This window comes from Streptomyces zaomyceticus (assembly GCF_014656215.1).
Classification (GTDB): domain Bacteria; phylum Actinomycetota; class Actinomycetes; order Streptomycetales; family Streptomycetaceae; genus Streptomyces; species Streptomyces zaomyceticus.
The window spans coordinates 1-57671 of sequence record NZ_BNBZ01000024.1; the positions used below are offsets into that span (position 1 = coordinate 1).

The 57671-nt window shown below is 71.7% G+C and carries 46 protein-coding genes; 25 read left to right on the forward strand and 21 right to left on the reverse strand.

Translation table 11 applies throughout. From position 1 onward, the window contains the following. Positions 1-85: 85 nt before the first annotated feature. Complete coding sequence (locus IE311_RS26480; protein WP_189834335.1) at positions 86-517, reverse strand: VOC family protein; 432 nt, start codon at positions 515-517, stop codon at positions 86-88. 211 nt (positions 518-728) lie between these two features. On the opposite strand from IE311_RS26480, the gene IE311_RS26485 reads away from it, so the two are divergent. Both IE311_RS26485 and IE311_RS26490 read left to right on the forward strand, forming a co-directional pair. After that, positions 729-1256 (forward strand): ferredoxin, encoded by a 528-nt coding sequence (locus tag IE311_RS26485; RefSeq protein ID WP_189834336.1) that lies wholly within the window; start codon positions 729-731, stop codon positions 1254-1256. Positions 1257-1522: 266 nt separating this feature from the next. Further along, on the forward strand, positions 1523-2191 hold the full coding sequence (locus IE311_RS26490) for a hypothetical protein (protein WP_189834337.1): 669 nt from the start codon (positions 1523-1525) through the stop codon (positions 2189-2191). Between the two features lie 434 nt (positions 2192-2625). Here the strand turns inward: IE311_RS26490 and IE311_RS26495 are convergent, their stop codons facing one another. Next, on the reverse strand, positions 2626-3249 hold the full coding sequence (locus IE311_RS26495; protein WP_189834338.1) for a hypothetical protein: 624 nt from the start codon (positions 3247-3249) through the stop codon (positions 2626-2628). A 129-nt stretch (positions 3250-3378) separates the two neighbouring features. Between IE311_RS26495 and IE311_RS26500 the strand changes: the two genes are divergently transcribed. Beyond that, positions 3379-4545: a hypothetical protein gene (locus tag IE311_RS26500; protein WP_373313980.1), complete on the forward strand. Its 1167-nt coding sequence runs from the start codon at positions 3379-3381 to the stop codon at positions 4543-4545. Positions 4546-4735: 190 nt separating this feature from the next. Here the strand turns inward: IE311_RS26500 and IE311_RS26505 are convergent, their stop codons facing one another. The 3 genes from IE311_RS26505 to IE311_RS26515 all read right to left on the reverse strand — a co-directional run bounded on the left by IE311_RS26505 (position 4736) and on the right by IE311_RS26515 (position 6458). Beyond that, a complete protein-coding gene (locus IE311_RS26505) occupies positions 4736-4957 on the reverse strand; it encodes a hypothetical protein (RefSeq protein ID WP_229902176.1) in 222 nt (73 codons plus the stop codon). 31 nt (positions 4958-4988) lie between these two features. Then, complete coding sequence (locus IE311_RS26510; protein ID WP_189834340.1) at positions 4989-5195, reverse strand: hypothetical protein; 207 nt, start codon at positions 5193-5195, stop codon at positions 4989-4991. A 315-nt stretch (positions 5196-5510) separates the two neighbouring features. Then, on the reverse strand, positions 5511-6458 hold the full coding sequence (locus IE311_RS26515) for an AraC family transcriptional regulator (RefSeq protein ID WP_189834341.1): 948 nt from the start codon (positions 6456-6458) through the stop codon (positions 5511-5513). 427 nt (positions 6459-6885) lie between these two features. On the opposite strand from IE311_RS26515, the gene IE311_RS26520 reads away from it, so the two are divergent. Next, a complete protein-coding gene (locus IE311_RS26520; protein ID WP_189834342.1) occupies positions 6886-8001 on the forward strand; it encodes a serine hydrolase domain-containing protein in 1116 nt (371 codons plus the stop codon). A 113-nt stretch (positions 8002-8114) separates the two neighbouring features. Here the strand turns inward: IE311_RS26520 and IE311_RS26525 are convergent, their stop codons facing one another. Both IE311_RS26525 and IE311_RS26530 read right to left on the reverse strand, forming a co-directional pair. Further along, on the reverse strand, positions 8115-9353 hold the full coding sequence (locus tag IE311_RS26525; protein ID WP_189834343.1) for a hypothetical protein: 1239 nt from the start codon (positions 9351-9353) through the stop codon (positions 8115-8117). A 212-nt stretch (positions 9354-9565) separates the two neighbouring features. Continuing rightward, entirely contained in the window at positions 9566-10072 is a 507-nt protein-coding gene (locus IE311_RS26530) for a DoxX family protein (RefSeq protein ID WP_189834344.1), read from the reverse strand. A gap of 370 nt (positions 10073-10442) precedes the next feature. Here IE311_RS26530 and IE311_RS26535 point away from each other — a divergent pair, with 370 nt between their 5' ends. Together IE311_RS26535 and IE311_RS26540 are read left to right on the forward strand one after the other, a co-directional pair. After that, on the forward strand, positions 10443-11138 hold the full coding sequence (locus IE311_RS26535) for a MerR family transcriptional regulator (protein ID WP_189834345.1): 696 nt from the start codon (positions 10443-10445) through the stop codon (positions 11136-11138). Positions 11139-11377: 239 nt separating this feature from the next. Next, the gene (locus IE311_RS26540) at positions 11378-11884 is read left to right on the forward strand and encodes a DinB family protein (protein WP_189834346.1); all 507 of its coding nucleotides are present in this window, start codon (positions 11378-11380) and stop codon (positions 11882-11884) included. Positions 11885-12018: 134 nt separating this feature from the next. Here IE311_RS26540 and IE311_RS26545 read toward each other — a convergent pair whose 3' ends face one another. Then, entirely contained in the window at positions 12019-12426 is a 408-nt protein-coding gene (locus tag IE311_RS26545) for an SSI family serine proteinase inhibitor (protein WP_189834347.1), read from the reverse strand. 200 nt (positions 12427-12626) lie between these two features. On the opposite strand from IE311_RS26545, the gene IE311_RS26550 reads away from it, so the two are divergent. The 3 genes from IE311_RS26550 to IE311_RS26560 all read left to right on the forward strand — a co-directional run bounded on the left by IE311_RS26550 (position 12627) and on the right by IE311_RS26560 (position 13966). After that, positions 12627-13133, forward strand: coding sequence for a DUF6584 family protein (locus IE311_RS26550; protein WP_189834348.1), 507 nt, complete (start codon positions 12627-12629; stop codon positions 13131-13133). 56 nt (positions 13134-13189) lie between these two features. Then, positions 13190-13366, forward strand: coding sequence for a hypothetical protein (locus IE311_RS26555; RefSeq protein ID WP_189834349.1), 177 nt, complete (start codon positions 13190-13192; stop codon positions 13364-13366). A gap of 228 nt (positions 13367-13594) precedes the next feature. Further along, positions 13595-13966 carry a hypothetical protein gene (locus IE311_RS26560; RefSeq protein ID WP_229902177.1) on the forward strand — a complete coding sequence of 124 codons (372 nt, stop codon included), beginning with the start codon at positions 13595-13597 and terminating at the stop codon, positions 13964-13966. A gap of 109 nt (positions 13967-14075) precedes the next feature. Here the strand turns inward: IE311_RS26560 and IE311_RS26565 are convergent, their stop codons facing one another. The 4 genes from IE311_RS26565 to IE311_RS26580 all read right to left on the reverse strand — a co-directional run bounded on the left by IE311_RS26565 (position 14076) and on the right by IE311_RS26580 (position 16138). Continuing rightward, the gene (locus tag IE311_RS26565; protein ID WP_229902178.1) at positions 14076-14510 is read right to left on the reverse strand and encodes a hypothetical protein; all 435 of its coding nucleotides are present in this window, start codon (positions 14508-14510) and stop codon (positions 14076-14078) included. Positions 14511-14589: 79 nt separating this feature from the next. Continuing rightward, on the reverse strand, positions 14590-15336 hold the full coding sequence (locus tag IE311_RS26570; RefSeq protein ID WP_189834350.1) for a phosphotransferase family protein: 747 nt from the start codon (positions 15334-15336) through the stop codon (positions 14590-14592). Positions 15337-15378: 42 nt separating this feature from the next. After that, on the reverse strand, positions 15379-15648 hold the full coding sequence (locus IE311_RS26575; protein ID WP_189834351.1) for a hypothetical protein: 270 nt from the start codon (positions 15646-15648) through the stop codon (positions 15379-15381). 211 nt (positions 15649-15859) lie between these two features. After that, entirely contained in the window at positions 15860-16138 is a 279-nt protein-coding gene (locus IE311_RS26580) for a hypothetical protein (protein WP_189834352.1), read from the reverse strand. 361 nt (positions 16139-16499) lie between these two features. Between IE311_RS26580 and IE311_RS26585 the strand changes: the two genes are divergently transcribed. Continuing rightward, a complete protein-coding gene (locus IE311_RS26585; protein ID WP_189834353.1) occupies positions 16500-17330 on the forward strand; it encodes a glycoside hydrolase domain-containing protein in 831 nt (276 codons plus the stop codon). 113 nt (positions 17331-17443) lie between these two features. Further along, positions 17444-17815 (forward strand): S24 family peptidase, encoded by a 372-nt coding sequence (locus IE311_RS26590; RefSeq protein WP_189834354.1) that lies wholly within the window; start codon positions 17444-17446, stop codon positions 17813-17815. 529 nt (positions 17816-18344) lie between these two features. Here the strand turns inward: IE311_RS26590 and IE311_RS26595 are convergent. Continuing rightward, entirely contained in the window at positions 18345-19250 is a 906-nt protein-coding gene (locus tag IE311_RS26595; protein WP_189834355.1) for a S41 family peptidase, read from the reverse strand. 57 nt (positions 19251-19307) lie between these two features. Between IE311_RS26595 and IE311_RS26600 the strand changes: the two genes are divergently transcribed. Beyond that, positions 19308-19844: an ArsR/SmtB family transcription factor gene (locus IE311_RS26600; RefSeq protein ID WP_189834356.1), complete on the forward strand. Its 537-nt coding sequence runs from the start codon at positions 19308-19310 to the stop codon at positions 19842-19844. A gap of 58 nt (positions 19845-19902) precedes the next feature. On the opposite strand, the gene IE311_RS26605 is transcribed toward IE311_RS26600, so the two are convergent. Next, a complete protein-coding gene (locus tag IE311_RS26605) occupies positions 19903-20850 on the reverse strand; it encodes a quinone oxidoreductase family protein (protein WP_189834357.1) in 948 nt (315 codons plus the stop codon). Positions 20851-20925: 75 nt separating this feature from the next. Here IE311_RS26605 and IE311_RS26610 point away from each other — a divergent pair, with 75 nt between their 5' ends. Then, the gene (locus IE311_RS26610) at positions 20926-21417 is read left to right on the forward strand and encodes a MarR family winged helix-turn-helix transcriptional regulator (RefSeq protein ID WP_189834358.1); all 492 of its coding nucleotides are present in this window, start codon (positions 20926-20928) and stop codon (positions 21415-21417) included. On the opposite strand, the gene IE311_RS26615 is transcribed toward IE311_RS26610, so the two are convergent. Further along, entirely contained in the window at positions 21337-25770 is a 4434-nt protein-coding gene (locus tag IE311_RS26615; RefSeq protein WP_189834359.1) for a hypothetical protein, read from the reverse strand. The genes IE311_RS26610 and IE311_RS26615 overlap by 81 nt on opposite strands. A gap of 170 nt (positions 25771-25940) precedes the next feature. Between IE311_RS26615 and IE311_RS26620 the strand changes: the two genes are divergently transcribed. The 12 genes from IE311_RS26620 to IE311_RS26675 all read left to right on the forward strand — a co-directional run bounded on the left by IE311_RS26620 (position 25941) and on the right by IE311_RS26675 (position 51381). Further along, positions 25941-26150 carry a hypothetical protein gene (locus IE311_RS26620; protein ID WP_189834360.1) on the forward strand — a complete coding sequence of 70 codons (210 nt, stop codon included), beginning with the start codon at positions 25941-25943 and terminating at the stop codon, positions 26148-26150. A 232-nt stretch (positions 26151-26382) separates the two neighbouring features. Beyond that, a complete protein-coding gene (locus tag IE311_RS26625) occupies positions 26383-26919 on the forward strand; it encodes an NUDIX hydrolase family protein (RefSeq protein ID WP_189834361.1) in 537 nt (178 codons plus the stop codon). A gap of 260 nt (positions 26920-27179) precedes the next feature. After that, entirely contained in the window at positions 27180-28076 is an 897-nt protein-coding gene (bdeA, locus tag IE311_RS26630; protein WP_189834362.1) for a bis(hydroxyethyl) terephthalate hydrolase, read from the forward strand. Positions 28077-28191: 115 nt separating this feature from the next. After that, entirely contained in the window at positions 28192-30810 is a 2619-nt protein-coding gene (locus IE311_RS26635) for a helix-turn-helix transcriptional regulator (RefSeq protein ID WP_189834363.1), read from the forward strand. A 361-nt stretch (positions 30811-31171) separates the two neighbouring features. Then, entirely contained in the window at positions 31172-32440 is a 1269-nt protein-coding gene (locus IE311_RS26640; protein WP_189834364.1) for an FUSC family protein, read from the forward strand. Between the two features lie 168 nt (positions 32441-32608). Continuing rightward, on the forward strand, positions 32609-37234 hold the full coding sequence (locus tag IE311_RS26645) for a tetratricopeptide repeat protein (protein ID WP_189834365.1): 4626 nt from the start codon (positions 32609-32611) through the stop codon (positions 37232-37234). Positions 37235-37507: 273 nt separating this feature from the next. Continuing rightward, the gene (locus IE311_RS26650) at positions 37508-38260 is read left to right on the forward strand and encodes a D-Ala-D-Ala carboxypeptidase family metallohydrolase (protein ID WP_229902180.1); all 753 of its coding nucleotides are present in this window, start codon (positions 37508-37510) and stop codon (positions 38258-38260) included. Between the two features lie 292 nt (positions 38261-38552). Next, on the forward strand, positions 38553-39458 hold the full coding sequence (locus IE311_RS26655; RefSeq protein ID WP_189834366.1) for a DUF4132 domain-containing protein: 906 nt from the start codon (positions 38553-38555) through the stop codon (positions 39456-39458). After that, entirely contained in the window at positions 39455-44368 is a 4914-nt protein-coding gene (locus tag IE311_RS26660) for a DNA-binding protein (RefSeq protein ID WP_189834367.1), read from the forward strand. Before IE311_RS26655 ends, IE311_RS26660 begins: the two co-directional genes overlap by 4 nt. Before the next feature lie 211 nt (positions 44369-44579). Beyond that, positions 44580-45734 carry an ATP-binding protein gene (locus tag IE311_RS26665; RefSeq protein ID WP_189834368.1) on the forward strand — a complete coding sequence of 385 codons (1155 nt, stop codon included), beginning with the start codon at positions 44580-44582 and terminating at the stop codon, positions 45732-45734. Beyond that, on the forward strand, positions 45731-49453 hold the full coding sequence (locus IE311_RS26670) for a DUF5682 family protein (protein WP_189834369.1): 3723 nt from the start codon (positions 45731-45733) through the stop codon (positions 49451-49453). The genes IE311_RS26665 and IE311_RS26670 overlap by 4 nt, the downstream gene beginning before the upstream one ends. Next, entirely contained in the window at positions 49450-51381 is a 1932-nt protein-coding gene (locus tag IE311_RS26675) for a hypothetical protein (RefSeq protein ID WP_189834370.1), read from the forward strand. Before IE311_RS26670 ends, IE311_RS26675 begins: the two co-directional genes overlap by 4 nt. A gap of 176 nt (positions 51382-51557) precedes the next feature. On the opposite strand, the gene IE311_RS26680 is transcribed toward IE311_RS26675, so the two are convergent. The 6 genes from IE311_RS26680 to IE311_RS26705 all read right to left on the reverse strand — a co-directional run bounded on the left by IE311_RS26680 (position 51558) and on the right by IE311_RS26705 (position 57625). Further along, the gene (locus IE311_RS26680) at positions 51558-52568 is read right to left on the reverse strand and encodes a pyridoxal-phosphate dependent enzyme (RefSeq protein ID WP_189834371.1); all 1011 of its coding nucleotides are present in this window, start codon (positions 52566-52568) and stop codon (positions 51558-51560) included. Continuing rightward, entirely contained in the window at positions 52489-53592 is a 1104-nt protein-coding gene (locus IE311_RS26685; protein ID WP_189834372.1) for a GHMP family kinase ATP-binding protein, read from the reverse strand. The genes IE311_RS26680 and IE311_RS26685 overlap by 80 nt, the downstream gene beginning before the upstream one ends. Beyond that, positions 53589-54437: a Rossmann-like domain-containing protein gene (locus IE311_RS26690; protein ID WP_189834373.1), complete on the reverse strand. Its 849-nt coding sequence runs from the start codon at positions 54435-54437 to the stop codon at positions 53589-53591. Before IE311_RS26690 ends, IE311_RS26685 begins: the two co-directional genes overlap by 4 nt. Before the next feature lie 32 nt (positions 54438-54469). Further along, on the reverse strand, positions 54470-55282 hold the full coding sequence (locus tag IE311_RS26695; RefSeq protein ID WP_189834374.1) for an ABC transporter ATP-binding protein: 813 nt from the start codon (positions 55280-55282) through the stop codon (positions 54470-54472). Next, positions 55279-56331, reverse strand: coding sequence for a FecCD family ABC transporter permease (locus IE311_RS26700; RefSeq protein ID WP_373313982.1), 1053 nt, complete (start codon positions 56329-56331; stop codon positions 55279-55281). Before IE311_RS26700 ends, IE311_RS26695 begins: the two co-directional genes overlap by 4 nt. Positions 56332-56563: 232 nt before the next feature. Further along, positions 56564-57625, reverse strand: coding sequence for an ABC transporter substrate-binding protein (locus IE311_RS26705; protein WP_189834375.1), 1062 nt, complete (start codon positions 57623-57625; stop codon positions 56564-56566). Positions 57626-57671 lie beyond the last annotated feature (46 nt).

The following is a 57671-nucleotide window of genomic DNA, read 5'->3' on the forward strand; positions in this document are numbered from 1 at the left end:
GGGAGCATCGGGGCAGCCGCTATCGGCTGCCCCGATGCTCCCCAAGGCCGGAGACGGGTTCCCACCTCGCAGCCTCGGAGAAGAGTCAGCCGAGGCAGAACTCGTTGCCCTCGATGTCCTGCATCGTGATGCACGACTCGTTGTCGGCATCGGCGCGCTGCGTCAGCACGTGTTTCGCGCCGAGCGCCATCAGCCGTGCGCATTCGGCCTCGAGTGTGGCCAGGCGCTCCTCACCCACAAGCCCTGTGCCGACCCGCACATCGAGATGCACCCGGTTCTTGACGACCTTGCCTTCGGGAACTCGCTGGAAGAGTACGCGCGGGCCCACACCCGAGGGATCGGCGCACGCGAAGTAGACCTCGTCCTCGGGCGGCAGCGAGTGGTGGTACTCCTCCCACGTGGCAAAGCCCTCCGGGACCGTCGGGACGACGTACCCCAGCACCTCGCACCAGAAGGAGGCGAGGCGCGCGGGCTCCGCGCAGTCGAAGGTCACTTGGAACTGCTTGATCGTTGACATCGGCGCACGATAACAGGGGCCCTGTTCATCTCCCCAGGTCGGGAGGTCCGCACGTGGTCGGGAGGAGGCGCCTGCTACCCGCTGCTGCGTCGTGCGGTCACAGAGGTGAACCGAGGTCAGTGCCTCCCCCGAGGGAACCTGGGATGCGATCCCGGCCAGCCACTCTCGTGCTGCCGAAGATCAGTTACGGGACAACCCTTAACCTTCTGCCGTGGATCTCTACTTCGACCCGGTGCCGCTGCTCGACGATGCGCGCAGAGCGTTCCTGGGGCGGTGGTCGGAGCGGAAGTGGCTCAACGTGCCCGGACCGTTCTACGGGGCCGACACGGACAACTGCGGCACGGGCCGCATCCACGCCCCCGGGCTCGTGCTCTACGAGGCCGACCACTTCACCGAGTACGTGTACCGGCAGCCCGGGACACCGCAGGAGCTTCGGCAGCTGGTCGACGCCGCAGAAGCCGAGGCCTTCTGCGGCTACGGCTGTGATGGCGACACCCACTGGACGCCGGAAGCGGTCCGGGAATGGTGGCGCGACCGAGGACGGATCAGGGAGTACCTGGCAGACCGGCGAGCGGACTGGGAGGCCGACGACGCGAAGGCGGGGCAGGGTGTGGCCGCGGCTGCCCTGGAGTACGCCGCCTACCTCGACAGCGATCTGGCCGCGCACCTCCGCGTCTATCTCTTCTGGCTTGAGGAGCGACGCTCCCCCACCGCTGAAGACCGCCTGCCGCGGCTCTGACGGCTCCCGGGCGTGCGAGTCGCGGAACCGGGCCGTTCCGAGCGGTCCGGACTCAGGTCCCGGCTCAACTTCTGCGTACTCGTGACGAAGCGTCATACAACTGCCAAGTGAAGCCCCTTCGACTGCACGCCTGAGCCGCCGGCACCGCTGGCTGTTCTTCTCCGATTGCTCCACCGATAGCGCGTCCCGTACGCCATAGTGGGAGCAACGGGGCCGGATGGGCGGATCTTTACATGGTGACGCAGGCGTACCTTCAGCAAGCGGACGTGACCAACCCGACGGTCGCGTCGTTGCGGGCCCGGATCGGGACCGCGATCGACAACAATCCCGCGCCGGGCACGGGAACCGTCCTCGAGCGCGTCACCTTCTGGTTACAGCTGCCGACCAACACGATGTTCGACGGCATGCGGGACAAGCTCTGTGAGGCCCGCGGCGCGCGCGTAGGGACCGTCCTCTCGCCCGGAGCAGGGGGGCTGTTCGACCCCGCGGACCTGTCGGCGGCCGGGGACATCACGGCCAAGTGGACCGCGATCAGCCAGCGCCTGCACGCCGACCGCGCCGTGACCGTCAAGGGCCCGACCGACCACGTCGGCGGGCCCAAGAGCCTGTTCATCCGACCCGACGGAGCCGGGTTCCACGTGATCGTGCTCCTCGCCACCGGCAACGACGGCGGCCCCGGTGGACGCCCCTTCTTCCTGGCCTTCGACCCCGACGTCAGTGCCGCGGCAGAGGCCCGACTGACGTGGACGACCAAGAAGACCGTAGGCGACACCGCCACGAAGGTTTCCGCGCTCACTCACGCGGACGCCGTCGCGCACATCAAGCTCATGCTCCTCGCCAACGACCCGAACAGCTTCGGCCCACTGATCCGCAAGTACTACTTCGACACGGCCCTTGCCTTCCCCGCGATCTCCCGCGCCGGGACCGGTCAGTAGCCATTACGGCGAGATCGCGCTACCCGTAGCCCTGAATCGCCTGGAGCTTCGCACCGTCGCCGGCACGAGCGCCGAGTACCGCCCTGCGAGGGCTGGGCAGCCCTGCGGGCGCGCAACGCTCAGTCACTGCTGACCGGGACGGCGCCCCGCTCCACGATCATGCCCATGTCGACCTCCATTTCCTCCCTCCCGGTGCTCCGGGGCAGGAGCGGGGCCGTCCTGTCCGTCGAGGACATCGGACTGGTCCTCGACCTCCCGCGCGAGCAGGTCACCTTCACCCCCGACGGGCTGGGCCGGATACGCGCCGAGGGCCGCACGGTCCTGGCGGACGAGGTTCCACCGCCGAATCCTGCGGGGCACGCTGTGGCACCTGCTGGTGCTCGTCGTCCTCCGCATGGTGGCCAGCTCGCTGGGCAGGTGGGATCTGATGCTCCTCACGAGTGACCACCACTCAGCGGCGAACCCCAGTCGGCATCGTGGCCTGATCGCCCCATCAGGTGGGTGAGGAGGCTCTCCGCCGTGTGCGTGACCGTGCCTTGGGGGGATCCCGTCGCCGCCAGCGCCGCACCGAGTCTTGCTGGTGCCGCCTCTGGCAGGTCCAGGTCGTTCAGGAGGGGCAGGACAAGGAGGAGTCGGACGGCAGGATCTGTGGCGCCTTCGGCCTCCGGTACGGGTGTGTCCGCGAGCCGAACCAGTTCGTGCCACGTCAGGCCGTTCTCCGCCAGGTCCCCTTCCCAGTCGGTGAGCTGTTCTGTGGAACTCCGGCCGGAAGGGGTCAGGAGGTAGTCGATGCCGTAGTCGCCGGGCTGGTTGCGGTACACCACGACGACCCCGGGCCCCTCGGCTGTGGGTACCCGGAACACCGGCCAGTGTCCCGGGTCGAAGAGGACCTCGGACATGGCGTCGGCATCAGCTCCGTCATCTCCGAACCACTCCGGGACCGGAGGCCCGGCCCCGTCGTCGCATATCGCCATGAGGTGGTTCGACCAGAAACCCGGGCGAGTCGTCAGTGGCTCTCCCGCAACCAGCGGGCCGTCGTCATATCCCTTGATCAGCACCCCTCAAGCCTGTCACCCGGCACTGACACGGAGGGGAGGAGAGGTCCCGGCGCCGACCGGTGACAGGCGCTTCCCGCTGTTCGAAGGAATGCCGGAGAAATCCGTACAGCAGTACAACCATCCGAAGTGATCGCGAGTCTCCTTGATCGGTCACACAGTGATCGCACCTACGAGGAGAAGATCATCACCGCCATACGCAAGACCCTCACCGCCACTGCAGTCGTCGGCGCCGTCCTGGTGGGTTCGGCCGCCTGCGGCACCGTTGAGCAGCTCTCCGCCGGGAAGAAGCTGGACCAGGCCTTCGAGAAGCTGGGCAAGGAGAAGTCGATCTCCTTCGAGCTGGACCTGGACGTCGATGCCAAGACCCTCAAGCTGCTGGACGCCGAGGCGGACCCGGAGCCGGGCGAGGCGATCCCCGACGACGCCGCGGAGCTGATCAGCGGCGCGAAGATCAGCTTCACGGTGGAGTCCAAGAAGCCGATCGACGAGTCCGACGAGAAGGACTTCGTCGGGGTGGCCATGAAGGTCAGCACCCCTGACGGCGACCTCGTCGAGTACCGGGTCGTCGGCGACTACACCTATGTCCGCTCGGACATCGCGACCCTCGCCAAGGCGATGGACGCTCCCCTGCCGCCCGCCGACGAGCTGCCCGAGGAGGCCAAGGGCCTCAAGAAGGCGCTGGAGGGCGAGTGGGTCAAGTTCAACACCAAGGAGCTGGAGAAGACCGGCCGGGAGATGGCCCAGGAGCCGGGCGCCAAGCCGGACGCCAAGCCGGCGCCGGAGCCTTCGCTGGACGCCAAGACCCAGAAGAAGCTCACGGACGCCCTCCGCAAGGTCATCGCCCGTGAGGTCGATTTCAAGACCGCCGGGGGCGAGGACGGCACGGAGCACATCACCGCCACGGCGCCCTTCCGCAGTCTGCTCTCGGAACTGATCGGCGAGATCCGTCCGCTCACGAAGGATCTGCCGCCCGGCGTGGAGCTGCCGACGGACAAGGACCTCAAGGAGGTCCCGAACGTCACGACCACGGCCGACTTCACCCTCAAGAACGGTGAGCTGACCGAGGTGTACGTCGACCTCGCCAAGCTCACCGAGAACGCTAAGGTCACGAAGTTCGGTCTCTCGCTGAAGATGAGCGGGGGCATCAAGCCGGTGGCCCCGGCCGGAGCCACCGAGCTGGACCTGGAGGAGCTCATGGGCGGCTTCTTCGGCGCCATGATGCCGGACGAGGGCCTCGGCGAGGGCGACTTCTCCACCGAGGGCCTCGAAGAAGGTTCCGCCGAAGGCACCGCGTAAGCACGCGTCGGCACGGAGCGGCGCTCCCGTTGGGCGCGCCGCCCCGATGCCGTACGCCGCTCGGCCGCCCGGGTGTTCGGGCTGCCGCGTCCTTCGGTCTGTCGCGCGCCCGGGGCTGCTGGGTGAATGGCGGGGACCGGGCCTCGCACGTGAACGCGGACCGGTCGTCGCAAACGTGAGCGTGTCGGCGTCAGTCGGCTTCCACGTACGTGACGATCAGGATGCTCCCGAGAGCGGTCGCGTAGAAGATCACTCGGACCCCGTCGTGTTCGTAGTCACGCAGCGCGGAAGCCGTGGCGTGGGCCTTCACGTCGGCCGGGTCGACGGCGATCGCGTTCAACGCCGAGTCCAGGCGCACGGTCTGGTCAGCGGTCAGGACACGGACCTGGGTCTCAGCCGGCTCGATGAACACGATCCGGGGCCGCCGACCATGACGGGGGTGCCTAGGCAACGTGCGGGGCCTCGTCGCTCTTCTCGGGCAGGCCCTTGTCGGCCCGGATGTCGTCCCAGTCCCGGCACGTGTCGAGGTCGATTCCCTCTGCGGCCAGGGACTCCAGGACGTATGCGAGAGCCGGGTTCCCCAGGAACTCCGCGCGAGCGGCTTCACGCAGCTCGCGCTGCTCGGCACCGTCGAAGGTGAGATGGGCCATCGGATCCTCCGGTGGTCGGCTACAACCCGAGGCTAGCGCAGGAGCCGTATCCGTACAGCCACGTCAGGAAGTCCTGGAGGCCAGGCCGACGTCCGTGCCACCCGACCGAGCTGCGGCCTCGGGCGTGTCGAGGTACTGGACCCTTTCCTCGTCCCGCACCGATGGCGAAGTCGCCTCGGCACGAGCCTGGGCGGCGGCCTCGGATGCGCGCATGCATACGCCTTCTCCTGCTCGACGAGTGCCCCGGTCGACAGCGGCCGGACCCGGGCCCCTCCTGCGTTTGCCGGTGGGGACGTTCCTGGTACCGGTGGTGTTTCACGCTTCGACGCTCCCACGGCGCCGTTCGACCGGGACCCACAGCTGAGAGTCCGTCTCCGCGCCGCTTTCCACCGGCTGCGTCAACAGGAGCTCCGGACCCGGACGGCTCACATACGGGTTCGAGGGGAACCAGTGCGTGAACACGTCCCGCCACAGCTCCTGGAGGGCGCCCGGATACGGCCCGTGATTGTCGAAGACCGCCCAGGTCCCGGCCGGTACGTCGAGGGACTCGAGCACGGCCGAGGACTCGGGCACCGGCTCGAGCTCGAGCGCGAGCTCGAGCGCGTCGCGGGCGTCGCGCTCCTCGGCGGCCGCTTCGAAACCCGTGGCCGCGCCGATCCAGTAGTCGACCTCGGCGCCGTCCTCCCGGCTGTCGGTCAGGTGCACCACCGCCGACAGAATCCCCTCCGGCTCCCGGTCGGACAGCTCCTTCATCCGTACGATCGCCCGCGTGTCCAGGCTCTCCAGGTGTGCCTCGGCAGCCGCGTTGATCCCGTCGTGCACGAGGGGGACCCGGGCCTTCCTGCCGACGACCCGGAAAGGCTCCTTCTCCACGATTCGGTACCGCATGGCCGTACTCCCTTCGACGACGACGCGGAACGACATGCGCGGCTGCGCCGTGAGCACCGCCCCCGTACGCCGGGCCTCGCCCGGACCGATGCCGTGCACCGACCGGAACGCACGGGCGAACGCTTCGCCCGAGCCGTACCCGTACCGCACCGCGACATCGAGCAGCGTCAGCTCCCCGGCCAGCACCTCGGCCCCTGCGAGCGTCATCCGACGACGCCGTACATAGACAGGGAGCGGCATGCCGGCGAGCGCGGAGAACAGTCGCCGGAAGTGGTACTCCGACACCGCGGCGATCCGGGCCACGTCGGCCATGTCGACCTCTTGGTCGAGGCGGGCCTCCAAGTAGTCCAGTGCCTGATTCATCCGCTCCAGCACGCGTATCCGTCCTTCCGTCCTGTGCTTCTGCCGCGGGTACGCAGGTACGCGCGTCCGCCCTGCCGACCGGCCTCAGGCGCAGCGGCTCCCGCAGCGGCAGCGGCCAGAGCCCTCTCACCCAAGCCCATGCGGAGCCCAAGCCCACATCGCAGTCGCTCACCGCGCACGGGCGCCCTCGCGGCCATCGACGCTACGCTCTCGGGCATCGGCCGGGCCGTCGTGACACACATGCTCGACTCGTGCGCCCGAGGGGTCGCTCCCCAGGATTGTTCCCCAGGCAGAGACAGGTCCGATCGACCGACGGTCCGTCCCCGCGGCCGCCAGGCCGTCTTCCTCGATCAGAGAAGACTTGGCCGCACCCCACCCGATAGAACCGGTGCTGGAATTGTTGGGCGGAAAGCCCCGACATCACCCGAGGATTACTCCCATGAGTGATATTGAGGGTTTTTGTGATCCGCGGTTCGCCGCAGTCCGTGAGGCACTCGCGGCTTCGCTCGGCAAGGACGATGTAGGCGCTTCGGCCGCCGTCTACCTGGACGGCGAGCCGGTGGTCGACATCTGGGGCGGGTACGCCGATGCGGACCGTTCCGTCAGGTGGGAGCGCGACACCCTCACCGGCGTGAACTCGACGACCAAGAACATGACCGCCCTGTGTGCACTGGTCCTGGCCGATCGCGGCCGACTCGACCTGTCCGCGCCGGTCGCCGCCTACTGGCCGGAGTTCGCGGCGGCAGGCAAGGAAGGCGTGCTGGTGCGGCACGTGCTGTCGCATACCGCGGGGCTGCCCGATGTGTCGGGGCCGGCGGCGGTCGAGGACCTGTACGACTGGGAGAGGGTGACGACGGAGCTGGCCGCGCAGGCGCCCGAGTGGGAACCGGGAACGGCCGCCGGATATCACGCGCTCACCTTCGGGTTCCTTGTCGGCGAGATCGTCCGCCGCGTCACCGGCCTCGGCCTCGGCGAGTTCTTCGCCTCGGAGGTGGCCGAGCCGCTCGGCGCGGACTTCCACATCGGTCTCTCCGCCGAGCACGACCACCGTGTCGCGCCGCTGATCCCGCCACCGTCACTGAGTGACGAGTACGCCGCAGCCGCGCCGCTCGGACCGGATGGTTCGCGCCGGGAGAACACCGGTGCCACGATCCGGGTCAAGGACACCAACTCCGTGGCTTGGCGCCGTGCGGAGCTCCCCGCGGTGAACGGTTTCGGGAACGCCCGGTCCGTCGCCCTCGTCCAGTCCGTGCTGTCGAACCGGGGCGAGGTCGGCGGCGTACGGCTGCTGTCGCCCCAGGGTTGCTCGCCGGCGTGGCAGGAGGTGTACCGCGGCGACGATCGCGTCCTGCGGACGCCGATGTCCTGGACGGTGGGCTTCGCCGGGTTCGGGAACACCTTCGGCTGGGGCGGCTGGGGCGGTTCGCTGGTTGCGAGCGATCCCGACGCGCGTATGACCGTGGCCTATGTCATGAACCAGATGCTCGATCGGGAGAGGCAGGAGGACAACCGCGGTATGGAGATCGTGATGGCCGCGTACGGCGGATTGCACTGACGGACGGACGGCGTCGGCGGGCAGCCCGGGCCTGCACGGACCGCCCACGCCCGTACCTGCGGGACGGTCTGTCCGACCGTCGTTCCGAACGCGTGCCCACCGCGGGGTGGTCCTCAGGGGGCACGGAAGTCCTTGGCCGCCGGGTACGTCACGTGGGTGCACCCGCGCCGCTTCGTGATGTCGTCGACGTACGCGCGGAACACGGCCGACAGCGTCCGGGCGCCGAGCACGTTGTCATAGGTGTAGCCGGCGCTGAGGGTGTGCAGGGCCGGTTTGCCGTCGCAGACGGACGAGGCCCACCACGCGCCGCTCGCGTGTCCGGCCGTTCCCGCTGTGATGGTCTTGTCGTCAGTGCCGAGCCCGTCGTATCCCACGGTGTGCGCCTCGGGCCCGAAGAAGGAGGCGGTGCGCAGCCACCACGGTGAGTGGGTGAGCGCACTGCTCGCGGAGTCGTGTTCGTCCTCGGGCAGGCCGTCGGCGATACGACCCACCTGGTCGGGGCTGACCGCCAGAAGGCAGCTTTCGACGGGGGACGCGTCGGGGTCGGGTGTCGCAAGGGCGCGGTCGGGCAGTCGGCCCTGCCCTTGTGCCTGGACGTGTCGGGCGAACCAGCGGCATGAACCGTCCGTCGACCGCGCGGGGCGCAGCTCGGACGGTACGGACGGCAACTGCTGGTCGGGCAGGGCGGGCAGGTGGCTCCGGCAGCCGATCCGGTCGGTGAGCTCCTCGGCGGCCGAGCGGGCGATGTGGGCCAGGCGCTCACGGTCCGCTGCGGAGATGTCGTCGTAGTCGGCACGAGCCGTGACGTTCAGAAGCTTCGGGGCCGTGGCGCGGCTGCCGGGTCCGCACTCGGCGCGGACGGTGGTGTACCAGTCCCCGTACCGGCCCAGGGTGCCGTCGCCGATGGGTCGTGCTTCGGGGCGCCGGTCGGCAATCGCGGTGACATCGGATTTCCGAGTGTCGTGACTGTCGTGACTGTCGCGAAACGGTTCGAGGGTGCTGTCGTCGCCTATGCGGTGCAGGGGCGTGGACGTGTCGCTGACTCTCACCGTCAACGTGAACAGGCTCGTGGTCCTGCCGGGGCCCGGCACCTTGTAGACGGTGCAGGAACCGGGCAGCTCATCCGCGTCGAGCCTGCTCCTGGGGGAATCGGCGGCCTTCGCGCGGAGCATCCCGCCCTGCAGATCCATCACCGCTGCGCCGGACACGAGCCCATCGCATGCCGCGCTGATGTCGCGCTCGCCGGCGGCACGGTCCCGGAAGTCGTCGAACGTCAACCAGCCCGCGTACAGGCTCAGCCCGATGCCGCCGCACGCCGTCCACTGCCACAGCCTGATCCACCCCGCGCGCATCGCGCACTCCCCTCCGAACCCGTCCCGCGCGATCACCGCCGCCCGCGCACCGAGCGTAGATGTCCGGGCCCGGGAGTGCCACCAGCTGACGAGCCGGGCACAGCGCCGGCCCCGGAGGCCCCCTGCTCGCGCCCTTCCACGACAGAGCCGCAGGCCTTCGCCGGTCTGCAGGGAGATCCGGGGCCCGGATCGTGCGAGGCGCCCCACAGAACTCAGGCAGGTGCTCCGTCGGCGGGGCGGGTGGTCGCGGTACGTACCGGAGCGCAGGCCCACAGTGCGATGCCGATGAAGACCATCTGCTCGGGGATTCTGAACCACAGCGGCGTCGCCGCTTCCCCGTTGAACGGGATCTGCTCGACGGCCGCGTAGATGTTGGCCGGGAGCATCAGGAGGAACAGTGCGGCAAGGCCGAATCCCGCCGACCGCCGGGTGACCTGCCAGATGAGCCCTGCGGCACCGAGGAGTTCCAGGACACCCGTCGCGTAGACCGCGAGACCGGGGAACGGTACGAACGGCGGGACCATCGCGACCAGATCGTGCCGCCCCGGTATCGGGCCGACGGCCGACGGAAGGAAGTGCGCTGTCGCCGTGAAGACGAGCATGACCGCGAGGCCGTGCACGACGGACACTCGCCAGGTCGCGAACCGTCCGACGCCGAACGCGCCGAGCAGCCGAAACAGGACGGTGGGAACGGCGATGAGCATGAGTGTGCCGAACATGGACGGAGAATCCTTTCGGTAGGTCGTGCACATCTGCAGACGGTCGCTCAGAGCCCTGTCGGGTCATGGCACAAGTCCGGCAGGTCACCACGCGAGGAACCTTTGAATCGTGGGCCCGCGCGGTGTCGGGCGTCAGGCAGTTCGGTCGTCGCGGTCGGCGGCCTCGGCCTGCGCCTTCTCGGTGAGGCGGCGCTTGGCCTCGTCCCAGGGGACGCCATGACGAGTACCGGCGCCTGCGGCGACGCGGGGTTCAGGGTGGTCCAGCGCAATGTGGGCACGACGAAGTCCCCCTCCAGGAGGTCGGGTGGATGGACGTGACGACAGAATGGATAATAGCGCTATCCGCTATCCATTGCAGAGAGAGTGGCACATGAAGGTCTCCGAGCTCAGTCGACGCACCGGCGTACAAGTGCCCTTGATCAAGCACTACTTGCGCGAAGGTCTCCTGCCGCCGGGGCGGGCCACCGCGTCCAACCAGGCCGAGTACGGCGAAGACCATGTGCACCGACTTCGGTTCATCCGCACGCTGATCGGGACCCGCGGCCTGTCGACCGGCGCGACGAAGGAGATCCTGGAGGCGATCACCGCCGAACAGGAGGATCTGCACCAGGTCTTCGGGATCGTGCTGGGTGTGCGACCGGCCGCGAACGAGGAGGAGGCTGGCAACCAGCCGTCCACAGAGGCGCCGGAGCACGCGGGTCTGGGCGACGCGCGCCGGCTGATCGCCGAGATGGGGTGGGAGGTGTCCCAGGGCAACCCCGCCGCTCACACCCTGGCGGAGGTCCTGACAGCGCTAGCCGGCCTGGGCTCGGACATCGACTGGCACAGCCTGCTGCCCTACGCCCGACTCGCCGACGGCATGGCCGACGTGGACATGCAGCAGATGAGGGGCGAACGCGGCCTGCTGGCCCAGGCCGAACGGGCCGTACTGGTATCGGTCCTCCTCGAACCCGCCCTGCTGGCCCTGCGCAGGCTCGCCCAGGAGGACAAGTCGGCCCGGCACTTCGGCGGCGATGGGCCCGTCGCGAAGGATGACGGCGCGCACCTTGCCGACTCGGCCGATTGAACTCAACCGGATCGGAGCGGAGCGGGCGAGACGAGGCGGGACTGCAGAAGAGGAGTCGAGACCGGCACCGATGAGGCCTACGTCCTCGACAGCGCTCCGCTTGTTCCGTACGCGAATCGACTCGGCCCGCTCTGAACGTACCTAATGGAGCGTCAGTGGGTGCATCCCAAGGCCTGCAGCACGAGGGCGTTCGTAAATCCCTCGACACCGGTCGGGTCGATCGGGGACGCTTCGGCGCGATGACAAGAATCGACGACACACCGACCGCGTGGGACGAGCGCAGCCAGCTCACCACGTTCCTCGACTACACCCGAGACACCGCCCGCGCCAAGTGCGACGGCGTCTCCGAGGAGAACGCGCGCAGGGCCCTCCTGCCGGGATCTCCGCTGATGACCCTGAGCGGACTGATCAACCACCTCCGCTGGGTCGAGTACTACTGGTTCCAGGTGGTCTTCCTCGGCGAGGAGGACCAAGGCCCCTGGACCGACGAGGACCCCGACCGCGAGATGCGCATCGCCGTCGACTTCCCGCTCGCGCAGCTGCTCGACGAGTACGCCGCACAGAGCGCCCGCTACCGCGAACTGGTCACGGCGAACGACCTGGACAACAAGGCGAAGCGACCCGTCCGCAACGGCCTCCACGTCGACCTGCGCTGGATCCTCCTGCACCTCACCGAGGAAACGGCTCGCCACAACGGGCACCTGGACATCCTGCGCGAGATGCTCGACGGCACGACCGGCGACTAGGACTCCTCCCCCTCGGTCCATCGGTGGCACCGCGGCACACCGGCACGTGCGAGAGCACGCACGTGGGCCGAAGACACCCATGCGAAACGCCTCGCCAAGAAAGTCTTGGCGAGGCGTTTCGCATGCGGTCACCATCAGAACCAGAAGACAGCCCCGGTGTCGCGTACGGCTTCGCAGTTGTTGGAGTAGGTCTTGCTCCAGTCGATGGTGCGGCCCTTGTAGGTGCCACGGGCCGTCAGGGTCACCGGGGCGTACTCGGTGGTGCAGAAGCCCTGGGGCTCGCCGCGCAGAGCGTCGAAGTCACCGTCGGCCGCGTCGAGTGCCTTGCAGGCGTCCTCCTTGTACGGGTGCCCCACCTCGGTCCGCCCCGGGCAGTCGAGCCACACGATGTCGACCTTCTCGGTCTCGCCCTGCGTACGGTCCGCGGTGAGCAGGATGTGCGCGTTCCCGGTCGGGGACGGGGCCGAGGTGGCGGCGACCGCGGCGGGAGAGAGCCCGGCGGTGAGGAGGGCGGCGGCGACCGCAGCGATGATCTTGTTCATACTGAGGTCAACGCCCCCTCCATCCATGCGGTCACCTCGCCCAAAGGGGTGGCGACGGTATTTCAAACGATCGGAACCCGTCGAAGGGTTGCGGCATCAACACCGGACAGATGACGTGGACAAGATGCCGCCGAGACGGCACCGGCGCCGAGCGGAGAATCAGGTAGACGCAGGTCAACGCGATAATCGATCATTCGTTAATGCCTCTGAGTGACACCCTTGCCCGAGTCGATGCGGACCTCGCAGCCGGTCGCGTTCCCGTCGCGCGTCAGCGCCTGCGCGGGCTTGTGTCATCGTTCCCGAACGACCTGATGCTTCGCCGACGACTGGCCGAGGTGTACCGCCTGTACGGGGAGCCTGCCGAGGCGGGCCGCTGGATGTATCTCGAAGAGGACCGGGACACGGCCGAGACCTCCGCTTTCGAGGCGAGGTACGGCACACCTGTGCAGCGCATGCGGGCACTCGCCTGGCAGGGCGGTGAGTCGCTTGCCCAGACAGCCTTCGCCGGAGAGCAACTGGCCTCGGTACGAGCGGCTTGCTCCGATGCGATGGGCCACTCCGTCGACTGGGACGCGGTGCCGTCCGGTGAGAAGGAAGTCGGCGAACGAAGCTCCTTCGCCAGCTTCCTGGCCGGAGTCGGATGCCTGGTGGCGATCCTTGCGTTCCTCGCCATCTGGGTGAACGGAGTCGTCGCCCTTTTCGACTGAGACCGTCCGCCAGGGTCTGCGTCGTGGGGTTTCACGGCGAGTCGAAGCACGCAGAGGTGACGCTCCCTCTCAACGCCTGCACCCGCGAGTACGCCGAGCCTGCCGATGACCACACCGTCCTCGTCCACGTTCGCAGCGTCGACGTCGACGGACGCCAGATGAGGGAGCCGTACGCGCACTGGCTCGCCGGGCAGGTGGGACTCATGGTCACCGGGCCGAGGCAGCGGTGCTGAGGCCTGGTGGCCGCCGAGAAGCTCGCGTGGGCGGCCTCGGCGCCGAGCCCGATGACCAGGTGCGGCTTCCCGATCCCGGGCAGCGTCGCGGGTGGTCCAGCGCTGGACACTGTCCGGCGGATCTTGAGCAGCCGGCGCATCGACGGCAGTGGAGATGCGCGGAGATTGCCTGGCACCGGCATGGTCAGGCACCACCAGGTCCAGTGACAATGTGGGCATCCTCGGGCCGTGCGCAACGTGCCTCTGGCCCGCTGGCGATCGGGGCGGAGCGGCACCATGGCATGGGTAGTGGGAGCGGGCGGGTTCTTGGGACTGCTGGCGATCGTGTTGGGAATCGTGACACTGCGGACGGGGTGGATCGTGCCCACGGCGCGTCGCCACGTCACCAGGCCCAAGCTCCAAGGCCTTGGCGCCCTGCTCACGGGCGCGTCCGCGCTTCTGCAGAGCCTCTTGTACTTTCAGTTCCTGCCGAGCGTTTCCTGGGACGTCCGCTTCTTCGGCGGAAATGCCCTCCTGTTCACCGGGCTCCTCCTCATCGCTCTCAGCCAATTGCTCCCGCTTCGCCGGAACCCGGACCACGCCGATCCCTCAGGCACCTGAAGGGCGCCGTCAGATCATGATCGTTCCACGGACCGCGGGCCGAGGTCTTGGCGGCCCCCCGGCCGCAGACCAGAGCCGCCGCCTCGTCCGTGCGGACACGCAGAACCGGTCAGGGTGAGACTGCTCCGACGTTGAACGCCCAGACCAGGAGCGGAACCGCCTCCGGGTCCGCCCGGCCCGCCTCGCTTTCGGCCAGGAACCCCTCGATGACCGGCCCGAGGCGGTCGGAAAGTGCGTAGGCTCCACCGAACGGCAGATCGTCCGCCGGCACCGATCCTGTCGAGCACCGGAGCTGACCGGCCTGCTCGTCATGCCACACGTAGAAGGTCGCCACCCCGGGCAAACCGAGCTCGCGGACACGAAGCTGGATGGCCGAGGCTGTCCGCTCGAAGGCGGCCCCCACCGCGGAGACGGACAACGACCTCCTGTCCTCGCCCTCTGCGCTCAAGCACCAGGTGTTGGTATCCCACTCCGCCCGACGGTCAGCCGGCTCCAGTACCAGAGGCTCGTCCGCCACCTCAGCGATCCACGTCAACAGCACCACGGCAGTATCCCCGCACGGGCCGTGGCGCCCAGGAACTGACGGCATCCACCACGCGTTCGTAGCACTGGCCCGCACGGCCTCACATCCGGGATTTCAGCACGTCGACCTCACAGCCCGGCGCGAAGGGGTCGAACCCGTGCTCGATCAGCCAGCGAACTGCCAGCAGGCTGCGCAACGACCACCACGCACGGATCACGTCGAGGTCGATGTCGGTCCCATAGCCTACGAGGACGTCGTCGAGGCGGCTTTCGTGTCCGAGCGTGAAGGTGGCGAGGTCGTACAGCGCGTCACCCCGGCCGGCCTCGGACCAGTCGATCACGCCCGTCACCTCGTCGCCTTCGACGAAGACGTGAGAGATCTGCAGGTCGCCGTGCGTGAACGCCGGAGTCCACGGTCGCAGGGCGGCCTGGGCGACCCGGCGGTTACGGGTGACCAGGTCGGCGGGCAGGAGACCCTTCGTCACGAGCAATTCGCACTCGGCGTCGAGTTCCGCCGCCAGCGCGACGCTGCTCCGCCCGGCCCGACCCGGCCAGGGCGGCAGCGGCGCTTCGTGCAACGTGCGGATGGCGGCTCCCGCCGCGGCCCACGCCGCCGGCGACCCGGTCGACGGCCCGCCGAGGCGCCCGAGCGTCGTCCCTGGGAGTGCGGCGATCGCGAGCACGGGTGGCTTGCGCCACAGCACCTCGGGAGTCGGGACCGGCGCGCGGGACATCGCCTCGACCTCGACGTCGATACGCGCCTGATCGGCGTCCACCTTCAGGAACACATCACCGACGCGCAGCGTCGCGCGCTCGGAATGGGCGACGACAACCTCGACCTCATCCATGGGCGACCAGTATCCCGGAGGTGATCGCCCATGTCGCCGGACTTATCGCCTGCGACGACGCGGCCGACCCTGTCCACTGCCCGACAGCCTCGTGGGCGGCACCGAACCCGTGAAGCCGACGACCACGGACGTCGCGACGACCAGGAGGCCGGCCGTCCACCACCAGACCGCGATGTTGAGGAACCAAGCGTCCTCGTCGGGCTCCTCCTGTATGACGGCGACAAGGGCTGATCCGTCGGCGACCTCCGCCGCCCTGTCCCCGCGCTCAGGCAGGCTGTCGTTGACCACGTCGGCGAACGGGATGGTCGGCATGAGCGTGATCGAGAAGGTGCCGTGCCGATTCGGGCAGGCAGGGGTTGCTACGCGTCAGGACGCCGTTCGGGGACGGCTCGACGGTCTCGCTCCAGGCCTGGGGTCGCTCGTGGAGGAGGGCGTGGGTCGCGTCGAGGATCTCCACGTACGCGCCGTGGGGCAGCACACGCAACACCTCCGGGGCCCCGCGACTCGACGCGACCGACTTCCTTCAGGACTCATCGGTGATGAGCCCGAGGCCCTCCGGGAGCTCTTCCAAGAAGCTGCGGCGTGCCGGGTCGGTCTCGGCGGATGCCATCTCGCCGACCAGGGCGATCAGCCCCTGCTGCTGATCACTCGGCAGGGTGCTGACCACGTGGGCGACACCCTCCAGAACCTTGACTGCGTCGTCCTGATCCATCTGATCGTCGTCGGTTCCCTCGATGAACCACAGGACATCGAAGAGAGCGTCGGCCAAGGCATGGGTCAGAGACGGGTACGCGGACGTCATGCTGGGCTCCCGGAAGATCAACAGTGCAGTCCCGCCATCCCACCACACGCCACTGACATCGCTACGGGTGAGCCGACGCAAGGAGAGGACGGGTGGGGCAGAACTGCCAGGACTTCCCGTCGGGCTCGCGGAGGCCGGTACGAAAGCCACTCCCCCGTGGTCCGCCGCCACCGCCACCGCCTCCGCATGAATCCGTAGAACGCCCGCCGCGGTGCGTCGTCGCTCATGCACACGTGGCGCCGGTTGGGGCGGGGCTTCGCGAACGGTGTGCGGTGCTCGGCGTGGTTGATCACGACGGTTTGCCGCCGGATAGGGTGAACGGGCTCCGGGAACACGGGGTCACTGTTCGGATGGGTGGGGAATGCCGAAGCACAGACTGTCCAAGAGAGGCCGCTACGCAGCCATGGCGACCACGGGTGTCGTCGTCGTGGCCGGTGCCGGGATCGCGGCGCAGACCTCGATGGCGGCCACGCCGTGGCCGGCGCAGAAGACCTACACCGGTCGCGCGTTCGACGCCTGTACGGCGCCCTCGCTCAACGCGATGAAGGCGTGGAAGAAGGACGGCTACTACAGCGGAGTGGCGGTCTACGTCGGCGGCAAGAACCGCGGCTGTGCCCAGCCCAACCTCACGAAGTCCTGGGTGAAGTCGGTCGACACGCTCGGCTGGCGAGTCGTCCCGCTCTACGTCGGCGCCCAGCCGCCCTGCCAGAAGAGCAGGAACAAGGAGAGGTTCACCGCGGCCACGGCGGCCTCCGTCGGGGTGAGCAACGCCAACGACGCCGTCGCCAAGGCCTCCGCTCTCGGCATGAAGGCCGGCAGCCCGATCTACCTCAACATGGAGTCCTACGACATCGCCGACAAGGCGTGCAACGAAGCGACCCTGACCTACGTGCGTTCCTTCACCAGGACGCTGCGCGCCAAGACCTACCGGGCCGGTCTCTACGGTTTCAGCAGCTCCAGCGCCAAGGCGATCGCCACCGCCAAGGACCGCAAGGACCTGCCGGGCAACCTCTGGTACGCCCTGTGGAACGGCCAGGAGACCACCACCAAGGACTGGCCGTGGGACCCGAAACTGTACACCGACCACAGTCGCGCCCACCAGTACAAGGCCAACAGCAAGGAGACCCGCGGCGGCTATACGATCACCGTCGACCGCAACGCCTGGGACGCCCCGGTCGCCATCATCGGCTGACGGTTCGCTCCGACGCGGTCGGCGGGTGTCGCATCGGGCAGCATGCGCCTCGCTGGTGGAGCACCGGACGTAAATCGGTGGGGTGTCCCGGAAGAATCTGCCACGATCGGCGGATGGGTGCATTGGATGCGGTGGCGGGCAGGGTAGCCGGTGGGGCGACCGTGACGTTCCGCCCCACCGGCTCTTCGATGGTCCCGCTGATTCGCAGTCGGCAGCAGGTGGTCGTCGCCCCGGTCGACCCGTCGAAGGTGGAGGCCGGGGACATCGTTCTCGCCCGTGTCGCCGGGACGGTCTACTTGCACCTGGTGTCGTCCGTGGACCTCGCCAGGAAGCGGGTGCAGATCAGCAACAACCGTGGCCGTGTCAATGGTTGGACCGGTCACGACCGTGTCTTCGGCATCTGTGTGGCAGTCGACGGAGTCGCCCGGTCAGGAGTGGCGGGCAAGACGCTCGCAGCCGACTCCGACGACGCCTCCCGAGCCTGACGGTTCGGTCGCTCCGGGCTGTCAGGGCGGCAGAGCGCGATCAAGCGGGAGTCCCTGGATCCACACGTCCCAGCATGTCGGCCAGCGGTGTCCCGGTTCGTGCCGCTGCGATTCGACGTGCTCTCACTTGGGCCCGGGTACGTGGCCGAAACGTCGGGTCCTTGCCGCAGCCGCAGGTGTCGCGGCCCTCGTAACGCAGGCCGGCGTCCAGTACGGCTGCCACGACGGTCCACGCCTTGCCGTCCCGGCGCCGTGGTGCCGCGAAGTCACGGCCGGCGCAGATCATGGGCTGGGAGCACCTGGGGCATCGGTGCTCGTCGGGCCCGGGGTGCCGCTTGAACGCGACACGACACGGGACGCACACATAGTGCTGCTTGTAGGGCTTCTCGGCGTAGAGACACACATGGTGAACGTACCCGCCCTTGTGGTGGCGGGCGAGACGGTTTCCCAGACCGCGTCGGCTGTCGGGCGGGCAGGGGGCGGGGCGTTCAGTGTGGTGGCGCCCGTCAGCGGGGACCGGTGGGCCCGGTCAGTCCCCGAGGCGGGTGAGGGCCCGTGCGTGTGCGCGGTCGAGGGCGTCGGCGGCGGGGCACGGGATGTCCGGTTGCACGCCGATGCCTTCCCAGTTGGTGCCGCTGACGGGGTTGAGCGCGCGGCCGAAGGGGATGGTGGCTTCCAGGTGTGGGTGCACCGTCCAGCCGTTGCACGGGTGTGCGCCGCCGCGGGTGGGTTCGCCGATGACTGTGGCGCGGCCGAGCTGCTGGAGGTTGTAGGCGAGTTCTTCGGCGGCGGAGAAAGTGGTGTGACTGGACAGGACGTACAGGGGCTTGCTGCCACCGAATCGTCTGCCGGGTACGTGCGGCAGGCTCCAGGACTGCTCGCTGCGCTCGCCGTTGCGCCAGAGCATGGTGTTGAGGTGGGTGCGCTGGTCCAGGAGGTAGCTGCAGGCGAAGGCGACGGTGTCCGGGTCGCCGCCGCGGTTGGCGCGAAGGTCCAGGATCAGCGCCTGGGCGCGGGAGGCCAGGGTGAGCGCGGCCGTCAGCGGTTCGGCGGCCCATTCCAGCGGGAACAGCATCGGTGCCAGCTCCAGTACGGCGATGCCTCCGTCGAGCAACTGCACCCGGGGAACGCCGCCCAGCGAGGTGTCGAAGTCCCGACGCATGGCCTCCAGGGTGGCCGCATCCTGTTTCGGCGGCACCGGCTCGGTGTGGTGCTTCAGCCTCAGGTGCCGGTCGCCGTTGACGGACTGCAGGTCCGCGGTGACCAGACCGGCGAGCTCCTCGGCGCTGTCGGCGTCGTAGGCGCCCTCGGCGAGGCGTCGTCGCAGCAGGTCGACGACCTGTTCGGCTATCTCGGGGAACACATAGTGCTCGGTCATCAGCCGTGCTGTCTCGTCGATGACAGGGGCCGGCGCAAGCTTCGTCGAAGTCGTCACAGCACGGAGTACAGCACCACTCTTGCGTAAGCGTCAAAGAATTTAGACACTTTCTGTATGAGTGATGCTCAGACCCCTTACCTACCACCTCCCGAGGACGTCCTGGAGATCGGTGCGCCGGAGCAATTCGCCGCACTCGCCCACCCGTTGCGCCAGAGGCTGCTCTTCGCCCTCGGGCACCGGCCCGCCACTGCCGGCCGGCTCGCGGCACAGCTCGACGCCAAGAAGGGCAACGTCGCCCATCACCTCAAGGTGCTCCGCGAAGCGGGGCTGGTCCACATCGCCGAGACCCGCCAGGTCCGCGGCGGCACCGAGCAGTACTACCAGCGCACGGCCCGCCACATGGTCGTCGCCGAACCGCAGGCGGCGGGCACCGCAGCGATGCTTGCCGCAGTCGCCCAGGAGCTGGGCCGCTCTCCGGCCGAGACTCACCTGACACTGCGCCACCTGCGCCTCAGCCCCGCGAAGGCAGCAGAACTCGGCCAGACCCTTGGCCGACTGGTCGACGAGGCCGAGGAGAACGCCGAGGACCAGCCCCTGCACGGCGTGCTGGTTGCCCTCTACCAACACGCCGTGCCCACCAGGACCACCTAGCGGCACCGACCCATCAGGGCAGCCCACCTGGCTCGCTCGGTCGAGGCGCTGTGTGTTGTCAGGCGACGCGGAGGATGCTTTTGCCGTGGGTGGTGCCGTCGGTGAGGTGCTGCACGGCTGTGGCGAGGTCTTCCAGGGCGTATTCGGTGGTGATGTCGACGCGGACCGTGCCGTCGGCGACAAGGGCGAGTGCGCGGCGGGCGCTGTCGGCGAGCCGCTCGGGGTGGGTCCGGCTCAGCAGGTTGCTGTTGTAGGTCAGCAGTGACCTGCCGTCCATGAGGAGTTCGGTGGCGTCGGCGAGGACGGGGTCGTGGGTGGCGAGGTTGCCGTATGCCACCAGGCGTCCGTGCGCGGCGAGCCGCTGGAGGCCGGCGGCGCGGGTGGGGCCGCCGACCGGGTCGAGGATGACATCGGGCTTCTCGTCGCCGAGTTCGGCCGGAAACTCCTGGCGGAGCAGGAGGCGGTCGTACCCGAACCGCGCGGCGTAGGCGGCCCTGTCGGCCGTGCCGACCACACCGGTGATCCGGCCCGCTCCGGCCAGTCGGGCGAACTGGGCGGCGAGCGTGCCGACCGAGCCGGCGGCGCCGTGGATCAGCACGCTTTCGCCGGGCCGCACGTGTGCGGCGGTATTGATCAGGTCGTAGGCGGTCGGTGCGCCCCATCCGAGGCCCGCGGCTGTCCTCAGCGGCATGGCACCGGTGCCGCATGCGAGGACGGCGGACGCCAGGACCACCTCGGCACAGGCGCCCGAGGTGGTCAGTGCGGTGACGGCCTCACCGACGCGGCGTGCGTCGACACCCTCGCCGACCGCGACGATGTGCCCTGATGCCTCGAATCCCGGGACGAAGGGGCGGGGTACGGCGAAGTGGCCGTTCCTGACCATGGTGTCGCCCCACTGGATCCCGGCGTAGGCCACGCGGATCGCCACCTGGCCGGGGCCGGGGGCGGGCTCGTCGAGTTCGGCGAGCCGGTAGTGGTCATCGGTGTCGAGAACGACGGCCTTCATTTTTACAGCCCCCTGTGCTGACTCAGTATCCTTACAGTCGAGAAACGTAGGCATATAAGGTTCCTGAGTCAAGCCATGAACCTGTTAATTGAGTGGGAGTACGTGGTGGCAGCCCCGATCGAGAACGACCTCTGCACCCGGATCAAGCGGTCGGAGCAGGCCTTGATGGCCCACCACGAGGCAGTACTGCGTACCTACGGGCTGACCATGACGCAGTACACCGTGCTGCTGACCCTCTCGCGCGAAGGCGGTATGTCGGGCGCCCAACTGGCCCGCTCCTGCGGGGTGACGCAGCAGAGCATGAGCAGCGTGCTCACCAACATGGAGACCAAGGGACTCATCCGCCGCGAGACGTCCCCGGTGCACGCCAAGGTGCAGATCGCCACGCTCACCGATGAGGGCCAGGCTCTGCGGGACCGCGCCTACCAGGAGGTGGTCGTCCTTGAGCGCGCGCTCACCGACGCGTTCACGCCCGCCGAACACGCCTCACTCTGCGCACTCCTGGAACGGGCCACCTCCGTCCTGATCCAGCAGACGCGCCACGCTTCGGCCCCGCCCACCGGCTGAGACTGCGGCGGCCTGTTCGATGTCCTCGTAGATCGATTCCCAGCTCAGGTTGGCGCCGTCCCGGCCCGCCCAGGACGCGGTGCGGCGGGCCGCGTCGCGGAGCTCGGCGGGCCATGCCGGGTCCGCCAGAAGGCTGTGCAGTTCCTCCGAGATGTTGCTCATCGTCTGGCCCGCGACTTCCAGCAGGTGCCGGGCCAGCTGGTGGTCCCGGGGACCGTAGCCGATGAGCAGGTCGTACAGGTGGGCGCGTTCGCCGACCAGGAGGCGCAGGTAGGGGCGCCAAGGGTTCCAGGCGAGGCTCCGCCAGCGGGCGGACGGGCCCGATTCCGCGGTCGCGGCGGTGACGGCCAGCTCCAGGAGATGTTCCGCGTCGTGGGGGCGACCGGCCTCGTGCAGGTCGATACAGAGGCGGGGCACGGTCTCGAACCTGTGGGGCCAGACGTTGCCCGGCCGCGCGAGGCCGTGGCCGGCGGGTACACAGAGGTCTCCTCGCTCGAAGGCCAGCGCGTGAAGGTCCTTGAGGCCGATGTCCACTGCTCCGGAGGCGAGCTTCGCCCGGGCGTCGAGGACGGCGAGCCGGACCCTCAGGAGGTGTGCGGCGTTCCCGCTCCGCATGTAGGCCTCCTGCCCTTGTTGGGGGCGGGCGATGGTGGCGGCCATGGTCGAGGCACGATCGACCAGTTCGTCCAGGACGGGAGTCAGGATCGTACGGGCGGTGGACAGGTCCCAGAGGAAGGGATCGGCGGTCAGCGCCTGGGTCACCGCCTCAAGGAGTTCGGTCTGGGCGACGGCGCTCGTACGCAGTGCCTCCAGCTGCTCCTTCACGCTGTGCGAGCTGCCCGGAGGAGTGAGGCCGCGGCTGATCATGCGTGCGGTCAGGCGGTGCGCGGCCGCTGTCGACTGCTGGTCCGTCCGTCCCCTCAGGTAGGTGGCCATCCGGTGCAGCTGTGCGGCCTGGTCGTCGGGCAGAGATCTCTCGCCGGCCCGGGCGAAGCCGATCAGGGCGTCGGTGTCATTTCGGCGCTGCGCGTCGTGGAGCAGCCAGGGCAGGAGCAGTGCCGGCGCTTCGGACACGCGGGCGATGGCCTCCTCGCGTGGTGCGGGGAGGCGCTTGCGCAGTTGGCTTCCTCTGCGGCGGCGCTTCCCGGGGGCCTTCTCGGCGGGGGCCGCCGCCGTGTTCTCTTCGTCCGTGCCCGCGCCGGGGGCGTCCTCCATCGAGCAGTCCTCGCTCTCGTGAGGCTCGGGTGTCCCGGGAGGCGTCCCGTCCTTCTCGGGGACGAAACCGATCAGATGCTCCAGGGCATGCGTCGCGAGGTGGTGGCCGCCGGCTGCGGCGGCGACCGTCAGGTCGACGTCCCAGGGAGTCGTGGTCCATGGCCGGAGGGTCGCGGCTCGTGGCGTCACCGACCGGGCATCGTCGGGCAGTGAAGCGGCGATCACCTCGGCGGGGAGTCTCTGGCCTCCGACCACTCCCAGGGCGGTCAGCGCCAGCGCCGTGGCGGGCGGCTGCGGGTCCCGTCGTGCACGGTCGAGAGTTGTCCGGGCGCGGCACCACTCCCGAGTCGTACGGCCCGCGGTGGTGTCGCCGGCCATGAGCAGGGGACGCAGGAGGTAGCGGGCGATGGCCTTCCGGGTGTTGTCGCTCGGCGCCGAGGCCGCGGCGACCTCGAGCTCCCCGCGCAGGGTCGAGGGTGCGACACGGATTCGGGGATGGCAGAGGGTGGTGGCCACACCGTGGAGTACGACATGGTGACGGGCCACGGGCAGGTCCCCCCGCGCCAGTTCGTCGAGGCATGTACGAAGGGCGTGGAAGGTTTCGGCCGAGCGCTCGTGGGCCTGTGCGGCAGCCCAGCACATCGCGGCCTTCGCGATGATCCTGTCAATGTCCTTGGGGACCTTCCCCGGCACTCCTGCGAGGCGTTTCGGCAGGTCTCGACAGAGGTCCCCGTACGAGTCGGGCCATTCGGAGGCCAGATCGGCGAGGGTGGCGAGGGCGTGCTCCAGAGGTGCGCCGCGTTGTCCCGACGCGGCGTCGAGCATGTCGTCCATGAGCGTGACGGCGGTGTGCCGCCGTCCGCCCCGGCCGTGCCGTCGATCCCATGGGTCCCGCTGCCGCCGCCCGCTCCCTGGAGCATGCGGGGCGGCCTCGCCTTCCTCGTGCAGATGACGCATGAGGATGGTCAGGTGGGGTGCGAAGGCGTGTCGCGGCAGCTCCTCGGCGGGCAGGGCGCAGAGGACGGCTGCCGCGACGGAGCGCTGCTGCCGGATGCGTACCGTCAGGGTGTGAAGGACCTCCCGGCGCCCGGGTCCGTCGGCCGCTTCCCAGATCGTCCGCAGCAGTGGGGGCCAGATGCCCTCGGCCGGCTCATGGGTGGCGTTGAGTACCTTCAGGTACCGCTCGGCGAACACCCGGCCGTTGTCCGGCTCCTCGATGAGGGGGGCGATGTCGGCGAGGGCTCCGGTGGGGGCGTTGCGCAGGCCGGCCAGGATGTGGACGAACGTCTCCCGCGCGACCGGAGAGGAGGCCTTGGCCAGCGGAGCCAGCAGGGAGTACCAGCGGCTCGACCTGTGTGCCTGCGCCCGGTCGCAGTGGTGGAAGGCGTGTCGTACGACCTCGGCCAGGTACAGATCCTGGGCGTGCTCGGCGATGCGGCCCACGGCTGCCCCGAGTCCCCTGGGGGCTTCGGCGAGGCCCCTGCCTGCCGCGTATTCGCCGATCGCCTGATGGTGGAAACGCAGCCGGCCCGCGAAGGGCTCGCTGAGGACGCCCCGGCGGATCAGCAGTCCGATCCAGCGGGCCGCCTTGGTCTCGGACACGGCGAGGCGGGAGGCGACGAGATCGCGGGAGGTGTCCCGGCGGAGCTCGATGGTTCCTTCGCGCAGGGTGGCCAGGCCGAGTTCGGCGGCGGCCGGGCCCAGCGGTTCGGCCTGGTCCTCCGGGTCCGTGCCGGGAGGCGCCACGGCGTGCCGTGTGTCGTGGTCGACGCGCCACCGCCAGTGGTCGCGGAAGAGGCCGGCCACATCGAGGTCGCCTCCACTCGGACCGTGGGGGGCGTAGAGGTCGAAGACCATGCGCAGGTGGAGGGGGTGGCGGATCAGGGTTCCGAGGGGCAGGCCGCGGGCGGCGGCGTCGGCCAGGGCCTGCTTCATCTCCGGGAGGCTGCCGTCGTGGTCGTTGCGTGAGGACACGTACGCGCCGGCGTAGGAGTCGATCGCTCGGGCGAGTTCGGAGCCGGGCGCCCAGCCGTTCCGATGGTCGGCCGGGGGGCCGTCGTCGTACAGGCCGAGGCGGATGTCGGCCAGGATCGAGGTGTAGGCGCCGGACTCGCGTTCCGCGTCCCGGCGCTCCTTGAGCAGACCTGCTTCGCCGGCCCGGCACGCCAGGGCGACAGCGGTCCGCCCGGACCGCAGGACGGTGAGGAGTTCGACGAAGTCGTTCACGGTCTCGGGCCGGTGGAGCAGCAGGTCGGCGGTGTCGAGGAGCAGGACGATCCGGCGCGTGGCGGTGGCGCCCTGTGCGGTCCGCCTGCGGTACACCTCCAGAAGTGCGGGCAGTTCGCGCGTACGGAGGTCCGCCGCTCGACCCCCGCCGTCGAGGAGTGAGGTCGCGGACAGCAGGACCGGGCAGATGTCGTTCTGCCCGGCCAGCGCCCGGTGCACTCCCCACAGGGAACAGCTCTTGCCGACGCCGGGCTCACCGACGAGGGCCGCGGCCTGGCCCGGTGCCGTGCCGGCCAGCTGTCGGCGGATGTGCTTGAGCACCTGTGTCTCGGCGGCCCGCTCGACCCGGACCTCGGCGAGCGTCACTCGGTCGACGCCCGACTCGGAGTCGTTCACGGTCACCGCTTCGAGGGATCGCAACGCCCCTTCCTGGGCTTCCACCAGGGCCGGCAGCCTGCGGTCGACCTCCTTCGCGCCGAGGACGTACCCGGCGGGGATCTTCGTCTGTCGTAGGGATCGCAGCCGGGCCGCTTTTTGCTGCTCGTCGCTCCCCCGCAACGCCCCGGCGTACCGGCGCCGCAGCTCGGCGAGGTCCCCGTATCCGCTGTCGCACTCGGGGGAGCAGTCCGTTCGCGACCGCGCTTCCTCGCAGTACCGCAGACCTGACGCGCCCCAGACTCCGCCCTTGCCGATCCAGGTCGTGATGGTCCCGGCGGATTTCAGCTCACACCAGCGTGCGAGTTCTCCCGTACGCATCCGGCACCCCTCGAAGCCGTGGGCAACGCCCAGCATCCAGTGCCGTACCGCGCCGAGGACCCACAGCCGGTCCTCGCTCCAGCCCTCGGTGCTCTTGGGCCATCGGACCCGCCGGCCTTGACCCGCCGGGTGCCATCGCTCTTCCTCACCGGCCAATTCTTCAACCCCCGGCACAACTGAAAAACAACCACGGAGCGTCATCCCACCAGGTCGACAGCGTACGCGCATTGCACGAGCCGCGATCGGTGATCGGGGCCGTTCTGCACAACTCGCCCGTCGAGAAACCTCCTTCGTGTCCGGCACGACCCTCACGACCAGGAGGAACGATGAACCTCGACGAGCTGCTCGACCACGCGGGAGACTGGGCGGAGAACGTCGCCCCGTGGATGGGCGTCAACCAGGGCCTGCGCCTCGCCCGCGAAGTCGTCCGCTACGGAACGGTGCTGTGGATGACCCGAGGCTGCACCCCACGCGAACGGGCGCTGGCCTTCGCGGCCATGCACCGCTCGCGGCGCGGCCGACGCCGTAGGGGGTGACCTTCTGCTGTAGGGGCGGCAGCGTCGCAGGGGCCGCCCCTATAGTGCTCGGACATGGTGCCCGTGCCCGGGCTTTCGGCTGCGAGCAGGTCCGGTCAGGCCCGGGCGGCCCGGTCGACGGCCTTGTCGCGAGGCGCACCTGAGTGACCCTCAGCGGTCCTTCTCGATTTCCCACCCGGGTGGCAGACACGCCATCTGGGCCAAGACACGGCCCGGAAAGTATGATCAAGCGATGTCCGACATGACTGAGACCACGCCCGGCTGGCTGACCACGGACGATCTGAACGTGGCCAGGGCCCAGATGCCGATCCTGTACGTCGAGGCCGTGCCCGTACGCGTGGACGACAGCGGCGAAGTCACGAGCATCGGGCTGCTCCTGCGGATCGGCGCGGAGGGGACGATCAGCCGCACGCTGGTCTCCGGCCGTGTCATGCACCACGAGCGGGTCCGTGACGCGCTGCTGCGCCATCTCGAGAAGGACCTCGGTCCCGTGGCGCTCCCCCGCGTCCCTCCGTCCCTGCAGCCCTTCACCGTCGCCGAGTACTTCCCCACGGCCGGCATCACGCCGTACCACGACCCGCGCCAGCACGCGGTGTCCCTGGCGTACATCGTCCCGGTGAGCGGTGACTGCCGCCCACGGCAGGACGCCCTGGACCTCGTCTGGTTCAGCCCGCAGGAGGCGGCCTCCCAAGCGGTGCAGGGTGAGATGCCTGGGGGCCACGGGGCTCTGTTGAGGCAGGCCATCGCGCACGTGGGATACGCCTACTGAGCTCGGTCTCTCCCGTACGGCCGACGAGCGGGGACGGGCCCGTCGCCGCTCGTCGACCCCCCCTGTCCTGGTGACGGATTCGTCCCCGTGACCGGATCCGTGGATTCCCCGTGACCGGATCCGTGGATTCCCGGTGACCGGTGATTCTGCCGATGCCCGTGTGTCGTGGCGGCCCGACAGTGGCCGGGCCAGTCCAGTGCGGCCGCCGGCCCGTTCCTCCGGTGGGTGGCCGCCCCACGACACGAGAGGACGACTCCGTCGTGAAACGACACCTTGTCGCAGTCTCCGCCGCCGCATGCCTCGCCCTGCTCCTCGCCCCCGGTGTCCACGCCGCCGACAGCCGGGCATCCGGCGTCGCCGCCGTCGCCGCGGCGAACCCGTACGAGCGCGGTCCCGCGCCGAGCACGGCGAGCATCGAGGCGCTGCGCGGTCCCTACGCCGTCTCCGAGACCTCCGTCTCCTCCCTCGCCGTCACCGGCTTCGGCGGCGGCACCGTCTACTACCCCACATCCACGAGCGACGGCACCTTCGGCGCCGTGGTCATCTCACCCGGGTTCACCGCGCTGCAGTCCTCCATCGCCTGGCTGGGGCCGCGGCTCGCCTCGCAGGGGTTCGTGGTGTTCACCATCGACACGAACACCACCCTCGACCAGCCCGACAGCCGAGGACGGCAACTCCTCGCCGCACTCGACTATCTGACCCAGCGCAGCACCGTGCGGGGCCGTGTCGACGCTACCCGGCTCGGCGTCATGGGGCACTCCATGGGCGGTGGCGGAACGCTCGAGGCCGCGAAGAGCCGGCCCTCCCTCAAGGCCGCCGTTCCCCTCACCGCGTGGAACACGGACAAGACCTGGCCCGAGATCACCACGCCCACGCTCGTCATCGGCGCCGACGGCGACACGATCGCCCCCGTCGCCACCCACTCCGAGCCCTTCTACGAGAGCCTGCCCGCCTCGCTCGACAAGGCGTACCTGGAACTCAACGGCGCCACGCACTTCACTCCCAACGCCTCGAACACGACGATCGCGAAGTACGGCATCGCGTGGCTGAAGCGGTTCATCGACGACGACACCCGCTACGAGCAGTTCCTCTGCCCGATTCCCCGGCCCAGCCTGACGATCGCGGAGTACCGGGGCAGCTGCCCGCTCGGTTCCTGACGCCCTGTGCACCGTCACAGAACACGGTTCCCGGGTCTGGGCCACAGTCCAGACCCGGACTCGGTCCGGACCCGGGAACCTTCCGCCGTCCCTTACGGCTCGGTAGCTTGGCGGTGTGAGCGGAGCGATGCGCGCCGTGGCCGCGCGCCGGCGGTTGTACGACCGGACGGCCGAACTCGCCGCCGTGGCACGCCTGTCGGACCGGAGTGAGGCAGGACTCGGCGGCGTTCTGTTCCTCACCGGCGACCCGGGCGAGGGGCGTACGGCCGTCCTCTCGCGCGCGGCCGACGACTTCCGCCGTACGGGATCCCCCACGGCCTCGGACTCACGGTCCGGAAACACCGGGTACCTGGTCGGCGCGCCGGAACACCGCGGCCCGTGGAGCGGAGCCCGGGCCCTGTTCGCGGCCCTCGCGCCCACTCCGTCGGCCGCACGCCGGGCCCTGCGGCTCGCGCGGGGCGAGACCGGAATCGCCGCGGCGGTGTCCGAGCTCCTCGTCGGCCGTCCGACGCTGATCTGCCTCGACGACCTGCACCTCTGGGACGCCCATTCGCGCGCCGCGCTCACCGCGGCCTGGCAGGACGCCGACCGGCCGGGGCGTCCCGGCTGGGTCGTGTCCGCCGGGCGTCACCACCGGCTCCCCGACGTGCCCGGAGCGGAGACCGTACGCCTGGGGCGTCTGACGGCGGGCGGGGCGCGGGCCCTTCTCGGCGAGCTGTGCGCGGTGCCCCCGGTCCCCTCGGTCGTGGGACGGTTGATCGACGACACCGCCGGCCATCCCGGGCTCATCGCCTCGGTGGCTCGGCGCCTCACGGCCGCCCAGCTCTCCGGTGGCTCGCCCCTGCCGCGACCGGTGGCCGACGGCGCCGTCGTCGCCGAGGTGTACGGCGGGCTCCTGGGCCGACTGCCCGCGGACTCCCGACGGCTCCTCTCCCTGGTGGCACTGGCGGACCGTACCGGCGGTGCCGGTGCGAGCGCGGCGTACGAGGTGGACATCGGTGCCGTCCTCTCCGCCGCCCGGGCCACCCGTACCCACGTCGAAGCCCTCGACGGTCTTCTCACGGACGGACTGCTGTGCCGCAGGGGGGACCTGCTCCGGTTCGAGGACCCCTTCCTCGCACGTGCCGCGCGCGCTTCGGCGCCGGCGGCCTGGCACCAGCGTGTCCAGGAGGCCACCGGGTCCGTTCCGCCGGGTACGCCCGGAGTCCGGGCCGGAGCCGGAGCCGGACCGCAGAGCACGGTGCTCACCTGGAGCGAGGAACATCGGACCGACCGGCTCGGCTCCTCCCCCGCCGGACGAGTCCTCGCGCCGGTGGTGCGCGGCCGTTCCCAGCTCGTACGCGGACTGGCCGCCCTCGCGGGCGGTCCCGTCATGGACGCGTACGAGTCGCTGCTGCAGGCGGCGGAGCTCTTGCGCGACCGGGCGCCGGTCGAGGCGTCCGATGCCCGGTTCCTCGCGATGGAGGCCGCCTGGGCCGGGGGTGACGTCCCCGCCTGTCTGACCGCCCTCGACGGTGGCCGGGGCGCCCGGGGCTCCGAGCGGGACTTCGCCGAGGGCCTGACCGCCGCGCTGACCGTACGGCTGGACCACGCCCGGCCCTCGTTGGCGCGGGTCGTGGCACGGGACGGTTCCGAGGACGATCCGAGACTGCTGCTGCGGGCCGGTTCGGCCGCGCTCGTGCTCGGCGACACCACCGCGGCCGCGCGGGTGCACGCCCGTGCGCTCGCGCGTGCCCGTGCGGAACGCCGTACGTCGCTGCTGCCCCGTGTCCTCGAGCACCTGGCGTACGCCGAGCTCCGCGCCGGCCGGTACAGCCGGGCCGCGTTGACCGCCCGTGAAGGGCTGCGCGCGGCGGAGCTGACCGGGCAGCGCAATGTGGCCGCCCACCAGCACGCCGTCCTCGCCCTCGTGGCCTCGGTGGTCGGCGACGAGGCGGCGGTGGCGGAGCACGCCGGGCGGGCGCTGGAGACGGCCCGCCCCCACGGTCTCGCGCAGGCCGCGACCCTCGCCGAGTGGGCGCTGGCCCGGGCCGAACTGGGCCGGGGCCTGGCCGCCCAGGCGGCGGCACGGCTCGTGCCGCTCGTCCGCCTCGGCCCCCGTGGCGGACATTTCGCGCTGCGGATGCTGGTCGTGCCCTGCTTCGTGGAGGCGGCCGTCGCCTCCGACCGGAGGGCAGAAGCCCGTGCCGCGGCCGACGAGTACGCCGTCTGGGCCGTGCAGGGCGTCGACAGCGCGGCCCCCGCACAGCTGGCCCGCTGCCGGGCGCTGCTCGCGAAGGGTGAGGAACCGGCGTACTGGTTCGGCGAGGCCGTCCGCCACCACGACGACTGCGGCAACGACTTCGAACGCGCCCGTACCCTGCTCGCCTACGGGACCTGGCTGAGACGCCGTCGACGTCCCGGGGACGCCCGCGGGCCGCTGAGAGACGCGCTCGTCACCTTCGAGCGGGCCGCGGCGGCGGGCTGGGCCGAGCACGCCCGGTCGGAGCTGCGCGCCACCGGCGGCGCGTCCGGCGGCGCCGTGTCCCCCGGTGCGTGGGGACGGTTGACCCCGCAGCAGCAGCGGATCGCCCGTCTTGTCGCGCAGGGTGCCACCAACCGTGAGGTCGCCGACCAGCTGTCCCTGAGTCCCCGCACGGTCGACCACCACCTCCGGAGCGTCTTCGCCCGGCTGGGCATCAGGTCCCGCGTCGAACTCTCGGGTGTGGTCGGGCAGTGGGACATGCCCGGGTAGGAAGGACCGCCGGGATCCGGCCTGGTGGTCCGGCGGCCGAGCTCTGTGCGGGTGGCCGGAGGGGAAGGGTGCGGGGGGAGGGCCGAAGGGGTCGGGGGGCGGGGCGGTCGACCGGGAGGGTGCCGCGGGCCGGTGGTCGGCCGGGAGACGCGTCGGCCGCGACGGGTCGTCGACCACCGGTGGGCGACCCGGGTCGTGGCCGGTCGGTGTGGACCGGTCCGGGGAGCCGGCGATTCGTCGACCGTCCGTCGGCGTGTCGGCGCGCGCCCGGCGGCAGCAGCACGAACCATCGCGATTCGATGGCGTCGTGGTGGGCAGGCGCATCCGGCACGTACCGCTGCCCGCCGGAGAAGGAGTACGCATGCCGCACCCCTCCGATCTGTTCGTCCACCCACGGCGGTGGCAGTGGTGGCGGCGGTGGCGGCGGGACCCCTTCGTGGTCCAGACCGTGCGTTCCACCGCGGCGGCGACGCTGTCCTATGTCGTCGCCCTCAATCTCAGTGCCGAACCCGCGCCTCTGACGGCTCCTCTGACCGCTCTCCTCGTCGTTCAGGTGACGCTGTACTCGACGTTGACGACGAGCATGCGACGGGTGACCTCGGTCGTCGTCGGCGTCCTCATCGCCATCGCGTTCAGCGCGCTCGTCGGGCTGACGTGGTGGAGCCTCGCCCTGGTCATCCTCGCGTCGTTGGTCGTGGGCCGGTTCGTCCGGGTGGAGGAGTTCATCCCCGAAGTGGCCATCAGCGCGATGCTGGTGCTCGGCGTCACCCAGGTCGCCGACCGCGCGTGGGACCGCGTCCTGGAGACGCTGATCGGCGCCGTCGTCGGTCTGCTCTTCAACGTCGTGCTCGTCCCGCCGGTCTGGGTGGACACCGCAGGGGACTCGATCGTGGACCTGGCCCGGCGGATGCGGAGACTGCTGATCGACATCGGCGCGGAGCTCGCGGATCCCCATGACCGGCCGGAACCCGCCCGCAGGTCCGGGGGCGTGGCCTCGTCGGCCTCGGTGGAGCGGGCCAGGGCCCGGCTCCACGAGGCGAGGGTCCTCGACAACGACGTCGCCGACGTCGACGCGGCCCTGCGCCAGGCGGAGGACAGCCTCCGGCTGAACCCACGCGTCAAGGAAGGGCTCCTGCACCGCATCGTGCTGCGCACCGGGCTCGACACCCTGGAGATCTGCGCGGTCGTGCTGCGTGTCCTCACCCGTACGTTTTCGGATCTGTCCAGGGAACGGCGCGGCTCGGTGCCGTTCGGCAGGGAGACGGCCGAGGCCCTCCGAGAGACCGTCAGACACCTCGGGGACGTTCTCGTGTGCTTCGCCGTCCTCGTCACCTCCCACTCCAGCACCGGCTCGGAGCGGGCGGAGGACAACCTCGCCAACGAACTCGGAGCGGCCCGCGCCGCCCGCGACCGCGCCGCCGGGCTGCTGAGGAGCGAGGCCGGGGACCATCCCCGCCACTGGCAGCTGTACGGGGCGCTGCTGGCCGAGATCGACCGCATCCTCGACGAACTCGACCCGGACCACCGGGGGCGCCGTCTCATGGAGGAGCTGGACCGCCACACCCGGGCCCGCGAGGAACGGCGTCGCCGCGTCACCACCCTCGCGCGCCGGCCGCGGCGTACGCCCTGAGGGCCGCCCCGGCGGGGCACGTGCGACGCGGAGAAGCCGGACCGCCGGGACGGGTCGGAGGCGCCGGCAGAGGGTGGGTGCCGGGCGGACCGGCTTCCGCGTCCCTCAGGACCACTGGGGGCAGCTTCTCCGGGGCTCGTTGTCAGTGCCGTGGACCACCATGGGGCTGTGACCGACTACGCCCTCACCCGCCTCGGGCCCCAGCGTTTCGAAGAGCTGTCCCAAGCCCTGGCTCTCAAGGTGCTCGGACCGTCCGTGGAGATCTTCGGGGAGGGCCCGGACGGTGGACGCGAGGCTTCCTTCGAGGGCCTGCGTCGGTATCCGACGCCCGAGGACCCCTGGACGGGATACGGGATCCTGCAGGCCAAGTTCCGCGGGCGTCCGGAGGGTGCGGGCAAGGACGCCGACTGGCTCATCAAGCAGATCGACTCGGAGCTCAAGGCATGGGCGAGGCCGGACTCGAACCGTGTCCGCAAGGGACGCATGCCCGAGTACCTTCTCGTCGCCAGCAACGTGGCCCTCTCCTCCGTACCCGGCAGCGGGGGTATCGATCGTGTTCACCGCGCCGTGAGCGAGCGTGTTCGGGAGCTCGGTCTCCCGCTCAAGGGCTGGGTCGTCTGGCACTACTCCACGATGTGCCGGCTCCTGGACGACAGCCGGGACATTCGGCATGCCAACGCCGACGCGGTCCTGCCCGGGGACGTGCTGGCGCTGCTGTACGAGCACGTCAAGCAGGCGGAGACGGCCCGGTCGTCCCCCGAGCCGGGGGCCGTTCCGCACCTGGCCCGAGGGAGCCTGCCCAGAAGGCTCCGGCCGCTCTTCGGGCGCGGGGCCGAGGTCGAAGAAGCACGGAGGCTGCTCGAGAGCTCCGGCGAGGAGGGGGTCCGAGCGGTGCTGGTGACCGGACCACCGGGCATCGGGAAGAGCTCCGTGGCCCTGGGGCTGGCACATCTCGTCTCCGATGCCTACCCGGACGGGCAGTTCCACATCGACCTCGCGCTCTCCGCGGGCGAGGGAGACCCCGTTGACCTGGTGACGGCGCTCCTGCACACACTGCTCCCCGGCGGGGACCGGCTCCCCGAAGGCCGGGCACAGCAGCTGGCGCTGTTGAGCGGTGCGCTGTCCGAGAGCCGAGTCCTCTTACTCGTCGACGACGTCACGTCGGAGGATGCCCTCCTCGACGTGCTGCACATGGACGGTCCCTTCGCTGTCGTGTGTACGAGTCGCGCGAAGCTCAGCGGGCTCGCCGGCCTCGTTCCCGTGATCGACCTGCCGCCCTTGTCCTCCGGGCACAGCGAGAAGATGGTCCGGGCGGTCGCCGGTGCCGACCGGCTCACGGACGAGCAGGTGTCCTCGCTGGCGAAGGCGTGTGCCGGTCATCCGCTGGCGCTGCACATCGCGGCCGCCCACCTCGCGCGCCGTCCCAGGGTCGACGTCGGCCGGTTCCTCGGCGACATCACCGACCCCGACCGCACCGTGCGGGCGCTCAAGGCCGGCCAGACCGCGCTGTTGCCCGTGCTCGAGCGAAGTTTCGCGGACCTCGGCCGGGAGCAGGCGGAGCTCTTCGCGGCACTCGGTGTCCTGCCTCATATGTCGCTGACGACGGATGTCGTCGCCGCGGTCAGTGCCCGGCCGGGCGAGCTCGACGACGACCACGTCGACCGTGTGTCGGACCTGTTGGACTCGTTGTTCGAGCTCAGTCTCATCGAGCAGATCGACGAGGACCGCTACGTTCTGCACGAGATTCTGCATGGTTTCGCCCGGCTGAAGTCGGCGGCGAACGACGTGGGAGCCCGCGAAGCCGTCGTCCGCCGGGCCTGTCTCATGCTGGCCGTACGGGCTCGGGCCGCCACGGAGTCGATCGGGTTCACGGATCCGGAGGCGACGATTCCCGCCCGGAGCAACGCGGACGCCCTGCACATGCTGAACGCGGACCGCCCGGGCGCCGTCGCCGTGACCGAGATGGCACGGCAGTACGAACAGTGGGAACCGCTGGTGCTCCTCGCCTCGGACCTCACGGCCTTCCTGTGGCACGGGAGCCATTGGACCGATCTGGAACGTGTCCACCGATGTGTGGCCGACGCAGGCACCCGGTCGGAGAACCCCGAATGGACCGCCACGGCCCAACACAATCTGGCCATGGTCGCCAGCCACCTGGGGGACAGCCGAAGGTCGGTCGATCTGTACCGGATGAGTGCGGAGACGGCACACGAAGCGAGCAATCCCCACCAGGTGTTCCTCGCCGAACTGGCCCTGGGTTCGCTGCTCGTCAACCTCGGCCGCGGCCGGGAGGCGATCCCGGTTCTCCGCAGGGGTCTGAGGTTCTGGCGCCTCGTCGGGGATCGCCAGACCTTGGCGCAGGCACTGGGAAACCTGGGCCTCGCCCATATGGCCATCGGCCGCCTGCGCCGAGCCGAGGACTACCTCCGCGCCAGCCGGAACCTGTCCCGGGACGGCAGTCCCGCCGACCTGTCGAACCGCGGCGCCATCTCGGCTCTGCTGCGCAGGACGGGGCGGATGGCGCAAGCCGCCCACGACGCCTCCCAGGACGTCTCCCGGGCTCGGGCGGTGGGAAGCCGGGAATGGGAGGCCAAGGCACTCATGGAGCTCGCGGAGACGCCCGTGGAGGAACGGCCGGTGTCCGCCCCGGCGCGGCCCCTGGAAGAGGCCCTGGCCATCTACCGGGACACCGGTGATGCCCAGGGGCAGGTCAGGGCACTGTTCCGGCTCGGCGACCAGGCGGCGGACCGGGCGGACGCACAGCTGGCCGCCACGTTCCTCGGAGAGTGCGCCGCTCTGGCGGCTCGGATCGGGGACTTCGAGCACGGAGCGCGCTCATCGGCCTACCTGGCCTCGTACCACGGCGGGAACGGGAGGACGGACGAGGCGGAGGAGTACTTCGACGACGCGCTGGAGATGGCGCGCCACGTCGGCAATCCGGGCGTCCTCGCCCTCACCCTGCAGAAGAGGGCCGAATACCTCTGGCATCGCGGCCGCCTCGGAGAGACCGTAGACCTTCTGTTCGAGGCGGCTCGCCATCTGGAGGCCACCGAGGAGAGAAAGGCGCAAGCCCAGATCAAGGCGAGCCTGGGGGAGGCTCTGATCGCCGCCGGCCGCTGGCGCGAGGGCGCGAAAGAGCTGCACGCCGTCACCTCGGCCCTGTCCCCCCACGCGTCGCCGGCCACCAAGGCACGTGCTTCCCGGGGGCTGGCCATCCTGTACTCGCTCCGCGGTCTCCATACGGAGGCGATGACCGCCGCGACGGAGGCCCTGGAGCGGTCCGACAAGGCAGGCGACGCCTCGGGGGTTCTGCAGTGCCGCATGGCATTGGGCAGCGTGCGCGCGAGGAACGGGGAGTGGTCCGCCGCACTCGGCGAGTACGGCAGGGCCGCCGAACTCGCCGAGCGGCGGTCGGATCTCCATGTGTCCGTCACCGCCCGGAGCCAGGCCGCCGTCTGCCTGCTCAACACCGGCGAGGTGGACGGAGCCATCTCCCTGATCACCGAGCTGGTCCCGCTGGCGGCACGGTTGGGCATGGGCGCGGTGCAGGCCGCGCTGCACGGCAATCTGGGAGTTCATCACGCCGGCCGTCATGACTACGGCGCCGCGGCGGCCGAATTCCGTACCGCCCTGTCCCTCGCCGAGCAGCTGGACAACAACCCCCTGCGGGCCACGTGCCTCCTCAATCTGGCCCGCGCCGTGGGCTCGCTCGGCGACACCGACAGCTCCCGTGCGTACGGACGCCGGTCGTTCACGCTGCACCACGACCTCGGCAACTGGCCCGAGGCCGGCGAAGCCCTGCTCCACCTCGGCGCACTGCACCGGGAAACCACCGGGGCGGTCGACCTGCCCGACCTGGCGGAACTCCTCGGCGACGACCGGCACATCGACGACCGCGTCCTCCAATCGCTCCACGCCCGCATCCCGCGGGCGACGGAGGCAGCCCTCGCGGAACCGGGGGTCGACTCGGGTGGTGCGACGATCGGCGGCACGAGGCGGATCCATGTCGCCTCCACGGTGAGGGAAGCTCTGGCACGGCTCGACGTCAGGGCGCTCCTCCAACGGCTCGGCAACTCCCGGCAGCAGTGTGCGGCCTGCAACCTGCTGATCGACGAGACGGGAGAAGCCGAGCTGCTTCTGCTTCACCACCCGGGGATGACGCACGTCCCCCTCCGCCTGACGCACCCGCACTGCGCCCGCTCTCAGGTGCTCCACCTGGACGATCCGCTGCCCACCCAGCCGGAGATGAACACCGAGATCGAGTGCATCCTCTTCGGTCGCGACCGCGCCGGCATCATCGCCGACTGCTACGGCGGCTGGGGCCTGCTCGACGACGGCAACGCCGTCGAGGACCTCGTCCTTCGGAGCTTCGCCCAGGGGGGCTTCACCGATCTGCGGAGCATGCTCGACCTCAAGGAGGGCCAGATGCTGGACTTCCGGAACGTCCCGGCCGTCGAGGGCTGCGGAGTGGAGGCACGTCTCCAGGGCAACAGACTCTCCATCACCGGGCCCCACGGGCAGGAGCTGCTGTCTCCGACCCCTCTGGACTTCTACCCCCACTGGTACCGCAAGGCCCTCGACGGATCCTTGATCGTCGTGATGGGCCGGAACCTCCAGGGGCTGGCCGCCGACGACGACTCCTATCTGCTGCGCGCCCTGATCCTGGGGCAGACGGTCGGTGCCACCGTGCCGCTGAAGGTGGTGCGTCCCCGCAGGAACAGTCCCTGTCCGTGCATGATGCGGGCCGGCCGCAAGTTCAAGCACTGCTGCGGGAGCGGTCGGGAACCTCGCTGATGTGAGCCCGCTCCTCACCGGCTCACCGCCGACGCGGCTCGGGAGCGAATCCGGTCTCGCACGCGGACGGCCCCCTCGGCGACCGGGGAACGGCGCAGAACCGCCCTCGCGCATGCCGCCGCCGTCGCGCCGCCCCGGTCGGTCGCTTCGCCGTCATTGGGCCGACAAATGTCGCTCGTCCGGGCGTGGTTGACGCGCGTCGACCGGGGCGTCAACCTCGGGGGGACTCTTGTCCCTGGGTCACCCTTGAACTCGTGAGGCCATGGAGGTTCGATGTCCAGACGCACCCACCGTTCGCTGCCCTTTCGCCTTCTCCTGTCGATTCTCATGATCGCGACCGCCTCGTTGACCGGGGTGGTGGCCACCGCCGGCACCGCCCAGGCCGACGGCTGCTACACCTGGTCGCGGACCCTCTCCCAGGGCACCTCCGGTGCCGACGTCACCGCGCTGCAGATCCGTGTGGCCGGCTACCCCGGCTACGGCGGGGTGCTCGCCATCGACGGCGAGTACGGGCCGGGGACCGCGGCGGCTGTCCAGCGCTTCCAGGCCGCCTACGGACTGGCCGCCGACGGTGTCGCGGGCCCGGCGACGTTCAGCAAGATCTACGCGCTCCAGGACGACGACTGCACGCCGGTGCACTTCTCGTACGCCGAGCTGAACAACTGCAACTCCACCTGGGCCGGTGGCGCGGTGAGCGCGGCCACGGCCAAGTCCAACGCCCTGCGCACCATGTGGAAGCTGGAGGCCCTGCGGCACGCTCTCGGCGACCAGAGCATCCGGGTCACCAGCGGCTTCCGCAGTCACGCCTGCAACGACGCCGTCGGCGGCGCCGCGTCGAGTCGCCATCTGTACGGTGACGCGGCCGACCTGGGATCCGGTCCGCATTCGCTGTGCCGGCTCGCCCAGCAGGCCCGCAACCACGGGTTCAACGGGATCCTCGGCCCGGGCTATCCCGGGCACGGCGACCACACCCACCTCGATCACCGCGCCGGCCGCTTCTGGTCCGCTTCCAGCTGCGGCATCTGACACCACGGCGGCCCGCCCCGTTCCACCGGGGGCGGGCCGCCGCACGTTCCCTGTCGCGCGGCGGGACGGTTCCCCGCGTGCCGGGCCGGGCCCCGCGGGTCTCGTCCCCCGTCCCGACCGTCATCCGGCGGGCGTACCGCCCGCCCTGACCCTGCGTCCGTCGGCGTCCGGACTCCCGTACACCGGTTGTCAGTGGCTCTGGATAGTCTCCCCGCATACCGCAGCTCAGGGACATCGATCCCTTGGTTCGAGCTGCGCGGATTCTGACGGGACAGGCGGAGGGGTACGGCTGATGGCGTGGCTGGCAGCGGGTGAGGGATACGAGATCTCCCTCGATGACGGGCGAGTGGTCGCACGGCGCACCGGGGGACGGCAGTTGAAGAGCCTGCCGAAGGCGTTGCGCGACCATCCCGAGGCCGATCGTCTCCGGCGGCTCTCCGAGTGGCTCGACCGGCACACGGCCTCGTGCGTGGCCCAGGTGGACGCCTGGATGGTGTCCTCGCTTCCGGTCCCCACCGGGCTCATCGCCCGGGTGTGGCCGGACGAGGCCTGGCAGTCCGCCCTGCGTGACATGGCCGTGGTGGGCGACGACCCGGACGAGGTCGGCTTCCTGCGGGACGCCACCCCGGACGGTGAGCTGAAGCTCGTCGATCTCGACGGCGAGACCGTACGGCTGTCCGCGCGCACCGTGACCCTCCCGCACCCCGTGCTCCTCCCTGACCTGGACGACGTGCGGGACTTCGCCGCCGAACTCGGCATCACCCAGCGGGTGGAGCAGATCCACCGGGCCACTTGGGCCAAGCCGGTGACCGGGCGCCCCGGGACGGCGACGAGCACGGCCACCGCGACCGCCACGGGGACGGCGACTGCGAGCGCGACCGAGGTACGGGACTACGCCGGCGGGAAGTTCGCCTCACGATTCGGCCTGGCCGCGCGGGCCACGGGGCTCGGGTACCGGGTGTCCGGCGGCTACGCCACGTGCAAGGTCCGCGACGGGGGCCGGAGCACGGAGGCGTCCGTGTGGATCGGCGAACCCTACTGGGACGGGGAGTCGGAGACCGGCGCGCTCAGCTGGCACGACGAGGACGGCCGCGCCGTACGGCTGAGTGAGGTCGGGCCGGTGGCCTGGTCCGAGGGAATGCGCATGGCCGCCGCGCTGTACGCCGGCCGCACGATCGAAGAGGGTGGGGACAAGTGACCAGCACGACCGATTCCGGCAACGCGGAGCTGATCAGGGCCGGAGCGGTGCTCCCGGCCGACGCCGAGGGCGCGGGCGCCTCGGCGGTCGAACTGACCGCGCGGAGCTACCGCCACCCGGTCCTCGGTGAGGAGCGGGTCGTGATCCGGCTCGCCGCCGCCGAACTCGGCCCCGCCGAGGACCTCGCCGCCGGTTTCCTCGGCCTCGAACCCCACGGGGAACCGGTGGTGGTGGGCCTCGGGCAGCGTCAGGAGCTGGGCTTTCCCGAGTGGGTGCTCGTGCACCACCCGGAGGACGGGCATCACGCGCTGGCTGTCGTGCCGGAGCTGGACCGGCTGGCACGGCAGGCGAAGACCAAGCCCAAGGCCGCGCTGGACGCCTGCCACGAACTGGCCGGGCGCCTCGCCTCGGCCGTCCCGCACTTCCTGCCGGTGTTCTACGAGCAGGCCGCCCGGGTCTTCCTCGCCGTGGAGAACACCACGTACGCGAGCCAGCTGTTCGGCCGGGCCCGCACCAGCGAGGCCCAGCACGGTCTGCCGGTCGACGAGGACCGGCTCGACGCGGTCTTCCTGGAGTTCGCCCTCGCGGGCGCGCTGCCGGTGAAGGTCCTGACCGGCTACGGGAAGGAGCTCGCCGCCAGGCTCGCCCCCGCCGAGGCGTTCGCGCGCTTCCGTCGGCTGTGCGTGCGCCGGACCGCCGGCGGGCTCGCGCCGTCCGCGCAGGCGGCAGTGGAGCTGCGGCGCCTGGCCCGTGCCGCGGGTCTGTCCGGGAGCGAGGCGGAGCAGGACTATCTCGCCGAGCTGCTGCCGCTGCCCGCCACCCTGCGGGCCGCAGACGGTTGGTGGAAGTCGCACCGTGCCGCGCTGATCGCGCTGGCCCGTCGTGTGCCGGCCGTGCGGGGCACGCTGCTCTCGATGACGCCGCCCGGTGACAACGGTGAGTTCAGCGCGATGTGGCTGGCGATCCTCGTGGAGTCCGGGGCGGACGCCGGACTGACCGACGCGGATCTGCCGGCGGAGGAGCGGTGCGCCGACGGCGCGGCCGGCTGGCTGGAGCGCTTCCACACCGCACGCCACCGGGGCTGGGGCCCCCGTCCCACGCCGCCGGCCCTGCTGGACCTGGTGGACCGGGCGGCCGGGCGGCTGCGCACCGACCTGGCGGCACGTCCCGAGGACGAGGGCTTCCTGCGGATCGGCGTCGAGGACGCCAACCTGCTGGACCTGCTGCTCTCGCTGGAGATCCCCGTCGCCGACCCGACGCCGGGCCGCCGCAACCGGCGCCACGACGCCCTCAACCTGTCGGACTGGGCGCGCGGGGAGGAGCCCCGGGACCTGGTCGCGCTCGCGGCCGACCCGCGCTTCCGCCCCTCGTTCCGCAACGGCGCGAACAGCTACAACGACGCTTCGACCGGGACGGACGTCATGCGGCGGCTCGCCGGCTCGGCCGGTGGTCGCCCGATGCTCACCGAGTGGATGCGCGAGGTCGCCCGCGACTCGGTGGCGGCCGGGCTGCCCGGGCTGCCGAACGCGATCGCGCGACTGTCGTGGCTGCCCGCCGAAGCGCTCGCTCTCGCACCGCAGGAGGTCGCGGCCGCGGCCGGTGCCGACCTCGGCGAGACCCTCGCACGCACCCTGCGCGGTGGCCTGTGGGAGGAACTCCGGTGGCCCGCGTGGGAGGAGGCGCTCACGGAGCTGGCTCCGGGGCGCGACAAGGTCGACGGTCTGACCGTGCTCGAGGCGTGGCCGTACCTGATCGTGGCCAATTCCGTCCAGGTGCGGGTCATCGACGCCGACTCCACGGTGCTCACGCACGATCTGCGCGTGCCGTCGGGACACTCGTACCGGTACGGATTCCACTACGTGGACGGCGCCCTGCTCGTGTTCTGGAGCACCTACGGTCGCGGCAGCGAGGCGCAGGCCTACTGGCACACCGCGCCCGACAAGGTGTTCACCGTGGACGGCGGCGCCGACTACTGGTCCCTCCGCTCGGAGCACCTGAGCCTGCCGCTGCCCGGCGGTGGGCGCACCACCGGCGGTGGGGTCCTGCACCACGGCGACACTCGGCTCCCCAAGGAGCGTCCGGTGCTCTCCGACGGCACCTCGTACTGGGTGTGGGAGTCGGGTGAGCGGCAGGCCGACGGCGGCTGGGCCGAGTACGACCCCGCCGAGGGCGCCTACGGACGGCGCTCCCAGCCCGGTTTCCTCGCCGACGCCCTGCGCCCGCACGGTACCGGGGCGGAGCTGCTGGCACGCTCGTCGTGGCTGCGGCCCGCGCCGGTGGTGGACGGGTCTGCGCTGGGCACGTCGGCGGACGGCCTGCTGGGCTGGCGTGTCGTACGGCTGCCGGGCAAGGGCTGGCATGCCGAGGACACCGCGGGGCGCGTCGTCACCCTGCCGCAGGACTCCTCGATGCCGATCGCGGCGCTGACGTTCCCCGGCGACGACCGGCCGAGGGCACTGACCCACCAGTGGCGGGAGCTATCGCTCGCGGACCCGGACGGTGTCGTCACGACGACGGCCGACGGGGACCGGAACGAGCTGTACGGCACTGCCGCCGCGACCCTGCCGCCGTTGTCCCACCTGTACGCACTGCGCGCCCGGGATCCGGAGGGTTCGGCCGTGCTGCGCGCCGCCGACGCGGAGTCGGCGGGAGCCCTGCTGAAGGCGGCCGTGGCGGCCGAGCGGGCGGCGGAACTCCCGGACCTGGTGAGCACCGTGCTGCCGGGGATCTCGGCACCGGAGCTGATCGCGGGCGTGGTGCGGGTGCTGCGCTTCGCCGTGCGGCAGCAGAAGTCCCTGGACGCCGTCGCCGCACGGCTCGACCCGGCGGGCGAGCCCGCGGAGACGCGTGTCGAGGGGCCGGCCGACCGGCTGCTCGCCACGGCGCTGAACGGGATCGCGGGCTCCGGGTACTACCGGGCGGGCGCCGACGAGGACGTGGCGCACCGTTTCCTGGACCGGCTGGCGACGGTGCGGGCCGACACCGACGGGGCCACGCCGGCGGGCCTGGTGCACTTCGATCTGCCGTCGCTGCCGTACTCGGGGCTGCCCTTCACCTCGCTCCTGGACGATCCGGCCGCGGTCGCCTACCGGGCCGTCGCACCGGGCGTCGACGCCGAGCACCGGGCGGCGCTGCTGGACGTACTCGGCCGGGTCGACGCGCTGGGCCTGGCATCGACGGCCGGCTCGGCGGGCCACTGGCGCCGGGTCCTGGTCCACCTGGGCACGGCGCATCTGCGCACCCCGGACGGCCTTGAGCACAGTTCCTGGCACCGCTCCGTCCTGCCGCTGGGCGGCGGAGCGGCGCTCGGCATCACCGAGCACAACGAGGGTGTCGTCGACGGGCGGGAGTTCGGGGCGCTGCTGTACGACCCGAGCGGCCGCTTCGAGGTGCCGGGCCCCTACACGGTGCGCGGCGACGCGCCGGTGGGTGACCGGACGCGGGGCGCCGACTGGCTGACCGCCTTCCTGCGGGAGGCGGACTCCCGCGCCGAGGCCCCGTTCGTGGCGGAGGCGGCCGAGGAGTTCAGCCGGCTCACCGGGGCATCCGGGGCGCTCTCCCGGCTCGTTCTCGTGGGCATGCCCGCGATCGACAGCTGGGAGAACAACTTCCTGCCCGCGGAGCTGCGCAAGACCCTCGGTCTGAAGGTGGCCGAGGCCGGACACGCTCGCGACGAGCTGCGGGCGCTCTCCATCGAGGTGCGGAGGGCGGTGATCGCGGCGCTCCTGCCGGAGGACCCGGCACGTCTGTGGAGCGAGGGTCCCGACGTGGCGTCGGCCGCGGCGGTGTGGAACGCGCGCGTGGGACGGCGGGCGCAGGTGCCCGACTGGCTCTCCGCCGAGGCCGCGCGTGCGGTGCGTAACGGCTGGGCCGTACACCGGGCCCTCCCGGCGATCCTCGACCCGGAGTCGTCGCCGGAGCTCAGTGTCGACGTGCCGTGGCACATCGAGGGCGACCGGCCCGCGACCGTGGCCCCCGCCGACACGCCGTTCACCGCGTCGGTGCTCACGGGCACGATGAGTCTGACGGCCTGGCTGGCCCACCGGCTCCCCGCCGGCGATCCGGTGCGAGCGACGCTGCCCAGCGCGCTCACCGCCGTCCGCCGACGCCTGGCCGCGCCCGAACTGCTGCTTTCCATCGGTCATTTCACGAGCCTGGCGGACTTCCGCAAGGTGGCGGGCACCCCGACCGAGACGGCACCCGGGCACGAGCGGTACGGCGCCGTCTTCATGTCGACGCACGACGGCCAGCCCCAGCCCGCTCTGCGGCCCGCGCTGCTGGACTCCACCGGGTCCGACCCGTACCTGGTGGCGCTGCGCGGCCCGGACCAGCACCCGACCGCGGTCGAAGCGGCGCTGCGGCGCGCGCACGATCCGGTGTTCGCCCGGCTGTTGGCCGACCCGGGCGCGCCGGTGGCCGGTGGGACGGACGAGGAGGGCACCTGGTGGCCACAGGATCCGTCCCGTTCGGTGCCCGATCTGGTGGCGGAGGTCGCCGCGGCCCAGGGGCTGGGGGCGGATGCGGCGGTGCTGTATCTGATGCTGCTGGCCATGCCCGATCCGACGGACCGCAACACCGCGCGGTGGACGGGGTGGAAGCCGGCGCGGCTCAAGGCGGCCCGCGCGGAACTGGCCTCCGGCGACCTGGTGGTGTCGGCCGTACGGGCCCGGGCGGGGCGCTCCCTGTTCCTGCCCGGTGCCTGGGCGGAGCAGTCGGCGCCGGTGCTGCCCGTCGAGCAGTGGAAGCTGCCGATGTACGGGCCGGTGGCGGGCGCGCGGCCGGTCCTGGGCGCACTGGTGCCGACCGAGCCTGCCGCGGAGCTCTTCGCCCGTGCGTGGCAGCGGATCCTCGACGGTGACGTCCCGCGCTTCGAGGAGCTGAAGGTGCGACGCACCAGGCGCCGCCGCTGAGCGGCGGTCCCCCACGATCACGGGCCGACTCGGATGCCGCCCGCCGGCGTCCGTCGGCACGCGTCGTCAGCTGCCGGCACCCGCCGGCATCTGCCGTCGTCCGTCGGCCCGGCCGTCTCCGGTACGGCGCGGCGCACCCCGTCACAGGTGCGCCGCGCCGGCCGCCCCGTACACCTGTCCTTCCCCTGCACCGCCCCGGAGGAATCCCCGTATGACCGTCACCGAACAGGCCGTCCCCGCCCGGCAGGTCCAGCCGGCCGAGGAGCGCCACGCCGCCGAGCTCGCCTTCCTCGCCGTCCAGGATCCCGGCCCGCGCCCGCCCGGCTGGGCGTTGACCCCGCGCGCGGTGGTCACGTTCGTCTGCGGCAGCGAGGGCGTGGAACTGGCACTGCCCAAGCGCCGCGCCGGGCTGCCCTCGAAGCTGGAGATCGCCCCGAAGTTCGTCGGTGAGCGCGCCCTGGTGGAACGCTGTGTGGTCACCCTCGCCGGAGAGCGCGGGCTGCTGCTCACGGGTGAGCCCGGTACCGCCAAGTCGATGCTGTCGGAGCTGCTCGCGGCCGCCGTCAGCGGGACCAGTGCCCTGACCGTGCAGGGCACGGCGGGTACGACGGAGGACGCGTTCCGCTACGGCTGGAACTACGCGCTGCTGCTCGCCCAGGGCCCCACCCCGGAGGCACTGGTCGACTCCCCCGTGCTCTCCGCGATGCGCACCGGGCGGGTGGTCCGGGTCGAGGAGATCACCCGCTGTCTGCCCGAGGTGCAGGACGCCCTGGTCTCGATCCTGTCCGACCGCCGGATCACCGTGCCCGAACTGACCGCCACCGAGGACGCGGTGGTCGGGGCGGCACCCGGCTTCACCGTCATCGCCACCGCCAACCTCCGGGACCGCGGAGTCTCCGAGATGTCCGCCGCGCTGAAGCGCCGTTTCAACTTCGAGACGGTGGGCCCGATCGCCGACGCCGACGCCGAGGCCGTCCTGATCCGCCGCCAGGCCGTGGCCGCGGTGCAGCGGGCGGGCGCGCCCTTCGGGGTCGACGACGCCGTCCTGGACGCCCTCGTCACCGTCTTCCGTGACCTGCGCTCCGGGCGCTCCACGGAGGGCTGGGACGTGGAACGCCCGGGCACGGTCATGTCCACCGCCGAGGCGGTGCAGGTCGCGGCGTCGCTGGGGGTCGCCGCCGCGTATCTGCCGGGCGGGGACGTGCTGGACCTACTGCCGGGCCATCTCCTCGGCGTCGTCCGCAAGGACGACCCGGCCGACCACGCGCGGCTGCTCGGCTACTGGGACGGACCGGTCCGCCGCCGGGCCGAGAACGGCTCGGCGATGTGGCGCCGGCTCTGGGACCTGCGCGGGAGCCTGCGGTGACGAGCGTCGAACCACTCGACCCCAGGGCTGCCGTGGACGTGCTGGCCGCGTCGCGCGCACCGTACCTGCTGGGGGTGCGCCACCACAGTCCGGCGCTGGCCGCCGTGGTGCCCGCCCTTCTGGAGGAGGCCGGTGCCGAGGTCGTCTGCGTGGAACTTCCCGCCGACTTCCAGCCGTGGCTGGAGCACCTCGCCGATCCCGAGACCGTCGCCCCGGTCGCTCTGGCCGGGGCGGGCGAGGACGGACGTCTGTCGTTCTACCCGTTCGCGGACTTCTCGCCGGAGCTCGCGGCGGTGCGCTGGGCACGGGCGCGCGGGGTGGAGGTCGTCTGCTGCGACCTTCCGCTGTCCGATCCCGGCTGGTCGCTCACCGGGGCGGGCCCTGCCGGAACGGACCGGACCGATGCCGACGGTTCCGGCGGCGACGGTTCCGGCGGCGACGGTGACGGTCGGGTCGGTCCCGGCTCCGAGGAGGAGGGCGGGCACCGGCGCGGCTCCTTCGCCGTGGCACTCTCGGCCGCCGGGACCGGCCGGGACCGCGAGGACATGTGGGACCGCGCGGTGGAGGTGCTCGCCCCCGGCTGCTCGCCCGAGGCGGTGCGCCGGGCGGCCCTGGGTGTGGGCTGGGCGCTGCGCTCCGACGCCGCCGTGCCCGCCACCGACCTGGCTCGCGAGGCCCGGATGCGGGACACGGTCGCGGCGGCGTCGGCGGGCGGCCGTCGGGTCGCCGCCGTGATCGGCGCCTTTCACGCGCCCGGCCTGCTGACGGACGCGAGGGCCGACGGAAGCGGGGGTACGGGCACCGCATCGGGTGCGGCCGCGCCCACCGCCGCGGGCTCTGCAGTGGGCGCGGGAACCGGCACGGGAGCGGGCTCGGGAACCGGCAGGAACTCCGACGCACGCTCGGCCGATGCCGTGACCTCCCTCGTCCCCTACTCCTTCGACCTGCTCGACTCCCGGTCCGGATACCCGGCCGGGATCCGCGATCCGCTCTGGCAGCAGGCCGTCCTCAGCGCTGCCGGCGACGCGGACCGGATCCGGGAGGCCGCCGCCGCCGCGGTGACCGGTGTGTGCCGGGAGATGCGGGGCGCGGGCCACACCGCCGGTACCGGCGAGGCCGCCGAGACACTGCGGCTCGCCTGCGACCTCGCCACCTTGCGCGGGCTGCCCGCGCCCGGTCGCGGTGAACTCCTGGAGGCGGTCACCACCGTCCTCGGGCAGGGCGAACCCCTGGGCCGTGGCCGGGCACTGGCCCGCGCGCTGGAGGCCGTGTTCGTCGGCACCGCGCGCGGTCGGATCGGCCCGCGCGCGCCGCGATCAGGTCTGGGCCCGTCCGTCGAGGAGGAGCTCGCCCGGTTGCGTCTGCCGGGCGAGCAGGACCCGGAGCCCCGGGAGGTACGTCTCGACCCGCTCCGCTCGCCTCTCGACGGCCGCCGTGAGGTGCTGCTGCACCGTCTGCTGGTCATCGGCGCGTCCTACGGCGAGCCCGTCGCGGTCTCCGCCACCGGCGACGGGACCGCGCTCGGCACCAAGTGGCGCCTCAAGTGGACGCCCTCCGTGTCCGCGCGGCTGGACCTCGCCGGGGTCCGCGGAGTCACCGCGGCCCAGGCCGCGGCCGGGACTCTGGGCGAGACCGCCCGCCGTGAGGCAGCCGAGGGCGGCCCCACTCCGGCGCAGATCCTGACCGGGCTGACCGCGGCCGTCCGCTGCGACCTGCCCGAGCTCGTCGACGCGCGGCTCCGCGAGGCCGGCGTCGTACTGCCCGACACCGCCGAGCTGCCCGAACTCCTCGAAGCACTTGACCTCTTGGAAGGCGTACGACGGGGTCACCACCCGGGGACCACGCCGGACGCCCGCGCGATGGCCGACGCGCTGTCGGGCGAGCTCATCGAGGCCGCCGTCCGCTCACTGCCGGGGCTGGCCGGCAGCGACAGTGCCACGGACGCGAGGGCTCTGGTGGCCCTGGCGGACCGGACGGCCGCTCGGCACCTGGGCCTCCGCCTGGACCGGGCCCTCGCCGAACTGGTCTCCGAGGCATCGCCGTTGATGCAGGGCGCCGCCCTCGCCGTACGGGTGATGGTCGATCTCGATCCCGCCGTCGGGCTCGGCGAGCGGGCGGCCGGCTGGATCGACGGGGCGACCGCTCCCCCTGCGCGACGAGCGCTGACGAAGCGGCTCGCAGGACTGCTCACGGCCGCGGGTCCGCTGCTCCAGGCGTCCCCGGACGCCCTCACCCCGCTCCTCGACCGGGTCGAGTCCCTGGTCGACCAGGAGTTCCTCGACCGGCTCCCCGCCTTGCGGGGAGGCTTCGACGTGCTGACCCCCGCCGCCCGCGACCGGCTGCTCGCCACGGTGACCGAGCGGCTCGGAGACCGGCTCGACCTCTCCCTCGACGCGCCGCCCGAGCTGCTCGCCCTCTGGGCGGCGGCCGACGCGGCCGGGCTCGCCGCACTGAAGGCATTGGCCCTGCCCGATCCCGGCGTGCCCCTGGCGGAACATCCCGCGATCGACACCGGCACGGCCCCCGCCGTTCCGGGCGTCGGCGGGCCGAGCGGCGGCATGGCGCCGACGGGCCCGGTCCCGGCCGGGTCGCCCGACCGGCGGCTCGAGCACGCCGACCGGTGGCGGCTTCTCCTCGGCCGGCACAAGGACCGGCTGTCCGCCGACGCACGCCGTTACGCCCACGCGCTGGACGAGCTGTACGGCGGCGGACGCGGCGAAGGCGCCGACGACCTGGACGGCGGAGCCGGACAGGGCGGCGGGCAGGATCCCTCCTTCCCCACGGCCCGCGAGTGGTCGCGGGAGCTGGAGTCCCTCTTCGGGGCGGACGTCCGTGAGGAGGTCCTCGCCGAGGCGGCGGACGCCGGGCGCTCCGACGTGCTCACTCAGCTGGACCCGGCGGCGGTGCGTCCGTCGGTCGAGCTGCTGAGCTCGGTGCTGTCCCTGGTCGGAGGCATGCCCGAGGCGCAACTCGCGCGGCTGCGGCCACTGGTCAAGCGGCTCGTCGACGAGCTCGCCCGGGAGCTGGCCACCCGCCTGAGGCCGACGCTCTCCGGACTGGCCACGCCGCGCCCCACCCGTCGGCCCGGCGGACGCCTCGACCTGGCCCGTACGCTGCGCGCCAACCTCGCCCACACGCGGCGTACGGACGACGGCCGGGTCGTGGTCGTACCGGAACGTCCGGTGTTCAGCACACGGGCGAGCAAGGAGTCGGACTGGCGGCTGATCCTGGTGGTCGACGTCTCCGGCTCGATGGAGGCCTCGGTGATCTGGTCGGCGTTGACCGCGGCGGTCCTGGGCGGCGTTCCGACCCTGTCCACGCACTTCCTCGCGTTCTCCACCCAGGTGGTGGACCTGACCGACCGGGTGGAGGACCCGCTGTCGCTGCTCCTCGAGGTCAGGGTCGGCGGCGGCACGCACATCGCGGCGGGGCTCGCGCACGCCCGTTCGCTGATCACCGTGCCGAGCCGCACCCTCGTCGTCGTGGTCAGCGACTTCGAGGAGGGCGCACCGCTCGGCGGGCTGCTGGGCGAGGTGCGTTCCCTCGCCTCCTCCGGCGCGCATCTGCTGGGCTGCGCGGCGCTCGACGACGCCGGCACGCCTCGCTACTCGGTGGCGGTGGCGCGGCAACTCGTCGCCGCCGGCATGCCGGTGGCCGCCCTCAGTCCGCTCGCCCTCGCCCGCTGGGTGGGCGACCGCCTCCGTGGAGAACCCCGTTGAGCACCGAAGTCCTGCCTCCCGTCGCCCCCGACGTCCTCGCCGAGGCCGTGGAGCAGCTCAGTGCGCGGCTGCGCAAGAAGCTCGACGCGGCCGTCGCGGAGTGTGCCGCCCGTGCCGAGCCGGCTGCCGACGGGTCGGTGTCCGTGCCGTTCGGCGAGGACGCGGTGGTCACGCTGCGCCCCGGCGCGTCGGGCGCGGTGACCGGCGCGGATCAGGCGGTCTGCACGTGTCTGCTGGCGCCGCGCTGTCTTCACCGGGCCGCGGTGCTCGGCGCGTCACCGATCGCGGACGGGGAGACGGTCTCCGGACCTCCGCCGGAACCGCTGCTCGGATCGGCGCCCGTATCGCTCTCGGTGCCCATGTCCGAAGCGGCCTCCGTATCGCTGTCCGGTGCTTCCGCGACGAAGGACGCCGGTCAGGACTCGGCCGCCGTACCGCCCCCCGCCTCCGGGGCGGCGCACGGTTCGGGCGGCCTCGGCACCGAGGCCTCTCAAGGCACCCCGCCCGCGCTCACCGCCGCGCAGGTCCGGGCCGCTAGCGCACTCTGGGAGGCCGCCGCCGAGGCCCTGTCCGCCGGTGTCACGGCAGGTGGAACGGTGGTCCAGGCCGAGCTGCTGCGCGCCGCCCACACCGCGCGGCTGGCCGGGCTGCCCCGTGCCGAGGCTGCCGCACTGCGCGTCGTACGGGGTCTGCGTGCGGCACGGGAGCGCGGCCAGGGTCAGCGCCTCGGCGATCTCACCGGCGCCTTCCGGGAGCTGCTCGCCGGTGCCGCCGTACTCGCCGCGGGTTCGTCCGGTCCGGGCTCGACCGGCACCACGCGCAGGGTGTACGAACAGGGTGGCAGCCTGCGGGTGTTCGGCCTCTGCCGGGAGCCGGTGCTGTCCGCCACCGGATACGGAGGTGTGGCCACCCATCTGCTGGGTCCTGACGGCGCGTTCTACACCGTCTCCGATGTACGCCCCGGTGGTCTGTCCCGGGCCAGGGGTGCGGGGTCCGCGTCGGTGGCCCTCGGTGGGGCGGTCCTCGACCATGCCGGGCTGGCGCGCGGGGGTCTGCGGATCGTGGGCGCGACCGTCTCCTCCGACGGCCGGCTGGGTGCGGGCCGGGGTGTGAGCGCGACCCCGGTGCGTGGCGTGTCCTGGTCCGAGGAGCCGGCGGCCGCGTTGTTCGCCAGACCGGTGCACGAGGCGATGGCCGCGGTGTTCGACGGCGACCCGCCGGAGTCCGACGGGGCGGGGGCACCGCTGCTGGGCTGCGACGTGGAGGTGATCGGAGCGGCCGGGGAGTGCCTGGTGGTCCGTGTCGCCGGGGACGGGCCGGTGCTGCGGCTCCGCCCCGCCCACCCGCATCCGGAGCTGCCGCACGCCGCCAACCTCGGCAGGATCGCGCGGTACCCCGGCCTCATGCTGCGGGTGCTGGGCCGCCCCGACCCGGAGCGGGCGGCGACCCTCCGGCCGCTCGCGGTCGGTCCGGTGCCGGGGGCGTCGGACACGCTGCGGCTGCCGGAGGAGTGGCTGGGGCGGGCCGACCTGGGGTACGACCGGCTCCAGGGCAGCCACTTCCCGCCCGCCGCCGAGCGCTCCGTACCGGTGGGACCGGTCGGTGCCGGGTCCGATCCGCTCGCGGACGCGCCCTTGTGGCGGGTGCGGCGGCTTCTGGAGACGGGGGTCGCGGGCGGGCGACGTGCCGTGGCCGAGGCGGGCCGCGGGGCGGACACGGCCGCGCTCGTCGCACCACTGCGCCGAGCGGGTCTCGGCGGAGCGGCGCAGCTGGCGCAGGCGCTGACTGCGGAGGCGGACCGCCGCCCCCGCGACGCCTTCGGCCGCCTCAGGGACGCGTCGGCCGACGGCTACGCCCGTGCGTGGCTCGCCTCGGCGGTCCATCTCGCGGCTGCGGAAAGGTCGCTGGTGGTGGCCTCCTGGTCCTGATGCTCAGCGCGCGGAGCGGCGTCGGCCGATCGGCTCCCGGTCGGTGGGCCGGCCGGCCGGGAGACCGAGCGGTGGGTCGGCCGGTGGGTCGGCCGGCCGCCGCCCGGCCCGGGGATCGGAAGGGCGGGGCGGCGTCCGGCATACCGGCTGTTCAGGTCGTGCGGGGTGTTCAGGTGCTACGTCGCCCGAGTCGGCGCCCGGTTCCATGGCATCCGGGACCACGGGAGGGCCAGTTCGGTCTGGTCGGTGATCTCCCGGGGGGTGAGCTGGGTGAGGGGTCTGGCTTCGCGGTGGCGAGTGTAGACGGAGTCGATGTAGCGGTGGCCGGTGTCGGGGGCGATGAAGAGGACGGTCCGGTCGGGCGTACGTCCGTGTTCGTGGTGGGCGGCGAGATAGGCGGCGCCGGTCGACAGGCCCGCGAAGACGGCGTGGCGGCGCAGGAGGTCGACGGTGCCGGACAGGGCGGCGTCGAAGGAGATCCAGTGCAGGGTGTCGTACAGCTCGTGGCAGACGTTCTCGAAGGGGATGGAGCTGCCGATGCCGGCGATGATGATGTCGGGGTCGGAGGTGTGCTGGGCGCCGAAGGTGAGGCTGCCGTAGGGCTGGACGCCGACGAGTTCGACGTCGGTCGGGCCGTCGTCCGCCGCACGTAGATAGCGGGTGAGCGCACCGGTGGAGGCGCCGGAGCCGACTCCGCCGACGACGGTGAGCCGGTCCGTCCCTGTCTCCGCGCGGACGCGGTCGGCGATCGCGCGGTAGCCGAGGTAGTGGATGTCGTCGTGGTACTGCCGCATCCAGTGGTAGTGGGGGTGTGCCGCGAGGATCTCGTGGACCCGCTCGACCCGGCGCTTCTGGTCGAGTTTGAGGTCGTCGCAGGGTTCCATCTGCTCCAGGGTGGCACCGAGTACGGCGAGCTGGGTGCGCAGGGTGTGGTCGACCGTGGTCGAGCCGACGATGTGGCAGTGCATGCCGTGCCGGTGGCAGGCCAGGGCGAGGGCGTAGGCGTAGATGCCGCTGGAGCTGTCGAGGAGGGTGTCTCCCCGCCGTACGGCCCCGGTGTCGATGAGGTGGCGCACCGCGGCGAGCGCGGAGACCACCTTCATCGTCTCAAAGCGCAGGCAGACGAGCCGTTCGTCGAGACGTATCAGGTCGGGCCGGCCGATCGCCTCGGCGATGTGCTGGTCCATCGAGGAGCTCCTTGGTGGTGGGGGTGAGGGTCGTGCGGCCGGCGAAGGTCGCGAAGGTGCGGGTGGTGGGGATGCCGTGGACCCTCAGGGCGTGCCGGCATGCGCGTACGCGGTGTCGCAGATCCCCCGGCGCCGCCGGATCGAACAGGACGCCCGCCACGGATCCGCTGTGCGCGATCTGGACGCCCGCCGCTCCGAAACGGTGTGCGATCGCGGTCATGGCGGCGAACTCCGGGTGGTTCAGGACCTGTTGCCCGCGTCGGGCGCTCGCCGTGGCCACCTTGCCCAGGAGTCGTACGTCGCCGGTCTCCATCGCGCGGCGCAGCAGGGCGCGAAGCCGCTCGAACTCCTGGAGATCCGCGTCGCCGACCTCTCGTTCCGGCAGGGCGAGGGTGTCGACGGGCTCTCCCCCTCCGAGGGTGCAGCCCACGACGACGAGAGGCGGCAGGGCCGGACCGAGCACCTCCAGGATCCGGCCCTCTCGCTGGGCGAAGAGGACGGGGCGGGCGTCGAGCATCAGCGGGTCGCTGGCCCGTTCCGCCCGCACGGCGAGCCGGGCGACGGTGTCGGGTGCGAGGCGGAGTCCGTACGAGTCGGCGACCGCGCGGACGGTCGCGATGACGTCGCTGGTCGAGCTGCCCATGCCGAGGCCCACCGGTACGTCACCGGCGAGCCTCAACTCGCCTCCGCAGGGCGGCAGTCCCGCGCGCCGGGCGCACTCGACGCTCGCCAGGGTCGCGGCGTGCGCGGCCTTCGTACGGTCCGCGGGGACGACGGTGAGCGCCTCGGCCGGTGTGCCGGGCCGACGCAGGAACTCGGCGCGACTGCCGGGGCCGGCCATGGGGAGGGTGACCAGGCCCGCGCACCGGTGTCCGACGGCGTCGAGGAAGACACCTTGGAGGAGTTCGCCGTGGTGGCAGGGGGCGTGCCCCCTGCCGGTGGTTCCGCGGGCTTCGGGATCGGCTTCGTGGCCGGGGGCGGGCTGCCGGGTGGCGAGTGGGGTCGGGTGCGGGGCGGGGGTCATGCGCCGTCCTCCGCGCGGTAGCGGTAGAGCACCGTCTCGTCGGCGCTGAACTGGGAGAAGGGGAAGGGCTCCGCCGACAGTGCGGTGACGCCGGAGCCGAGGAAGGCGCGGGCGACGGCGCTGCCGGACTGCGCGTAGACGATGAGCGGGATGCCGCGAGCGCGGCAGCGCTCCAGGATCGTGTCGAACGAGCCGTTGCTCAGGGTCATTCCCGTCGCGACGACCGCCTCGGCCCGGTCGAGGACCTCGTGCATGTCGTCGGTGACGGGGTCGCCCCACTGGGTGGCCTTGAGGTTGAAGTCGCAGGGCAGGGGTTCGCCGCCGCGTTCGCGGATCGCGGCGACCAGCGGGTTGACCACGCCGATGAGGCCGACCTTCGCTCCTGCCCCGGTGTCGAGCAGACCGGCGATGGCCGCGTCGCGGGCCTTCGCCCTGACCTCCGGTGTACCGGCGGGGAGGGTGACGGGCTCCGCGGCGCCTTCGTCGGCGGCCACCCTGTGCGGCCGGGCGTGGGAGAGGTAGGCGTCGAGCGCCGCGATCCTCAGGGGGCGCGGGGCGTCACGCAGCAGGACGTCGAGCGGCGCGCCGGAGAAGTCCTGAGGGATCGACGGGGTGAGCTCGCCTGCTTCGAAGGCGCAGCCGCCGAAGGTGCCTCCGAGGCGGACGAGGACGTACTGGTTGAGATAGGTGGTGTCGCCGCCGGCGAGGCGGGTGCCGTGGTGGATCCAGAAGACGCTGGTCGCGACGAGTTCGGAGGGCGGCCGGCCGTGTTCGCCTGCCAGGACCGCCGCGACGAGCGTGTCGACGGAGGCCGGGGCAGTAGTGGTCGGGGTGTTCCGGGGCATGGGATTCCTTTCGTCCGGGTTGGAGCCGGGTTTCACGAAGCGGTGGGCTGAGGTGTCGGGGACTCGGCGCGAAGGCGCGAGCCGAGGGGACCGCGGTAGGTGACGGCCGGTTGTCCCAGCGCGTCGGTGGTGAGTTCGGCGTCCACCTCGAAGACCTCGGCGAGCCGCTCGGCGGTCAGGACGGCGGCGGGGGGTCCGGAGGCGACGAGGCGTCCGTGGTGCAGGAGCAGCAGCCGGTCGCAGTACCGGGCCGCGAGCGAGAGGTCGTGCAGGGCGACCAGCACGGTCCGGTCGGCGCCGCTCAGCAGTTCCATCAGTTCCAGTTGGTGTTTGACGTCGAGGTGGTTGGTGGGTTCGTCGAGCAGCAGGGCGTACGGCTGCTGGGCGAGCGCACGGGCGATGTGGGCGCGCTGGCGCTCGCCACCCGACAGCGCCTTCCAGGCCCGGTCGGCGAGCGGGGTGAGGCCGACGGCGTCGAGGGCCGCGGCGATCACCGCCCGGTCGGTGGCGTCCGGTCCGCGCCAGCGGTCCCGGAACGGGGTGCGTCCCAGACCCACGACGTCGGTGACCCGCAGATCGCTGTCGGTGCCCGAGTCCTGTGCGACGAAGGCGATGTGACGGGCGATCCGGCGCGCGCTCCAGTCCCGCACGGACTCGCCGTCGTACCGGACGGAGCCGGTGTCGGGAGCGCGGAGGCCGGCCAGGCAGCGGAGCAGGGACGACTTCCCGGAGCCGTTGGGGCCGAGCAGCCCGACCGTCTCGCCGGGAGCGATCGCCGCGCTCACCTCGCGTACGACCGTTGTGCCGGCCACCGACCAGCTCAGGTTCTCCGCGGTGATCCTCACAGCTCACCCCTCTTGCGCAGGACGAGAAGGAACAGCGGTACGCCGAGCAGAGCGGTGATCACGCCGACGGGAACCTCCCGGGGCGCGAAGGCGATCCGCGCGAGGGCGTCCGTCCACACGAGGAACACCGCGCCCGCGAGCGCCGCGTACGGCAGCAGCACCCGGTGCAGGGGGCCGACGAGGAACCGCACCCCGTGGGGAACGATCAGCCCGACGAAGCCGATGGCACCCACGGTGGCCACCGCGACCGCCGTCAGTGCGGCCGTCACCACGAGCAGCAGCATCCTCGTGTGCCGTACGCCGATGCCGAGGGAGGTGGCGGTGTCGCTGCCGAACGCGAGCCCGTCGAGGGCGTTCGAGCACAGCCACGCCGCCGCCAGTCCCAGCGGGGTGACGATCGCGCAGACCACGACGGTGTCCCAGCGGGCCGGTGCCATCGAGCCGAGCAGCCAGTGGGTGACGGCCCGTGTGGTGTCCGCGTCCGCCGAGGCCATGAGGACCAGCGAGGTCAGCGCGGTGAGGAGCTGACCCACGACCACTCCGGTGAGCACGATCCGGACGGAGTCGAGACCGGTGCGCCGGAGCAGGAGGAGGAGCAGGCCGAAGGCGAGCAGCGCGCCGGCGAGCGCGCCGCCGGTGACGCCGAGCGTGCTCGCGCCGATCCCGAGGACGACGACCGTGACGGCGCCGGTCGAGGCGCCGGAGGAGACGCCCAGGAGGTAGGGGTCGGCGAGCGCGTTGCGGGTGACCGCCTGGAGCACCGCTCCGCACACGGCGAGCGAGGCGCCGACGAGTGCGGCCATCAGTACGCGCGGCAGACGGAGGTCCCAGATGAGCGAGTCGAGCAGTGGGGGGAGCGGCTCCACGTCCAGGCCGATCCGGGTGCCGAGGGCGCGGGCGAGGTCGGTCCAGCCGAGGTCGGCGGTGCCGATGCGTACGGCCGCGGCGAGGGAGGTCGTGAGGACGACGGTGGCGAGGAGGAGCAGGAGGAGGGGGCGGGCCGACCGCCCCGCCCCTGCGCGCCGCCCCGCCACGGCGGGCCGGGCGATGGCGACGGGCCGAGGGGCGAGGACGGGCCGGGTGGCGAGGACGGCCCCCTCCTCCCCCGCCGAACCCGCCGCGGCGGGCCGGGCGGTGGTGACGCGCCCCTCCTCCCCCACCGGCTCGCGGTCATGGCCGTGTTCCCTGTCATGTACGTCTCCCCGTCCATCACCTCGTCCGTCGCCGTGTCCACGGGCCGAGGGGCGCAAGAGGTCGGCCGCATTGCTGCCGGTCGGCGGGTCAGCGGACATGACCGAGGTCCTTCATGCCCTGGGCGATGAGCCCGAGGGCGTGTACGGAGCGCACCGAGGGGTCCAGTTCGATGCCCGGCACCTCGAGGATCTTGTCGTCGCGGACGGCGGCCAGCCGGGAGATCACCGGGTGGCCGGTCATCGTGGCCCGCTTCTCGGCGGCGCTGTCGCCGGGCCGACCGCGTTCGGAGAGGTCGCCGATGACGATGAAGTCGGGGTTCCGGCGGGCGACTTCCTCCCAGGAGACCTCCGGCCAGTCCTCGGCGACGTCGTCGAAGACGTTCTTCGCTCCGACGATCCGGCTCATCTCGCTGGGGAGACTCGTGCCGCCCGCCACGTACGGCATGCCGTTGAAGACCGAGTAGAGGTAGACGACGGTCGGCCGGTCGGCGCCCCCGGGCACCTTGGCGGCGTTCCTTCCCGCGCCGGCGACCGCGGCACGCTGGTCGGCCGCGAGCTCGGCGGCCCTCTTCTCGGCGCCGAAGAGCTTCCCCAGGTTCTCGTAGTCGGAGAAGAGCAGCTCGAAGGGGGTCGTGCCGGGCGGGTTGTGTTCGGGGCAGTCCACGGCGCTGACGAAGGTGGGGACCTTGAGGGCGTCCAGCTCCTCGCGGGTGCCGGCCCGGTCCTGGGTGTAGAGGTCGGTGGAACCGGCGACGACGAAATCCGGCGTGGCGGCACGCAGTTGCTCGCCGGTGGCGATCTTCGGGGCGATGACCGGAACGGTGGCGTAGGCGGCTTCGTACACGGCGGGGATCTTCGTCTTGAGGTTGGCCGTGCCGGCCATCCGGTCCTGCAGTCCGAGTTCGAGGAGTGTCTCGGTCGACGTCTGGTCCAGGGCGACGGTCCGCTTCGGGGGCCCGGAGAGGGAGAGTTCGCGGCCGCAGCTGGTGACGGAGACGGGCTTCGCCGCGCCGGTCCCGGCGGTGGTGCGGGTACCGGACGGGGCGGTGGATCCGCCGGCGCCGTCGGAAGCTCCGCCGGCCGCGGCGGAACAGCCCGCCGTGGCGAGGGCGAGGGTCAGGGCGATACCGAGTCGGACGGGGTGGCGCATGGGTTCTCCGGTCTGGGAGTGACGGGCGTGGGTGTTGTCGTGCACC

What these genes read in the sequence shown, in the direction of transcription:
- IE311_RS26585 (WP_189834353.1), top strand. Translation starts at nt 16,500, where the DNA reads ATGCCGAAGCACAGACTGTCCAAGAGAGGCCGCTACGCAGCCATGGCG.
- IE311_RS26520 (WP_189834342.1), top strand. Translation starts at nt 6,886, where the DNA reads ATGAGTGATATTGAGGGTTTTTGTGATCCGCGGTTCGCCGCAGTCCGT.
- IE311_RS26550 (WP_189834348.1), top strand. Translation starts at nt 12,627, where the DNA reads ATGCCTCTGAGTGACACCCTTGCCCGAGTCGATGCGGACCTCGCAGCC.
- IE311_RS26605 (WP_189834357.1), bottom strand. Translation starts at nt 20,850, where the DNA reads ATGAAGGCCGTCGTTCTCGACACCGATGACCACTACCGGCTCGCCGAA.
- IE311_RS26620 (WP_189834360.1), top strand. Translation starts at nt 25,941, where the DNA reads ATGAACCTCGACGAGCTGCTCGACCACGCGGGAGACTGGGCGGAGAAC.
- IE311_RS26540 (WP_189834346.1), top strand. Translation starts at nt 11,378, where the DNA reads ATGACAAGAATCGACGACACACCGACCGCGTGGGACGAGCGCAGCCAG.
- IE311_RS26650 (WP_229902180.1), top strand. Translation starts at nt 37,508, where the DNA reads ATGTCCAGACGCACCCACCGTTCGCTGCCCTTTCGCCTTCTCCTGTCG.
- IE311_RS26525 (WP_189834343.1), bottom strand. Translation starts at nt 9,353, where the DNA reads ATGCGCGCGGGGTGGATCAGGCTGTGGCAGTGGACGGCGTGCGGCGGC.
- IE311_RS26680 (WP_189834371.1), bottom strand. Translation starts at nt 52,568, where the DNA reads ATGGACCAGCACATCGCCGAGGCGATCGGCCGGCCCGACCTGATACGT.
- IE311_RS26705 (WP_189834375.1), bottom strand. Translation starts at nt 57,625, where the DNA reads ATGCGCCACCCCGTCCGACTCGGTATCGCCCTGACCCTCGCCCTCGCC.
- IE311_RS26690 (WP_189834373.1), bottom strand. Translation starts at nt 54,437, where the DNA reads ATGCCCCGGAACACCCCGACCACTACTGCCCCGGCCTCCGTCGACACG.
- IE311_RS26530 (WP_189834344.1), bottom strand. Translation starts at nt 10,072, where the DNA reads ATGTTCGGCACACTCATGCTCATCGCCGTTCCCACCGTCCTGTTTCGG.
- IE311_RS26580 (WP_189834352.1), bottom strand. Translation starts at nt 16,138, where the DNA reads ATGACGTCCGCGTACCCGTCTCTGACCCATGCCTTGGCCGACGCTCTC.
- IE311_RS26545 (WP_189834347.1), bottom strand. Translation starts at nt 12,426, where the DNA reads ATGAACAAGATCATCGCTGCGGTCGCCGCCGCCCTCCTCACCGCCGGG.
- IE311_RS26655 (WP_189834366.1), top strand. Translation starts at nt 38,553, where the DNA reads ATGGCGTGGCTGGCAGCGGGTGAGGGATACGAGATCTCCCTCGATGAC.
- IE311_RS26535 (WP_189834345.1), top strand. Translation starts at nt 10,443, where the DNA reads ATGAAGGTCTCCGAGCTCAGTCGACGCACCGGCGTACAAGTGCCCTTG.
- IE311_RS26685 (WP_189834372.1), bottom strand. Translation starts at nt 53,592, where the DNA reads ATGACCCCCGCCCCGCACCCGACCCCACTCGCCACCCGGCAGCCCGCC.
- IE311_RS26600 (WP_189834356.1), top strand. Translation starts at nt 19,308, where the DNA reads ATGAGTGATGCTCAGACCCCTTACCTACCACCTCCCGAGGACGTCCTG.
- IE311_RS26640 (WP_189834364.1), top strand. Translation starts at nt 31,172, where the DNA reads ATGCCGCACCCCTCCGATCTGTTCGTCCACCCACGGCGGTGGCAGTGG.
- IE311_RS26480 (WP_189834335.1), bottom strand. Translation starts at nt 517, where the DNA reads ATGTCAACGATCAAGCAGTTCCAAGTGACCTTCGACTGCGCGGAGCCC.
- IE311_RS26610 (WP_189834358.1), top strand. Translation starts at nt 20,926, where the DNA reads ATGAACCTGTTAATTGAGTGGGAGTACGTGGTGGCAGCCCCGATCGAG.
- IE311_RS26590 (WP_189834354.1), top strand. Translation starts at nt 17,444, where the DNA reads ATGGGTGCATTGGATGCGGTGGCGGGCAGGGTAGCCGGTGGGGCGACC.
- IE311_RS26570 (WP_189834350.1), bottom strand. Translation starts at nt 15,336, where the DNA reads ATGGATGAGGTCGAGGTTGTCGTCGCCCATTCCGAGCGCGCGACGCTG.
- IE311_RS26625 (WP_189834361.1), top strand. Translation starts at nt 26,383, where the DNA reads ATGTCCGACATGACTGAGACCACGCCCGGCTGGCTGACCACGGACGAT.
- IE311_RS26575 (WP_189834351.1), bottom strand. Translation starts at nt 15,648, where the DNA reads ATGCCGACCATCCCGTTCGCCGACGTGGTCAACGACAGCCTGCCTGAG.
- IE311_RS26510 (WP_189834340.1), bottom strand. Translation starts at nt 5,195, where the DNA reads ATGGCCCATCTCACCTTCGACGGTGCCGAGCAGCGCGAGCTGCGTGAA.
- IE311_RS26665 (WP_189834368.1), top strand. Translation starts at nt 44,580, where the DNA reads ATGACCGTCACCGAACAGGCCGTCCCCGCCCGGCAGGTCCAGCCGGCC.